The sequence below is a fragment of the Micromonospora sp. ANENR4 genome (assembly GCF_015354395.1).
Taxonomy (GTDB): domain Bacteria; phylum Actinomycetota; class Actinomycetes; order Mycobacteriales; family Micromonosporaceae; genus Micromonospora; species Micromonospora aurantiaca.
The window spans coordinates 1-54,894 of record NZ_JADKYQ010000011.1 but is presented as its reverse complement, the minus strand read 5'-3'; the positions used below and the strand labels follow the sequence as shown (position 1 = coordinate 54,894).

General features: G+C 72.7%; 58 protein-coding genes (1 of these 58 only partly in view). 30 read left to right on the top strand and 28 right to left on the bottom strand.

Annotated elements, in window-relative coordinates; all coding sequences use genetic code 11:
- On the top strand, positions 1 to 970 hold the 3' portion of the coding sequence (locus IRY44_RS20160) for an inorganic phosphate transporter (RefSeq protein WP_194801845.1). 35 nt of this gene lie to the left of the window's left edge; 970 of the gene's 1,005 nt are visible here — the last part of the coding sequence; its start codon lies beyond the left edge, outside the window; its stop codon occupies positions 968 to 970.
- A gap of 43 nt (positions 971 to 1,013) precedes the next feature.
- On the opposite strand, the gene IRY44_RS20155 is transcribed toward IRY44_RS20160, so the two are convergent.
- Positions 1,014 to 1,982 (bottom strand): Gfo/Idh/MocA family protein, encoded by a 969-nt coding sequence (locus tag IRY44_RS20155; protein ID WP_194801844.1) that lies wholly within the window; start codon positions 1,980 to 1,982, stop codon positions 1,014 to 1,016.
- A gap of 59 nt (positions 1,983 to 2,041) precedes the next feature.
- Positions 2,042 to 2,635: a DinB family protein gene (locus IRY44_RS20150; protein WP_194801843.1), complete on the bottom strand. Its 594-nt coding sequence runs from the start codon at positions 2,633 to 2,635 to the stop codon at positions 2,042 to 2,044.
- Positions 2,636 to 3,083: 448 nt separating this feature from the next.
- On the opposite strand from IRY44_RS20150, the gene IRY44_RS20145 reads away from it, so the two are divergent.
- Entirely contained in the window at positions 3,084 to 3,911 is an 828-nt protein-coding gene (locus IRY44_RS20145) for an NUDIX hydrolase (RefSeq protein WP_194801842.1), read from the top strand.
- 1 nt (position 3,912) lies between these two features.
- Here the strand turns inward: IRY44_RS20145 and pstB are convergent, their stop codons facing one another.
- From pstB to IRY44_RS20110, 7 genes are all read right to left on the bottom strand, one after another.
- On the bottom strand, positions 3,913 to 4,689 hold the full coding sequence (pstB, locus tag IRY44_RS20140; RefSeq protein WP_194801841.1) for a phosphate ABC transporter ATP-binding protein PstB: 777 nt from the start codon (positions 4,687 to 4,689) through the stop codon (positions 3,913 to 3,915).
- 20 nt (positions 4,690 to 4,709) lie between these two features.
- Positions 4,710 to 5,798, bottom strand: coding sequence for a phosphate ABC transporter permease PstA (pstA, locus tag IRY44_RS20135; RefSeq protein ID WP_194801840.1), 1,089 nt, complete (start codon positions 5,796 to 5,798; stop codon positions 4,710 to 4,712).
- Positions 5,795 to 6,880 (bottom strand): phosphate ABC transporter permease subunit PstC, encoded by a 1,086-nt coding sequence (pstC, locus tag IRY44_RS20130; RefSeq protein WP_194801839.1) that lies wholly within the window; start codon positions 6,878 to 6,880, stop codon positions 5,795 to 5,797. The genes pstA and pstC overlap by 4 nt, the downstream gene beginning before the upstream one ends.
- A 41-nt stretch (positions 6,881 to 6,921) precedes the next feature.
- Positions 6,922 to 8,025 carry a phosphate ABC transporter substrate-binding protein PstS gene (gene pstS / locus IRY44_RS20125; protein WP_194801838.1) on the bottom strand — a complete coding sequence of 368 codons (1,104 nt, stop codon included), beginning with the start codon at positions 8,023 to 8,025 and terminating at the stop codon, positions 6,922 to 6,924.
- A gap of 232 nt (positions 8,026 to 8,257) precedes the next feature.
- Entirely contained in the window at positions 8,258 to 9,229 is a 972-nt protein-coding gene (mshD, locus tag IRY44_RS20120) for a mycothiol synthase (RefSeq protein ID WP_228532481.1), read from the bottom strand.
- Positions 9,230 to 9,296: 67 nt separating this feature from the next.
- Positions 9,297 to 10,151 carry a polysaccharide deacetylase family protein gene (locus IRY44_RS20115; protein WP_194801837.1) on the bottom strand — a complete coding sequence of 285 codons (855 nt, stop codon included), beginning with the start codon at positions 10,149 to 10,151 and terminating at the stop codon, positions 9,297 to 9,299.
- A 150-nt stretch (positions 10,152 to 10,301) separates the two neighbouring features.
- Entirely contained in the window at positions 10,302 to 11,021 is a 720-nt protein-coding gene (locus IRY44_RS20110) for a response regulator transcription factor (RefSeq protein WP_176739763.1), read from the bottom strand.
- A gap of 245 nt (positions 11,022 to 11,266) precedes the next feature.
- On the opposite strand from IRY44_RS20110, the gene IRY44_RS20105 reads away from it, so the two are divergent.
- From IRY44_RS20105 to IRY44_RS20080, 7 genes are all read left to right on the top strand, one after another.
- Positions 11,267 to 12,316 carry a hypothetical protein gene (locus tag IRY44_RS20105; protein ID WP_194801836.1) on the top strand — a complete coding sequence of 350 codons (1,050 nt, stop codon included), beginning with the start codon at positions 11,267 to 11,269 and terminating at the stop codon, positions 12,314 to 12,316.
- Between the two features lie 79 nt (positions 12,317 to 12,395).
- Positions 12,396 to 13,178 carry a DUF2993 domain-containing protein gene (locus tag IRY44_RS20100; protein ID WP_194801835.1) on the top strand — a complete coding sequence of 261 codons (783 nt, stop codon included), beginning with the start codon at positions 12,396 to 12,398 and terminating at the stop codon, positions 13,176 to 13,178.
- Between the two features lie 95 nt (positions 13,179 to 13,273).
- Entirely contained in the window at positions 13,274 to 13,351 is a 78-nt protein-coding gene (locus IRY44_RS31330; protein WP_310503780.1) for an Ms5788A family Cys-rich leader peptide, read from the top strand.
- A gap of 206 nt (positions 13,352 to 13,557) precedes the next feature.
- A complete protein-coding gene (locus IRY44_RS20095; RefSeq protein WP_194801834.1) occupies positions 13,558 to 14,406 on the top strand; it encodes a sulfurtransferase in 849 nt (282 codons plus the stop codon).
- A complete protein-coding gene (locus IRY44_RS20090) occupies positions 14,406 to 14,744 on the top strand; it encodes a DUF1416 domain-containing protein (RefSeq protein ID WP_135242226.1) in 339 nt (112 codons plus the stop codon). Before IRY44_RS20095 ends, IRY44_RS20090 begins: the two co-directional genes overlap by 1 nt.
- Before the next feature lie 130 nt (positions 14,745 to 14,874).
- Positions 14,875 to 15,927, top strand: a complete 1,053-nt coding sequence (locus tag IRY44_RS20085) for a hypothetical protein (RefSeq protein WP_194801833.1) — start codon at positions 14,875 to 14,877, stop codon at positions 15,925 to 15,927.
- Positions 15,928 to 15,982: 55 nt separating this feature from the next.
- A complete protein-coding gene (locus tag IRY44_RS20080; RefSeq protein ID WP_194801832.1) occupies positions 15,983 to 16,834 on the top strand; it encodes a hypothetical protein in 852 nt (283 codons plus the stop codon).
- 2 nt (positions 16,835 to 16,836) lie between these two features.
- Here IRY44_RS20080 and IRY44_RS20075 read toward each other — a convergent pair whose 3' ends face one another.
- From IRY44_RS20075 to IRY44_RS20065, 3 genes are all read right to left on the bottom strand, one after another.
- Complete coding sequence (locus IRY44_RS20075) at positions 16,837 to 18,915, bottom strand: amylo-alpha-1,6-glucosidase (protein WP_194801831.1); 2,079 nt, start codon at positions 18,913 to 18,915, stop codon at positions 16,837 to 16,839.
- Positions 18,912 to 19,301 carry an SCP2 sterol-binding domain-containing protein gene (locus tag IRY44_RS20070; protein ID WP_194801830.1) on the bottom strand — a complete coding sequence of 130 codons (390 nt, stop codon included), beginning with the start codon at positions 19,299 to 19,301 and terminating at the stop codon, positions 18,912 to 18,914. Before IRY44_RS20070 ends, IRY44_RS20075 begins: the two co-directional genes overlap by 4 nt.
- A gap of 73 nt (positions 19,302 to 19,374) precedes the next feature.
- Positions 19,375 to 19,737, bottom strand: a complete 363-nt coding sequence (locus IRY44_RS20065) for a DsrE family protein (protein ID WP_135242222.1) — start codon at positions 19,735 to 19,737, stop codon at positions 19,375 to 19,377.
- 23 nt (positions 19,738 to 19,760) lie between these two features.
- Here IRY44_RS20065 and mtfM point away from each other — a divergent pair, with 23 nt between their 5' ends.
- Both mtfM and IRY44_RS20060 read left to right on the top strand, forming a co-directional pair.
- Entirely contained in the window at positions 19,761 to 19,865 is a 105-nt protein-coding gene (gene mtfM, locus IRY44_RS31175) for a small membrane protein MtfM (protein WP_013288813.1), read from the top strand.
- Between the two features lie 55 nt (positions 19,866 to 19,920).
- Positions 19,921 to 20,511, top strand: a complete 591-nt coding sequence (locus IRY44_RS20060; RefSeq protein ID WP_194801829.1) for an FABP family protein — start codon at positions 19,921 to 19,923, stop codon at positions 20,509 to 20,511.
- A gap of 84 nt (positions 20,512 to 20,595) precedes the next feature.
- Here IRY44_RS20060 and IRY44_RS20055 read toward each other — a convergent pair whose 3' ends face one another.
- Positions 20,596 to 21,459 (bottom strand): aminotransferase class IV, encoded by an 864-nt coding sequence (locus IRY44_RS20055; RefSeq protein WP_194801828.1) that lies wholly within the window; start codon positions 21,457 to 21,459, stop codon positions 20,596 to 20,598.
- Positions 21,460 to 21,551: 92 nt separating this feature from the next.
- Here IRY44_RS20055 and IRY44_RS20050 point away from each other — a divergent pair, with 92 nt between their 5' ends.
- The 4 genes from IRY44_RS20050 to IRY44_RS20035 all read left to right on the top strand — a co-directional run bounded on the left by IRY44_RS20050 (position 21,552) and on the right by IRY44_RS20035 (position 25,074).
- A complete protein-coding gene (locus IRY44_RS20050; RefSeq protein WP_194801998.1) occupies positions 21,552 to 21,959 on the top strand; it encodes a Fur family transcriptional regulator in 408 nt (135 codons plus the stop codon).
- Positions 21,956 to 23,065 (top strand): folate-binding protein YgfZ, encoded by a 1,110-nt coding sequence (locus IRY44_RS20045; RefSeq protein ID WP_194801827.1) that lies wholly within the window; start codon positions 21,956 to 21,958, stop codon positions 23,063 to 23,065. The genes IRY44_RS20050 and IRY44_RS20045 overlap by 4 nt, the downstream gene beginning before the upstream one ends.
- Positions 23,066 to 23,177: 112 nt before the next feature.
- Complete coding sequence (locus tag IRY44_RS20040; protein ID WP_194801826.1) at positions 23,178 to 24,020, top strand: 3-keto-5-aminohexanoate cleavage protein; 843 nt, start codon at positions 23,178 to 23,180, stop codon at positions 24,018 to 24,020.
- A 73-nt stretch (positions 24,021 to 24,093) separates the two neighbouring features.
- Positions 24,094 to 25,074 (top strand): asparaginase, encoded by a 981-nt coding sequence (locus IRY44_RS20035; RefSeq protein ID WP_194801997.1) that lies wholly within the window; start codon positions 24,094 to 24,096, stop codon positions 25,072 to 25,074.
- 111 nt (positions 25,075 to 25,185) lie between these two features.
- Here IRY44_RS20035 and IRY44_RS20030 read toward each other — a convergent pair whose 3' ends face one another.
- Positions 25,186 to 25,983 carry an alpha/beta fold hydrolase gene (locus IRY44_RS20030; protein ID WP_194801825.1) on the bottom strand — a complete coding sequence of 266 codons (798 nt, stop codon included), beginning with the start codon at positions 25,981 to 25,983 and terminating at the stop codon, positions 25,186 to 25,188.
- Positions 25,984 to 26,096: 113 nt separating this feature from the next.
- On the opposite strand from IRY44_RS20030, the gene IRY44_RS20025 reads away from it, so the two are divergent.
- From IRY44_RS20025 to IRY44_RS20005, 5 genes are all read left to right on the top strand, one after another.
- A complete protein-coding gene (locus IRY44_RS20025; RefSeq protein ID WP_194801824.1) occupies positions 26,097 to 26,723 on the top strand; it encodes a helix-turn-helix domain-containing protein in 627 nt (208 codons plus the stop codon).
- Positions 26,720 to 27,472, top strand: coding sequence for a hypothetical protein (locus tag IRY44_RS20020; RefSeq protein WP_194801823.1), 753 nt, complete (start codon positions 26,720 to 26,722; stop codon positions 27,470 to 27,472). The genes IRY44_RS20025 and IRY44_RS20020 overlap by 4 nt, the downstream gene beginning before the upstream one ends.
- 71 nt (positions 27,473 to 27,543) lie before the next feature.
- On the top strand, positions 27,544 to 27,858 hold the full coding sequence (locus IRY44_RS20015; protein ID WP_013288803.1) for a DUF2516 family protein: 315 nt from the start codon (positions 27,544 to 27,546) through the stop codon (positions 27,856 to 27,858).
- Complete coding sequence (locus tag IRY44_RS20010; protein ID WP_194801822.1) at positions 27,855 to 28,742, top strand: alpha/beta fold hydrolase; 888 nt, start codon at positions 27,855 to 27,857, stop codon at positions 28,740 to 28,742. Before IRY44_RS20015 ends, IRY44_RS20010 begins: the two co-directional genes overlap by 4 nt.
- Before the next feature lie 11 nt (positions 28,743 to 28,753).
- On the top strand, positions 28,754 to 29,491 hold the full coding sequence (locus IRY44_RS20005; protein WP_194801821.1) for an alanyl-tRNA editing protein: 738 nt from the start codon (positions 28,754 to 28,756) through the stop codon (positions 29,489 to 29,491).
- 5 nt (positions 29,492 to 29,496) lie between these two features.
- Here the strand turns inward: IRY44_RS20005 and IRY44_RS20000 are convergent, their stop codons facing one another.
- A complete protein-coding gene (locus IRY44_RS20000) occupies positions 29,497 to 30,168 on the bottom strand; it encodes a DNA polymerase beta superfamily protein (RefSeq protein ID WP_194801820.1) in 672 nt (223 codons plus the stop codon).
- Positions 30,169 to 30,244: 76 nt separating this feature from the next.
- On the opposite strand from IRY44_RS20000, the gene IRY44_RS19995 reads away from it, so the two are divergent.
- Positions 30,245 to 31,159 carry an SDR family oxidoreductase gene (locus tag IRY44_RS19995; RefSeq protein WP_194801819.1) on the top strand — a complete coding sequence of 305 codons (915 nt, stop codon included), beginning with the start codon at positions 30,245 to 30,247 and terminating at the stop codon, positions 31,157 to 31,159.
- Here the strand turns inward: IRY44_RS19995 and IRY44_RS19990 are convergent.
- Positions 31,150 to 32,142, bottom strand: coding sequence for a YafY family protein (locus tag IRY44_RS19990; protein WP_194801818.1), 993 nt, complete (start codon positions 32,140 to 32,142; stop codon positions 31,150 to 31,152). The two genes, IRY44_RS19995 and IRY44_RS19990, sit on opposite strands and share 10 nt — an antisense overlap.
- 40 nt (positions 32,143 to 32,182) lie before the next feature.
- Here IRY44_RS19990 and IRY44_RS19985 point away from each other — a divergent pair, with 40 nt between their 5' ends.
- Positions 32,183 to 32,974: an EI24 domain-containing protein gene (locus tag IRY44_RS19985; protein WP_194801817.1), complete on the top strand. Its 792-nt coding sequence runs from the start codon at positions 32,183 to 32,185 to the stop codon at positions 32,972 to 32,974.
- A 1-nt stretch (position 32,975) separates the two neighbouring features.
- On the top strand, positions 32,976 to 33,494 hold the full coding sequence (locus IRY44_RS19980) for an O-acetyl-ADP-ribose deacetylase (RefSeq protein WP_194801816.1): 519 nt from the start codon (positions 32,976 to 32,978) through the stop codon (positions 33,492 to 33,494).
- On the opposite strand, the gene IRY44_RS19975 is transcribed toward IRY44_RS19980, so the two are convergent.
- From IRY44_RS19975 to IRY44_RS19945, 7 genes are all read right to left on the bottom strand, one after another.
- The gene (locus tag IRY44_RS19975) at positions 33,487 to 34,392 is read right to left on the bottom strand and encodes a GNAT family N-acetyltransferase (protein WP_194801815.1); all 906 of its coding nucleotides are present in this window, start codon (positions 34,390 to 34,392) and stop codon (positions 33,487 to 33,489) included. The genes IRY44_RS19980 and IRY44_RS19975 overlap by 8 nt on opposite strands.
- A 61-nt stretch (positions 34,393 to 34,453) precedes the next feature.
- Entirely contained in the window at positions 34,454 to 35,461 is a 1,008-nt protein-coding gene (locus IRY44_RS19970) for a LacI family DNA-binding transcriptional regulator (protein WP_194801814.1), read from the bottom strand.
- Between the two features lie 19 nt (positions 35,462 to 35,480).
- Entirely contained in the window at positions 35,481 to 36,848 is a 1,368-nt protein-coding gene (locus IRY44_RS19965) for a GH1 family beta-glucosidase (RefSeq protein ID WP_194801813.1), read from the bottom strand.
- Positions 36,845 to 37,678 carry a carbohydrate ABC transporter permease gene (locus IRY44_RS19960; protein WP_121683310.1) on the bottom strand — a complete coding sequence of 278 codons (834 nt, stop codon included), beginning with the start codon at positions 37,676 to 37,678 and terminating at the stop codon, positions 36,845 to 36,847. The genes IRY44_RS19965 and IRY44_RS19960 overlap by 4 nt, the downstream gene beginning before the upstream one ends.
- Positions 37,675 to 38,664: a carbohydrate ABC transporter permease gene (locus tag IRY44_RS19955; RefSeq protein WP_194801812.1), complete on the bottom strand. Its 990-nt coding sequence runs from the start codon at positions 38,662 to 38,664 to the stop codon at positions 37,675 to 37,677. The genes IRY44_RS19960 and IRY44_RS19955 overlap by 4 nt, the downstream gene beginning before the upstream one ends.
- Before the next feature lie 70 nt (positions 38,665 to 38,734).
- Positions 38,735 to 40,042 (bottom strand): ABC transporter substrate-binding protein, encoded by a 1,308-nt coding sequence (locus IRY44_RS19950; RefSeq protein WP_121683308.1) that lies wholly within the window; start codon positions 40,040 to 40,042, stop codon positions 38,735 to 38,737.
- Between the two features lie 178 nt (positions 40,043 to 40,220).
- On the bottom strand, positions 40,221 to 40,976 hold the full coding sequence (locus tag IRY44_RS19945) for a maleylpyruvate isomerase family mycothiol-dependent enzyme (protein ID WP_194801811.1): 756 nt from the start codon (positions 40,974 to 40,976) through the stop codon (positions 40,221 to 40,223).
- Between the two features lie 70 nt (positions 40,977 to 41,046).
- Here IRY44_RS19945 and IRY44_RS19940 point away from each other — a divergent pair, with 70 nt between their 5' ends.
- Positions 41,047 to 42,138, top strand: a complete 1,092-nt coding sequence (locus IRY44_RS19940) for a UDP-N-acetylmuramate dehydrogenase (protein ID WP_194801810.1) — start codon at positions 41,047 to 41,049, stop codon at positions 42,136 to 42,138.
- Between the two features lie 193 nt (positions 42,139 to 42,331).
- Here IRY44_RS19940 and IRY44_RS19935 read toward each other — a convergent pair whose 3' ends face one another.
- Positions 42,332 to 43,114, bottom strand: a complete 783-nt coding sequence (locus IRY44_RS19935) for a class I SAM-dependent methyltransferase (RefSeq protein WP_194801809.1) — start codon at positions 43,112 to 43,114, stop codon at positions 42,332 to 42,334.
- Positions 43,114 to 43,878: an SDR family NAD(P)-dependent oxidoreductase gene (locus tag IRY44_RS19930; protein ID WP_194801808.1), complete on the bottom strand. Its 765-nt coding sequence runs from the start codon at positions 43,876 to 43,878 to the stop codon at positions 43,114 to 43,116. Before IRY44_RS19930 ends, IRY44_RS19935 begins: the two co-directional genes overlap by 1 nt.
- A 171-nt stretch (positions 43,879 to 44,049) precedes the next feature.
- On the opposite strand from IRY44_RS19930, the gene mshA reads away from it, so the two are divergent.
- The 3 genes from mshA to IRY44_RS31325 all read left to right on the top strand — a co-directional run bounded on the left by mshA (position 44,050) and on the right by IRY44_RS31325 (position 47,162).
- Positions 44,050 to 45,411, top strand: a complete 1,362-nt coding sequence (mshA, locus tag IRY44_RS19925) for a D-inositol-3-phosphate glycosyltransferase (protein WP_135242198.1) — start codon at positions 44,050 to 44,052, stop codon at positions 45,409 to 45,411.
- A gap of 51 nt (positions 45,412 to 45,462) precedes the next feature.
- A complete protein-coding gene (locus tag IRY44_RS19920) occupies positions 45,463 to 45,996 on the top strand; it encodes a YbjN domain-containing protein (RefSeq protein WP_194801807.1) in 534 nt (177 codons plus the stop codon).
- 188 nt (positions 45,997 to 46,184) lie between these two features.
- A complete protein-coding gene (locus IRY44_RS31325) occupies positions 46,185 to 47,162 on the top strand; it encodes a hypothetical protein (RefSeq protein WP_370584976.1) in 978 nt (325 codons plus the stop codon).
- Positions 47,163 to 47,543: 381 nt separating this feature from the next.
- Here IRY44_RS31325 and IRY44_RS19910 read toward each other — a convergent pair whose 3' ends face one another.
- Positions 47,544 to 48,794: an MFS transporter gene (locus IRY44_RS19910; RefSeq protein WP_194801805.1), complete on the bottom strand. Its 1,251-nt coding sequence runs from the start codon at positions 48,792 to 48,794 to the stop codon at positions 47,544 to 47,546.
- Positions 48,795 to 48,874: 80 nt separating this feature from the next.
- The gene (locus IRY44_RS19905; protein WP_194801804.1) at positions 48,875 to 50,200 is read right to left on the bottom strand and encodes an MFS transporter; all 1,326 of its coding nucleotides are present in this window, start codon (positions 50,198 to 50,200) and stop codon (positions 48,875 to 48,877) included.
- Between the two features lie 150 nt (positions 50,201 to 50,350).
- Here IRY44_RS19905 and IRY44_RS19900 point away from each other — a divergent pair, with 150 nt between their 5' ends.
- Positions 50,351 to 51,118, top strand: coding sequence for a phosphoglyceromutase (locus IRY44_RS19900; protein ID WP_194801803.1), 768 nt, complete (start codon positions 50,351 to 50,353; stop codon positions 51,116 to 51,118).
- A 46-nt stretch (positions 51,119 to 51,164) separates the two neighbouring features.
- On the opposite strand, the gene phoU is transcribed toward IRY44_RS19900, so the two are convergent.
- Complete coding sequence (gene phoU, locus IRY44_RS19895; protein ID WP_194801802.1) at positions 51,165 to 51,809, bottom strand: phosphate signaling complex protein PhoU; 645 nt, start codon at positions 51,807 to 51,809, stop codon at positions 51,165 to 51,167.
- 201 nt (positions 51,810 to 52,010) lie between these two features.
- Between phoU and IRY44_RS19890 the strand changes: the two genes are divergently transcribed.
- The gene (locus tag IRY44_RS19890) at positions 52,011 to 53,303 is read left to right on the top strand and encodes a sensor histidine kinase (protein WP_370584975.1); all 1,293 of its coding nucleotides are present in this window, start codon (positions 52,011 to 52,013) and stop codon (positions 53,301 to 53,303) included.
- Between the two features lie 21 nt (positions 53,304 to 53,324).
- Positions 53,325 to 54,008: a response regulator transcription factor gene (locus IRY44_RS19885; RefSeq protein ID WP_030272198.1), complete on the top strand. Its 684-nt coding sequence runs from the start codon at positions 53,325 to 53,327 to the stop codon at positions 54,006 to 54,008.
- The last annotated feature ends 886 nt before the right edge of the window (positions 54,009 to 54,894 follow it).

Sequence of the window (54,894 nt, the reverse complement as noted above, 5' to 3'; positions counted from 1 at the left end):
CGCGGTCGCCATGGCGTTCGACTACACGAACGGCTTCCATGACGCGGCCAACGCGATCGCCACCAGCATCTCGACCCGGGCGCTGACCCCCCGGATCGCGCTCGCGCTGGCCGCCGTCGGCAACTTCGTCGGCGCGCACTTCGGCGCCGGGGTGGCCAAGACGGTCGGCGACGGGCTGGTGACGCTGCCGACCGGGGTGGAGAGCCTCGGCGTGGTCTTCGCCGGCGTGCTCGGCGCGATCATCTGGAACCTGATCACCTGGTACTTCGGCCTGCCGTCCTCGTCCTCGCACGCCCTCTTCGGCGGCCTGGTCGGCGCCACCCTGTTCGCCGCCGACGGCATCGTCCAGTGGGGCACCATCATCGAGAAGGTCCTCGTCCCGATGGTGCTCTCGCCGGTGGTCGGCCTGATCCTCGGCTTCCTGATGATGCTGGCGATCATGTGGCTGTTCCGGAAGGGCCAGCCCGGCAAGCTCAGCCGGGGCTTCCGGTGGGCGCAGACCGCGTCCGCCGCCGCCATGTCGGTCGGCCACGGCATGCAGGACGCCGCCAAGACCATGGGCATCATCGTGCTCGCGCTCTACACCGGCGGCTTCCAGGAGAGCAAGACGCACATCCCTGGCTGGGTGTTCTGGACCTCCGCGGCCATGCTGGCGGCCGGCACGTACGCGGGCGGCTGGCGGATCATCCGGACGCTCGGCCGGAAGATCATCGACCTCGGCCCGGCGGAGGGCTTCGCGGCCGAGACCGTGGCCAGCGCGGTGCTCTACTTCAACGCGCTGGTGCTGAAGGCGCCGATCTCCACCACGCACACGATCACCTCGGCGATCATGGGTGTGGGTGCGACGAAACGGCTCTCCGCGGTGCGCTGGAACGTGGCCGGCAACATCGTGATCGCCTGGATCATCACGTTCCCGGCCGCCGCCGCGATCGCCTGCCTCGCGTACCTGCTGGTCCGGCCCTTGTTCTGAGTGACCTGACGCCGAGGGGTTCCCCGCCGTGGCGGGGGACCCCTCACGCGTAGGAGACGCCGATCCGGGCCTTGATGTCGTCGATCAGGCCCATCACCTCGAGCGTGGCGGAGTGCGGCACCAGCGGGCTCTCGGTCAGCCCGGCCGCCAGGCAGCGCTGCACCTCGATCGCCTCGTACTGGTAGCCGCCGCCGGTCAGGTCCGCCGGGATCGTCTCCGGCTCGGCGCCGGCCCGGTGCAGCACCACGTGCGCGGGCCGGAAGAACAGCTCGGGCAGGTCGATCCGGCCGGTCGTACCGGTGATCGACGCGGAGATCGCGGTCGCCCCGACCATGCCGCAGCTGAGCGTCGCCACCGCGCCGGAGTCCCAGCCGAGCACCATGCCGGTGTTCTCGTCCACCGCCTCCGGGGTCAGCTTCGCCCATGCCTGCACGTGCTGCGGCACACCGAGCACCAGGTGGGCCAGGCTCAGCGGGTACACGCCGAGGTCGAGCAGCGCGCCGCCGCCGAGCGTGCGGGCCCGCATCCGGTGTTCCGGCGGGAACGGCCCGGCCACGCCGAAGTCCGCCCGTACGTGCGTCACCTCACCGATCGCGCCGTCCCGGATCAGCTCCAGCACGCGCAGGATCAGCGGGTTCGTCCGCATCCACATGGCCTCCATGAGGAACAGACCCCGAGCGCGGGCCGTGTCCACCAGTTCGGTGGTGGTCGGCAGGTCCAGCGTGCACGGCTTCTCCACCAGCACGGCCTTGCCGCCGGCCAGGCAGGCGAGCGCCGCCTCGTGGTGCGCGGCGTGCGGGGTGGCCACGTAGATCGCGTCCAGGTCCGGGTCCGCGGCCAGTTCCGCCCACGAGGCGTACGCCCGCGGCACGTCGTGCCGGCGCGCGAACAGTTCGGCGCTCTCCCGGGTACGCGAGCCGACCGCGACCAGTTCGGCGTCCGGCACCAGCCGCAGGTCCTCGGCGAAGCGGGCGGCGATGTTTCCGGTGGCCAGGATTCCCCAACGCGTCATGCCCGGCACGCTATCCCTTCCCGCTCCGGGGCCGGCAGGGTGATCCACCCGTCGGGACGTCAGGCGGTGCCGTGGGCGTCGGCAGCGGCCCGGGCGGCCCGTTCGATCATCGCCCGACGCGCCGTCAGCGTCGGCTCGTCGGGCTCCAGGTGCGCGTACTCGGCCCATGCCCCGGTCGAGCCGTCGAGCTGCTCCCGCAGGATGTCGGCGTGCCCCGCATGCCGGCTGGTCTCGGTCAGCACGTGGACCATGACGTTGAACAACTTGACGTCGGGGCGGGGCCACCACGGCACGCGGCCGGGGGCGTCGATCGCGAGGGCGTCGATCGTCGTGTCCGCGTGCTCCCATGTCCGCCGGTAGCGGCCGATCACCCCCTCGCGGGTCTCGTGCTCGCTCGCCCACATGTCGGCGCCGTCCGGATCCGGAGCATCCCACCGGGGCAGGGGCTCCGGGAACGGCCTGCCGAACACCTCGCCGAAGTACCGGGCTTCTGTGAACGACAGGTGCTTGACCAGGCCGAGCAGGTTGGTCCCGGACGCGGCCAGGGGGCGGCGCACGTCGTACTCGGACAACCCGTCGAGCTTCCACAGCACCACCTCGCGGATCTGGCGTAGGTCGTTGTGCAGATACTGCTTCGCGAAGTCGTCGATCACGGGTCACCACCCTGCCAGTCACGACCGGGGGCTGCTGCCCCGTATCGGCGACGGTCTGCGCGGTCGGGCCGCGCACGGCCGGGGCGGCGAGCTGATGCCACCTCCGGCGAACACAGAGCGTGAAGTTTGCGTAGCGTGACGGGCGCTGCTCGTCTCCTCGCTGAAGTCGGTTGCCCAAAGGCGGCTGACCGGACATAAGGCAGCGCTTGCGCGGCCCGGGATGGCTACCTCTCGCCGACTTTGCTCTGCAGCCCTCTACGCACCGCTCACGGAAGGTTGCCGCTGCGGATCTGGCTGCAGAGCAAAGTCGGCGGAGGGGTGGCTGTTGCTCGGGGCCGAGGGCTACGCATCGTCACCAGGCGGCGTGGTCGGGGAGTGCGGGTGAGCGGTGTGCGCCCCCGCCCGGCCGCCCCCGGCCGGGCCGCCCGGCGGGAACTAGGCTCGGCGCATGACGATCGACGGCTTCGCCGCACCCCCCGCCCTGGTGGAGCACGCCCGCCGGTTCCAGGCCGAGGGCGCCGTGCCCGCCGTACCCCGGGTCGCCGCCACCGTGCTGCTGCTCCGCCCGGCCGGCGACGGCTTCGAGGTCTACATGATCCGCCGGGTGGCGGCGATGACGTTCGGCGGCATGTACGCCTTCCCCGGCGGCGGCGTGGACCGCTCCGACTCGGAGGCGCACCTCGGGTGGGCCGGGCCGGAACCGGCGGCGTGGGGGGAGCGGCTCCGGCTCGACCCGTCCGACGCGCAGGCGGTGGTGTGCGCCGCCGCCCGCGAGGTCTTCGAGGAGGCGGGCGTGCTGCTCGCCGGGCCGGACCCGGACACCGTGGTCGGCGACGTGAGCGGCGACGACTGGGAGGCGGCCCGGCAGGATCTGGAGGGCCGGCGGGTCGGCTTCGCGGACCTGCTGGCCGGGCGGGGCCTGACGCTCCGGTCCGACCTGCTGCTGCCGTGGAGCCGGTGGATCACCCCGGAGTTCGAACCGCGCCGCTTCGACACGTACTTCTTCGTCGCCCTGCTGCCCGAGGGGCAGCGGACCCGGGACGTCTCCGGCGAGGCCGACCACACGCTGTGGCTGCGCCCGGCGGACGCGCTGGCCCGGGCGGAGGCCGGCGAGCTGACCATGCTGCCGCCGACCATGGTCACGCTCGCCGAGGTCGCCGCCGCGGGCGACCTCGCCGCCGTGGCCCGCGCCGCGGCGGAGCGCGAGCCGGGTACGCCGATCCTGCCCCACATCGACGGCCTGGACGGTGCCGAGCCCCGCTTCCTGCTGCGCTGACTCAGCCGAAGCGGCCGGTGATGTAGTCCTCGGTCTTCTTCCGGCTCGGGTTGCTGAAGATCTTCTGGGTGTTGTCGTACTCGATCAGGCGGCCCGGGTCGCCGGTCTTCTCGATCGAGAAGAAGGCGGTCCGGTCCGACACCCGCGCGGCCTGCTGCATGTTGTGCGTGACGATGATGATGGTGAACTTGTCCTTGAGCTGGAACATCAGATCCTCGATCGCCAGCGTGGAGATCGGGTCCAGCGCCGAGCAGGGCTCGTCCATCAGCACCACCTGCGGCTCGACAGCGATGGTGCGGGCGATGCAGAGCCGCTGCTGCTGACCGCCGGACAGGCCCGCGCCGGGCTTGGCGAGGCGGTCCTTCACCTCGTCCCACAGGTTCGCCGAGCGGAGCGCGCGTTCGGCCGCCTCCTCCAGGATCGACTTGCGCCGTACGCCGTTGAGCCGCAGGCCTGCCACCACGTTCTCGAAGATGCTCATGGTGGGGAACGGGTTCGGCCGCTGGAAGACCATGCCGATCATCCGGCGGACCGCGGTGACGTCCACGTCGCGGTCGTAGATGTCCTGGTCGTCGATGGTGAGGCTGCCCTCGACCCGGGCGCCGGGCAGCACCTCGTGCATCCGGTTGATCGACCGCAGGAAGGTGGACTTGCCGCAGCCGGACGGACCGATCAGGGCGGTGACCGTCTTCGGCTCGACGGTCAGGTTGATGTTCTCGATCGCCTTGAACCCGCCGTAGTAGGCGGTCACGTTCGTGGCTTCGATGCGCTTGGCCATGGTGGCGGTACCTCCGGGGTTCATCGGCCGAGCCGGTTGCGGCGGGACAGCAGCTTCGCCGCCACGGTGAGGACGAGGACGAGGGCGACAAGGGTCAGCGCCGCGGTCCACGCCCGTGCCGGCGAGTACCTCGACGCCTCACCGGCCTGCTGGTAGACGAAGAGGGCCAGCGACGACTGGTTGTTCTCGAACGGGTTGAAGTTGATCGCCGCGCCGCCGCCGGCGACGAGCAGCACCGGCGCGGTCTCACCGGCGGCCCGCGCGATGGCGAGCATGATGCCGGTGACGATGCCGGGCAGCGCGGTCGGCAGCACGACCCGCAGGATGGTCTTCCACTTCGGTACGCCCAGGGCGTACGCGCCCTCGCGCAGCGGCGCCGGCACCAGCCGGAGCATCTCCTCGGTGGAGCGGACCACAGTGGGCAGCATCAGCACGCTCAGGGCCAGCGCGGCGGCGAAGCCGGAGAAGCCCGGCCGGCCGTCGTTGAACCACGGCGAGACGATCAGCACCCAGAAGGCCAGCACGAACAGGCCGGTGACGATCGACGGGATGCCGGTCATCACGTCCACGAAGAAGCGGATGGTGAACGCGAACCGGCCCCGGCCGTACTCGACGATGTAGATCGCGCACAGCACGCCCAGCGGCACCGTGATCAGCGTGGCGATGCCGACCTGCTGCAACGTGCCGACGATCGCGTGGTACGCGCCGCCGTTGGCGTCCCGCGACCCGATGTTGTTCATCGAGGTGCCGAAGAAGTTCGCGTCCAGCCGCTCGGAGCCCTTGCTGACGAGCGTCCAGACCACCGAGGCCAGCGGCAGCACCGCCAGCACGAACGCGGAGTGGATCAGCGCGCTCCAGGTGCGGTTGCGGGCCGACCGGCGGCCCTCCACCGCGTTCGCCGCGACGAACAGACCGGCCAGGTAGAGCAGCGCGCCGACCACCACGACCAGGACCGGGCCGCCGATGCCGGCGCCGTACACCAGAGCCGCCGCGAGCAGCAGGGCCGTGACGGCGATGGCCGGAGCGGCGTACGCGGGAAGCCGCCTCGCCCGCAGCGTGGCCGGCTGGGCCGGCGGGCGCGGGCGGCGGGGGGTGAGGGTAGTGGTCATGCGGCCGACTCCGTGAACTCGCGCCGCCGGTGGATGATCGCCCGGGCGGTGATGTTGACGATCAGCGTGATCGCGAACAGCACCAGGCCGGAGGCGATGAGCGCGCCCCGGCCGGTGTCGTTCGCCTCGGCGAACCGGTTGGCGATGTTCGCGGCGATCGAGTTTCCGCCGCTGGCCAGGATGTTGAACGAGATGGCGTACGTGGAGCCGAGCGTGAGCGCCAGCGCGATGGTCTCGCCGAGCGCCCGGCCCAGGCCGAGCATCACCGCGGCGATGACGCCGGGCCGCCCGTACGGCAGGACCGCGGTGCGGATCATCTCCCAGCGGGTGGCGCCGAGCGCGAGCGCTGCCTCCTCGTTGGCGGTCGGGGTCTGCCGGAACACCTCGCGGGACAGCGAGGTGACGATCGGCAGCACCATGATGGCGAGCACCACCGAGCCGAGCAGGATCGAGTTGCCGTACGGGCCGTCGCCGAAGATCGGGATCCAGCCGAAGTACCTGTTCAGCCAGGCGGACAGGTCGGCGACCGGCTGGGCGAAGTAGTCCCGGCCCCACAGGCCGAACACGACGCTCGGCACGGCGGCCAGCAGGTCGATCAGGAAGCCCAGGGCGTTGCCGAGCCGCCGGGGCGCGTAGTGCGACAGGTACAGGGCGATGCCCAGCGCGACCGGCACCGCCATGAGCAGCGCCAGCAGCGAGCTCAGGACCGTACCGAAGGCGAGCGCGCCGATGCCGAACTGCGGCGGGTTGTCGTTCGGGAACCAGCCCTCGAACGTCCAGAACGACTCGGTGTTCGCCCGCAGCGCCGGGACGGCCTTGGCGACCAGGAAGATCGCGATGGCCGCGATGACCACCAGGACCGTGGTGCCGGCGGCCAGGGTCAGGCCGCGGAACGCCCGTTCCGCGCCGAAGGCGCGGGCCCGGGGGAGGGCACCGCCGCCGCCGAGGCCACCGTCGGGGCGGCCCGGGTTACCGGGGCGCTCGACCACACGCGCCGAGGCACCGGCGGGTCGCTCGTGACTCGTGGTCACGGGGTTCCCGCCGGTGCCGGCGTGGGCCGAGCGGTGAGGGGTGTCACCCATCTGCTCGCTCGCTTCGTGTTGAGGAGGTGTCGGTCAGAGCTTCAGGAGAGGCTCTTGACCGCGGCCTCGACCTTGGTGCGGACGGTCTCGGGCAGCGGCGCGTAGCCGAGCTCGACGAGCTCCTTCTGCCCCTCGGCGCTGGCGGCGTGGCCGAGCAGGCCCTTGACCAGCGGCAGCTTGTCGGCGGCGAGGCCCTTGCTGCAGACGATCTCGTAGGTCGCCAGGACGATCGGGTACGCCCCGGCCTCCTTGGTGTTGTAGTCGATCGACATCTTCAGGTCGTTGCCCTGACCCTCGAACTTGGCGCCGGCGATGGTCTTGCCGGCCGAGTCGCCGGTCAGCTCGACGAACTCGCCGTTGCCGTTGCGGATCTTCGCCATCTTCAGGTCGGAGTTCTCGGCGTACGACCACTCGACGTAGCTGATGGTGCCGTCGGTGCTCTTGACCTTGCTGGCCACACCGTCGGACTTGGCCGCGCCGACGCCGCCCGGGGCCTTCCACGCCTTGGAGTTGCCGAGCGTCCAGTCCGCCTCGGCGGTCTTGGAGAGGTACTTGGTGAAGTTGTCGGTGGTGCCCGACTCGTCGGAGCGGTGCACCGCCTGGATCGCGGTCGACGGCAGCTTGGCGTCCGGGTTGTCGGCCTTGATGGCCGCGTCGTCCCACTTGGTCACCTTGCCGGCGAAGATCTTCGCCAGCGTGGCCGGGCTGAACTGGAGGTTGTCCGCGCCGCCCACGTTGTAGACGACGGCGACCGGGCCGATGACCATCGGCAGGTTGAGCGCCTGGCCACCGACGCACTTGGCGTCGGCCTGCGGCTGCTCCTCCGGCTTGAGGGGGGAGTCCGAGCCGGCGAAGTCGGCGGTGCCGGCGATGAACGCCTGGATGCCGGCGCCCGAGCCGCTGGGCTCGTAGTTGATCGTGGTGCCGGCGCACTTCTGCTGGTACACCTTGATCCACTCGGCCATGGCGTTCTTCTGGGCGGAGGAGCCCTGCGCGTTCAGCGTGCCCGTCGCGCAGTCCACCGCCGCGGCGGAACCGGCGGTGGAGGCGCCGGCCGGCTCGTTGTTGTCCGAGCCGCAGGCGCTGAGACCGAGAACCGCGGTAAGAGCGAGACAGGCGATGGCGCCGTGCCGCTGGAGCTTCACTTCAGGGGTTTCCCTTCACGTCTTTGGTCAGGTCGCCCGGAGTGCCGGGGGCCGGCGCTGACCGGCTGACATGAAGGTAGGAGGGCCAGGTGGACGGTTCGCCGGACGCAAGTGAACGCGCGGTGAACACGTTCAGCCGACGAGGTGGCCGTACGCTGAGGAGGGGTTGTCCATTTCGTGAACTAGCAGCCTGCTATCGCCCTTGTGGCGAATTTCCAGGGCCGGCGGACGCTCAGCCGAGCTGGTAGTTGACGTGCGCGGACCAGTGCGCGAAGCCCAGCCGCTCGTAGAGCGCCACCGCGGCGGTGTTGCTCTCGTCCACGTAGAGCATCACCCGGTCCAGCCCGCGCTCGTCGCGCAGGTGGGTCAGGCCGGCGGCGGTGAGCACCCGGCCCAGCCCGCCCCGGTGCGCGGACGGGTCGACGCCGAGCACGTACACCTCGCCGATGCGGGCCGAGCCCTGCCGCTCGTGCACCTTGGTCCAGTGGAAGCCGAGCAGCCGCCCGGTGGCGGAGTCGACGGCGAGCAGGAACCCGGCCCTGTCGAACCACGGCTCGGCGATGCGGACGCGCAGGTCGTCGAGCGTCCACCTGCCCTGTTCGGGGTGCTGGGCGAAGGCGGCGTTGTTCACCGCCAGCCAGGCCTCGTCGTCCTCGCCGGGGCGGAACGCGCGCAGCGTCACGCCCTCCGGTACGACCGGCGCCGGCATCTCGGCGGTGAGCGGACGGCGCATCTGCCAGAGCACCCGCGCCCGGGAGAAACCCAGGTCGATGGCGAGCGCGGCGGCCGACGGGTGGTCACCGTGCGCCCACGCGCGCAGCGGCCCGGGAGCGGCGGCCACCACGGCACGGGCCAGCGCCCGGCCGGAGCCGCGCCGCCGGTACGCGGGGTGCACGACCATCTCCACGCCGACTCCGTCGGCCGGGGCGGTGGTGTCGAGGTGCGCGTACCCGGTGAGGGTGCCGTCGGTGGTCCGGGCGGTGAGGTGCACGGCGGGGGCCTCGGGGTCGCGCAGCCGCAGCAGCACGTGCTCGTCGAGCGGGTCGGCGCCGTCGGCGTCACCGGCGGCGCGAGCCAGCGCGAGCACCTCGGCGACCTCGTCCGGCGTCAGCCGGTCCGGCCGGTCGATCCCGTCCGGTGTCAGCCGGTCCGCCCTGGCGATCCGGTCGGCGGCGGGACCACTCGTCGGCTCGGTGCTGCTCATCTGAGTCACGGTAGCGCCCGGCGGGCCGCGGTTCGCGCCGGACGACGACGGGGATCGGTGGCGCTCGTCACGGGCTGCCGACGGGCAGCGGCTCCAACTCGAACCGGGTCAGCAGTTCGGGCAGGAGTTGCTGCAACGCGCTGACCGTGCCGGACCGGTCCCCGCCCGCGTCGTGCATGAGCACTATCGCGCCGGGCCCCATCTGCGAGCGGACCATCGCCTCGATGGTGGTGGCGCCCGGCGCCTTCCAGTCCGACGGGTCCACGCTCCAGTGCAGCGGGGTGAGGTTCAGGTCGGCGCAGGCCGACATGACGGACGGCATCCAGGCCCCGCCGGGCTGGCGGTAGTACGCGATCCGCGCGTCGGGCGCGGCGGCCAGGATCGCGTCGTTCGTGCGCAGCAGGTCGGCGCGGATCGTCGCCGGGGATCGCTTGCCCAGGTTGACGTCGTGGTTCCAGGAGTGGTTGCACAGCGTGTGGCCCTCGGCCACGATCGAACGCACCAGATCCGGGTGGGCCTCGACGTTCTCGCCGACGACACAGAACGTCGCCCGTACGCCGTACTGGGCCAGCAGCGCGAGCACCTGCGGGGTCCAGCGTGGATCGGGGCCGTCGTCGAAGGTCAGCGCGACCCGGGACGAGCCGGTGGCGACCTGGGCGCCGTACGGGCCGTCGCCGTCGGCCGGGACGGGGGCGGCGTCCGGTGCGGCGTCGGGGCTCGGCCGTGGGCTGGTCGTGCCGCCCGGGAAGTCGGTGCTGGGTGGCTGCTCGCCGTAGCGCGGCCCGGTGAGCGTGGTGGCGACTCCGGCGGCCGACGGGTGCGGGTCCGGCACCAGGCTGCGGCCCAGCACGAAGGCCGAACCGAGCAGGCCGGCCAGCACGACTGTCACGAGCCCGGCGGCGCGCAGCGTCGGGGCCCGCATCAGCGGCACCGCCCGTTCGTCGCCCCCGTGTTCACCGCACGCACCGCCGCCCCCTTAGCCCGACAATTCCGGCAGCCAGGATATGGCTGACTGATCGGGCAAAAAGGGCATACGAGAAAAATGCCCCGTAGCGAGGTGGTGCGGAGGCGGTCAGACCGGCAGCGGAGCGGGCTCCGGCTCGGGTAGCGAGCGCGACGGCGGGACGACGAACTTGTAGCCCACCTGGCGGACGGTGCCGATCATCGACTCGTACTCCGAGCCGAGCTTGGCGCGCAGCCGCCGCACGTGCACGTCCACCGTCCGGGTGCCGCCGAAGTAGTCGTAGCCCCAGACCTCACGCAGCAACTGGTCCCGGGTGAACACCCGCCCCGGGTGCTGGGCCAGGAACTTCAACAGCTCGAACTCCTTGTACGTGAGGTCGAGCGGCCGGCCCTTCAGCTTGGCGGCGTACGTGTCCGGGTCGATGTTCAGCTCGCCGGCCCGGATCGAGCCGCCGGCGCCGGCGGTGGCGTTGCTGAGCCGGCCCACCGCGAGCCGCAGCCGCGCCTCCACCTCGGCCGGCCCGGCGCCGGCCAGGATCACGTCGTCGACGCCCCAGTCCGCGTTCAGCGCGATCAGGCCCGCCTCGGTGACGACCGCGACGAGCGGTACGCCGAGCCCGGTGGCGTGCAGCATCCGGCAGGTGGCCCGCGCCTCGCTCAGCTCGGAACGGGCGTCCACCAGGACGGCGTCCGGCGTCGGGCCGGAGACCAGCGTGCGGACGTCACGGGGTGCGGTGCGGACCGAGTGGGGCAGCAGGTCGAGTGCCGGCAACACCGCCGACGGCTCACCGGCCCGCGCGGTCACGAGCAGCAGGAGCTCCACGATCACCTCCGTCCCGGCGGCCTTCCGGCCGCGCGCGACCAGCGACACGCCCGGCTACGGGCGGCACTGTGAACTTGCGTGGGTCCCGGCGTCGTCGACGGGCGGGTAACGGCCTGAGCGTAACCGATGGACCGGGCGTCACCTTCGCGCGATTTACCGTTTGCCCTTTCTGCCCTCGATCGCGGCGCAGGTTTTAACGTCGCTGAAACCGGGACCTCCGCCGAGCCGCCCGGGTCTGGCACGATCGGGGCGTGTTTCCCTCCACCTCGCGCGACACCGGCCGTGACCCGTGGACCGACGAGCCGCCCACCGGCGCGTCGGCCCCCGCCCGTGGCTACCCGCCCGCCCCGCGCACCGGCCCCGCGGACGAGGAGGGCGACCGGCCGGAACGCAAGGGCCCGCGCCGGCTGCGTAAGGGTGGGCCCGGCCGGCGTCCCGATGACGAGTCGGACGAGGAACCCGAGGAGGAGGTGCCGCCGGTCCCGGTCCGCCGCCCGCTGGCGCTCACCGTGGCCGGCTTCGCCGCGCTGCTCGGCGTCGGCCTGGTGCTCGGCGCGCAGACCTCGGGCCCGGGGCACCGGCTGCCGTTCGCCGCGATCATCTTCGGTGTCCAGCTGCTGTTCGTGCTGGCGTGGACGATGGCCATGCGGCCGCCCGCGCTGCTCGTGGTCGCGCTCGTCAGCGCCGCGACGGCGGTGATCGCCGACGTCGCCGCCGTGCGGTCGGACATCGCCGGCCTGGCCCCGCTCGGCTACGCCGCCGCAGCCGGGTTCCTGCTCGCCGTGCTGGGGCAGCTCGTGCGGCGGGTGGACCGGGTCCGGGTGACCGACTCGCTCGGCGGCACCCTGCTCATCGTGGTCGGCGTGGTCTCCTTCGCCACGCTCGTCGTGCTCAGCCGGATCCCCAAGGGCACCCAGGCGATCACGGTCTGCCTCACCGCCGCCGGGGTGGCGTTGCTCGTCGCCCGGCTCACCGACGCGGTCGCGCCGTGGCCCCGGCTCGCCCCGCAGGTGCCACGCGGCGCGGCCGGCGTGGTCGTCGGCGCCATGCTCGGCACGCTCACCAGCGCCGTGCTCGGCAGTTACCTGGTCGGTTTCACCCCGACCAGCGCCGCCCTGGTCGGGGTGGTCAGCGCGGCCACCGCCGTCCTGGCCGACCTCGCCGTGGGGTACGCCGAGGCGGGCCGGCTGATGGCCGGTGAACCGCCGACGATGTGGGTGGCCCGGCACATGCAGGGGCCGCTGGGCGGGTTCGCGCTGGCCGCGCCCGCCGCGTACGCCATGTGCGTGCTGTTCCTGTGACGCGGTTGGGGAGGATTCGCCTCGGGTAAGTACGGTTGCGCCGCGAGGCGCGGTGACGGCGGCGAGGACGGGAGGCGGCGTGGCAGAGGCGTATCCGGCGGAGGGTCGACCCCGGCGACGGGGCCGGAAGGTGCTGATCGGCTTCCTCGTCCTGCTGCTGGTGCTGGCCGGGCTGCTCGTGGTCGCCGACCGGGTCGCCGCCGGAGTGGCCGAGCGCGCCATCGCCGACCAGGTCCGGCAGGAGATCGCCAAGCAGGACGCGCAGTCCGCCGCGCCGCAGGTCGAGGTGGGTGGCTTCCCGTTCCTCACCCAGGTGCTCGACGGCCGGTACGAGCGCATCTCGATCCAGCTCACCGACGTACGCGGTGACGTGCAGGGCGACGCCGTCGAGGTGCCGAAGCTGGACGTGGACGCGCGCAACGTGACCGCCTCGCTGGACACGCTGCGCTCCGGCCGGGGCGACGTGGTGGCCGAGAGCGTGGACGGGCGGGGCACCGTCACCTACGACAGCCTGGCCAAGCTGCTGGACCGTCCCGGGCTGACGCTGGGCGAGCGCAACGGCAAGCTCGCCGTCACCGCCCCGGTGGACGTCCTCGGCATCAAGCTCACCGTCAACGGCACCGCCGACGTCACGGTGGCCGGCAACAAGGTGGCGCTGCGCTTCAACGACCTCACCGCGGACGGCCTGCCGAACGTGCCGCTGGCGCGGGCCGCGCTGACCCGGTACGCGCAGGGCATCTCGATCGACGTGCCGCTGCCGGAGCTGCCGTTCCAGCTCAACCTGCGCAAGGTGGAGCCGAAGCCGGAGGGCCTGGTGGTCACGGCGGACGCGGCGAACGTGCCCATCAACTCCGCGGGCTGAGAGCCGCACGCGGCCGGTCCGGGGAGCGGGCCGGCCGTCCCGGATGCTGGTCGGCCTGGTGGCACCTGTCGCCTCGGCTGGTAATCTCCCTGCCCATGGGGACCCACCTCACCAAACGGCGCGCGGTCGACCTGTGCCGCGTGGCCACCTGCCTGTGTCGCCCCGTCATCTGACGGCGGGGCTGTCTCCGGCCGCCTGAACGGCGGCCACCAGGGTCCACGAACCTTTCCCGGTTCCCCCCTCCTCAACGCCCGGCAGCGGCGCCGTCGCACGTACCCGTGATCCGTTCCTAGCTCAGGGTCCGCGTGTGGTGCGACAACCATCGACATCGATCTCCACGCGCAGGCTCACCAAACCATCCTCACCAGGGAGTGATCTGATGAGTCGCGACACCGCACTCGTCTCGGCCGAGTGGGCCGAGAAGAACCTCGGCGCCCCGGGCGTCGTCTTCGTCGAGGTCGACGAGGACACCTCGGCCTACGACACCGGGCACATCGCCGGCGCCGTCAAGCTCGACTGGCGCACCGACCTGCAGGACCAGATCCGCCGGGACTTCGTCAACAAGACCCAGTTCGAGGCGCTGCTGTCCGACCGGGGCATCGCCAACGACGACACCGTGATCCTGTACGGCGGCAACAACAACTGGTTCGCCGCGTACGCGTACTGGTACTTCAAGCTCTACGGCCACGGCGACGTCAAGCTGCTCGACGGCGGCCGCAAGAAGTGGGAGCTGGACGCCCGTCCGCTCGTCACCGACGTGGTGGAGCGGCCGAAGACGCAGTACGTCGCGCAGGAACCGGACACCTCGATCCGCGCGTTCCGCGACGAGGTGGTCGACGCGATCGGCACCAAGAACCTGGTCGACGTGCGCAGCCCCGACGAGTACGCGGGCCGCCTGCTCGCCCCCGCCCACCTGCCGCAGGAGCAGGCGCAGCGGGCCGGCCACATCCCGACCGCGATCAGCGTCCCGTGGTCCAAGGCGGCCAACGAGGACGGCACGTTCAAGTCCGACGACGAGCTGCGCAAGATCTACGCCGACGCCGGGCTGGACGACGGCAAGGAGACGATCGCGTACTGCCGGATCGGCGAGCGCTCCTCGCACAGCTGGTTCGTGCTCCAGGAGCTGCTCGGGCACCGCAACGTGAAGAACTACGACGGTTCCTGGACCGAGTACGGCTCGCTCGTCGGCGTGCCGGTGGCGCTCGGCGACGAGCCGGGGGAGGCCTGATGACCGCCGCCTCCGCCGCCTCGACGGCTGCCGCCGGCTGCGCCGCGCCGGACCAGTCCGCCCCCCTCCCGGCGAGCCTGGACCTGGAGAAGGAGACCGTCATCACCGGCCGCGTGCTGGCCGAGTCCGGTGAGGTCGTGCCGGGCGCGTACGTGCGCCTGCTCGACTCGACAGGCGAGTTCACCGCCGAGGTGGTGACGTCGGCGGCCGGGCAGTTCCGGTTCTTCGCCGCGCCGGGCTCGTGGACGCTGCGGGCGCTGTCCCGCCACGGCAACGGCGACACCGCCGTTGCCGCGGCCCGCGGGATCAACGAGGTGACCGTCTCGGTCGCCGCCTGACCCACGCTGGAGATCGTGGCCCGCCACCCAACCCGGTGGCGGGCCACGAGCCGTTCCGGCGACTGTGCGCCTCGACAGTGGCTGGCAGGCTGGACGGCGGTGCGCCCCGGACGCGCCGGAGGGGGATCAGGTGCCCGACGACGCCGCTGCCCACGCCCGCCGCTATCTGATCGATTTCATCGACGGCAACCGGGGCGAGGAGATCGCCCGCGAACTCCAGCGCGCCGACGGGTCCAGCCGGTCGCGCCCGTTCGACGTTTCGGTGGCCAGCCTCGACACCGACCTGTCCTTCCTGACCAAGCGGGCCACGCTCGTCACGGCCAAGCTGGTCCTCTCCCAGCCGGGCGGCGAGCGCTGCTATCTGGCCCACCGGGAGATCTGCAAAAGGTGCGGCAAGGATCCGGATCACTGCGACCCGCGCTGCCGGTACGAGGACATCCGGATCGACGAGCTCTACGCCGAATGCGACGACCTGGACCGCCTCGGCGCGTACCTGCGGGACTGCGCGCCGCTGCTGGAGCTGGGTCAGCTCGTCTACTTCCCGCAGACCTTCCGCCGCAGCCACCTGGAGTCGCGCGCGCCGGACGCCCAGTCCACCTCCTCGCTGTTCGACACATCGGGCCGGATCGAGCTGGGCGACAACCCGGACCGCACGCTCGACCTGATCGTCAAAGGGCACCGGGTCGTCGACGTGCCGAGCGGGGATCCGGTGAAGGCTCGACTGGTCACCCCGCTGCTCCAGCTCGATCTGCCGATGCTGGAGGGCACCTCGCTGCGGGACTACTGCGCCATCCTGACCCAGGAGAGCGACGCGCTCGCCGCGACCCAGGCGTACCTGCGGGGCCGGATGCTGGAGGTCGACACCGATCCGGATCGGGCGCTGGTGCAGCTCGCGAAGCTCGACGCGGAGATCCAGGAGGGGGTGCGGGCGGCCCGGGCCGAGGTCGCCCGGGTGTCCCGGCGCTCGGCCGTACAGGCCGCCGGCGCGGCGGTGGCGACGGTCGCGGCGACCCTGGTGGCGGTCGAGGGCACGCATCTGGCCCCGGTACTCGGCATGCTGGGCGCGGGCGGCTTCTTCTCCGCTGTGCTCGCCGCCGACCAGTACGCCGACCGTCGCGGCGAGCTGCGGCAGCGTCCCTTCTACCTGCTGTGGCTGCTGTCCCGCCGGTCGGTGCCGGTCTGAGCGAGGGTGCCGAGGCGCGGCCGGGCGCCTCGCGGACACGTGACACCATTGCCGGGTGACTGCCGTCGAGACGGGTTACGCCCCGCCCACCCCGCCCGGCCGGCCCGGCCCCGGTGGCCGACGCCGGCTGCGCTGGCTGGCGGTCGCCACCGTGGCGTGGGCCGTGCTGCTCGCCGGTCTGACCTGGTGGTCGGTACGCACCGACGCGCCGACGGTCAAGGAGCAGCGCTCGCTGGACCAGGCCGGCCCGGTGGTGGACCGCGCGATCGGTGAACTGACCGCCGCGGCCGGCACCGCCGGCGTACCGGCGCTCCTGCCCGACCGCCTGGAGCGCGGCTGCCGGATCACGCCGATGGACGACGGCGCGACGCTGGAGCGCGGCGTCGAGGTGGCGATCGGCGGCGGCGACGTCCGCGAGGTGCTGCGCGGCATCGCCGACCGGCTGCCGCCGGGCTGGCGGGCCGGCGTGTCGACGCTCGACGGTGAGCCGCTGCTGCGCGCCGACGCGGGCGAGTTCGTCACGGTCGAGGGCCGGGCCGGTGGCCCGGGCCGGGTGCTGCTCACCGCCGACACCGGCTGCCGCCCGGCGGGCTCCGGCTACCTGGCCCCGTCCGCCGACGCCGACGCCGAGTCGGCCGTGCTGGCGTCGGCGCTGGGCCGCTGGGGCGGCGCGACCGGGCCGGTCCAGGTGCTGGCCGCGCCCTGCCCGGGTGGCGGGACCGTCCGCACGGCCCGGTCCGAGGCCGCAGTGCCGGCCGACCGGTCGCTGTCCGCCGCGTTCGGCGCCGGCGCCGCGCCGGTGGTGGACTCGGCCGACGCGTACGCACGCCCGGGCGACCCGGCGGTGCTGGCGCTGCGGGCCGGTGAGCGGGTCCGGGTCGCCGTCACCGCGTCCTGCCCTGCCTGACGTCAGCCGCCGGGCAGGGTCAGCGCCGGGGGCGACGGCTGTTCGGAGTGCGGCTCCCGGCTGCGGCCCAGCGCGTCCACCCGCCCCCAGCGGCCCGGGATGTCGAGCAGTTCCACCCGGCCCATGCCGGGCGGTACGGCCGGGTCGATGATCAGGTGCTCGCCCTGCGGTTCCAGTCCCAGGATCACTCGGAGCACCAGCAGCGGCGTGCCGGCGGACCACGCCTGCGGGCTGCACGCGGTGGGGTACTCCACCGGATAGTCGGTGAGGGCGCGTTCGTAGCCGGCGAACACCTCGGGCAGCCGCCCGTCGAAGTAGTGCGAAGCGCTGAGCAGGGCGTCGCAGATCCGGCCGGCCTCCTGCCGGAAGCCGTACCGCCACAGGCCCCAGGCGATGATCGAGTTGTCGAACGGCCACACCGTGCCGACGTGGTAGCCGACCGGGTTGTACCGGCCCTGGTCGTCGGCGAGCGTGCGTACGCCCCACCCGGAGAACAGGCGCGGGCCGAGCAGGTGGGCGGCGACCGCCGGGGCCCGTTCCTCGTCGACGATGCCGCTCCACAGCAGGTGGCCGATGTTGGAGGTGAGCGCGTCCACCTGCCGGCCCAGCGGGTCGAGCGCCAACGCGTAGTACTCCCGGTCCGGGATCCAGAAGTCGCGGTTGAACCGTTCCTTCAGCGCCGCCGCCTCGTGCTCCAGCCGGTCGGCGTACGTCGGGTCGTTCCAGTGGGTGCGGGCCAGACGGGCGCCGCGCAGCTTCGCGTCGTACGCGTACCCCTGAAGTTCGCACGTGGCTCGGGGGAACTCGGGCATCCGCCCGTCGGCGTAGGAGATGGCGTCCGGCGAGTCCTTCCAGCACTGGTTCGGCAGCCCGGTCTCCGGATTGCGGGACATGTACCAGACGTAGCCGGTGCCGAGCAGGTCGCCGTACGTGTCCAGCCAGGTCAGCGCCGCCCGCGTCTCGTGTTCCAGCTTGCGCACCAGGTCGGCGTCACCGGTCCACCGCTCGTACTCGTCGAGCAGGATCACGAACAGCGCCGTGGTGTCGGCGGCGCCGTAGTACGGCGAGTGCGGCTGCTCCTCGAACCCGGCGCTCTCGCCGTAGCGCAGCTCGTGCAGGATCTTGCCGGGTTCCTCGTCCCGGAAGTCGTCGACCCGGCTGCCCTGAAGGCCGGCGAGCATGACGATCGTGGGCTTGACCAGCTCGGGCAGGAACGGCAGCACCTGGAGCGAGGTGAAGATGCTGTCCCGGCCGAACAGCGTCATGAACCAGGGCAGGCCGGCGGCGAGCAGCCGGACGCCGAGCGTGATCGACTCGTACCGGAGAGCGGCCAGGTCGTTGAGGCTGCGCCGATAAGCTCCGGCCAGCGGCTCGCAGTCGCAGCCCAGCTTCGGCGCGCGGCTGATCAGGGCGCTCTGTTCCGCCTCGATCTCGACCGCCGTGCGCTGGCCGCCCAGCGGCAGGATGGCCCGGACGTCCTCGCCCCGTGCCCCGTAGATGACCGTGTCGACGTGCAACCGGGTGGTCCACTCGCCGTGCGGGCCGACCCGCACCCGGAACGTCATCCCGCTCTCGTCGACCTCGGCCGGCGCGCTGCTGGTCACCAGCGTCTCGCGGTGGAACGCCGCCCGGCGGTAGGTCAGCCGCAGGCCGTTCCTCTCCACCGTGGGCGTGGTGTGTCCCTCCTTGCCCCGCTGATTCTTGATCTCCAGCAGGTCGGCGAAGTCGGAGCCGATGTCCAGCCGGAGGTGGAACTCCATCTCCTGCTCGGAGTGGTTGAGCACTGTCAGTTCCTCGTCCAGGCCGCCGCCGATCGCGCGGCTGCGGATCACCGAGACCTTCGCGTCCAGGTAGTGCGTCGGCTCGCCGGGGACCAGGAAGAACCGCGTCTTGTACGACAGCGAGTCGTCGATGGAGAGCGCGTGCAGAGGTTCCCCGTCGAGGGTGAGGATCCAGGTGGACAGGAACCGGGTGTCGAAGGAGAACAACCCGGTGGGGAAGTCGTACGACGGCTGGATGTTGCCGCGATCGTCGCTGACCAGGAATGTGTTGCCGTCGAGGATGCTGACCCGGTCTTTCACACCAGCCGCCGGACGTGGTCGCGGGCGGCGTCCCGCGGATCCCGTACGTCGGGCCGGGTCGGCAGGAACCGGCGGAACGCCAGGAACAGCACGACGTGCCCGCTGAACGTGGCCTCGTTGCGCAGCACCGCGGCCATGCCGGCCTCCCGGCCGGTGACCAGTTTCTCGAACAGATCGGTGGAGAGGGTGAGCACGGCGTCGGCCTGCCCCTGCTCCTCCCGGCTCACCTGGGCCGATCCGGGTGCCAGTCGCACGTACCAGTGTTCGGTACGGTTGCCGTCGGCCAGGTCGATCTGGAGCGTGCCGCCGATCGGGCTGTTCAGCACCGATGCGGCGCGCGCCGGTAGCGACGCGAAGAACTGTTGGATCGCCTCACTCACGTTCACATGGTAGGCGTAATCCGGACATGTCGGGCCAGGATCGGCTCACCGGTCAGAGTGGACGACCCGGGCGGGCCGCTCAGTAGACGAGCGCCTGCGCGCCCTCGGCCATCGCCTCCTCGACGAACACCGCGGCGCCCGCGATGCGTACGCCGGGGATGACGTCGCCCGGTCCGATGTCCCGCCGGGCCGCGCACTGGGTGCACGCGGTCACCCGGCCCGTGGTCAGGACCACGTGCAGCAGTTCACCGAGCGGCGCCGAGTGCGGCAGCTCGAACGTCTCCGCCCGCCCGGGCAGTGCGAACCAGGTGGATTCACCGGTGAGCCAGAGCGACACGTCCACCCCGGCTGCGGCTGCGGTGGAGGCGACTGTGAACGCCTGGGCGCAGCGTTCCGGTGAGTCCGCGCCGGCGGTGGCCTTGACGACGAGAGTGCGCGCCATGACGCCAGCATAGGATGGTCCGGATGGTTACCGAGATCGGGTTCGTCAGCCTGCTGGTCGCCGGCCTGGGCGCGCTCGCCGGTGGCCTGGTCTATGTCGCAGTGCGAATCGCTAGAGGTAAATGGTGAGCGCGAGGAGAGAGCCGGTTTTGCGAGCCCCGCAGTCGCGAACGAAGGTGGCGCTGTGAATAGTGAGAATCCGCTTCAGTCGCCGTGGTTGAACGCGCCGCCGGTCGAGGAGTACCCGTACGAGGAGAGCCACGACCTGCGCGTCGGCCCGAAGCTGCACCCGAGCCTGGACGGCCTGCTGCCGTACATCGGGGTGTGGCGCGGCCGGGGCCGGGGTGGGTTCCCGACGATCGAGGACTTCGACTACGCGCAGGAGATCCGGATCAGCCACGACGGCAGGCCGTTCCTGTTCTACGAGTCGCGGGCGTGGATCCTCGACGAGCAGAGCCGTCCGGTCCGTCCCGCCGGTCGTGAGGTGGGCTGGTGGCGTCCGGTGCTCGACGGTGAGCGGGTGACGGACGAGCTGGAGGCGCTGATGACCACGCCGACCGGCGTGATGGAGCTGCACATCGGCAAGCGCAAGGGCACTCAGATCGAGTTCGCCACCGACGCCGTCGTGCGTACCGCCACGGCGAAGGAGGTCACCGCCGGAGCCCGGCTGTTCGGCATCGTCGAGGGCGCCCTGCTCTACGCGCAGGAGATGGCCGCGGTGGGTCAGCCCCTGAGCCCGCACCTCTCCGCCCGCCTCACCCGCGTAGCCGGCTGACCCCGCCCCTGACCCCTCCCCTGCGTGTGATCGCGTCGATCATGAGGTTGGCGGCGACAAATCGGACAACGAACGCCGCCAACTTCATGATCCACCGAGTGGGGGACGGGGGAAGTTCAGGAGAGATTGCAGCCTCGGGGTCAGGGGGGAACCCGGGCGAGGGGTTCCGTCCAGGGACGTGACCTCCACCGGGCCGCGCAGCGAGCTGGTCAGCCAGATCGCCTCGGCCTCGTGCAGGTCGGCCGCCGTGGGCAGGTGCTCGGCCGGGGTCAGGCCCAGCTCGGCCGCCCGGCTCAGCAGGTGGTGGGCGGTCACGCCGGGCAGCACGCCGGTCTCCGCCGCCGGGACCGTGCAGAGCGTGCCGCCGCGCAGCCACACCACGTTCGCGGTGGGGCCCTCCAGCACGTAGCCGTCGGTCGAGACCCAGAGCACGTCGTCCACGCCGGTCCGCTGCGCCCAGCGCCGGGCGGCGGTGCTGAGCGCGTACGAGGTGGACTTCACACCGCTGGGCAGCCACCCCAGCTCAGGGCGGGACCGGGCGGCCACCCCGAGCGGCAGCGTGGCCACAGTCACCCCGGTGCGCCGGGCCGCCCGGGCGGACTCCGGCACCTCGCCCAGCGTGGCGTACACCGTGGGCGGCCCGCCGCCCTCCGGTCCCCGCGTGCAGACCAGCCGCAACGCGCCCTCGGTCCAGGCGGGCCAGCCGGCGCGCACCTCGTCCAGCAGCTCGACGAGTGCGGCATCGGGGGGCAGTGGCAGGTCGATCGCCGCCGCGCCGGCCCGCAGCCGGGCCAGGTGCGGCTCCAGCAGCCAGGGGCGGCCGTCGCGCAGGTGCAGCGTCTCGAACAGGCCGTCGCCGTGCAGGACACCCCGGTCGTCGCCGCGCAGTACCGGCGCACCCGCCGGTACGAGTCCCCGGCCGAGCACCGCCACCCGTGTCGTACCCATTGGCGCAGCGTAGTGGCGTACCCCCGGCGGCGGGCCGGCCCGCGCGGCGGCCGAACTATGATCGAAGGGTGTCCGAATCCTCCCTCGCGGAAATGCTCCGCTCGCGCGGGCTGCGGCTGACGGCGCAGCGGCAGCTGGTGCTCCAGGCCGTCCTGGATCTGGGGCACGCCACCCCGGAGCAGGTGCACACCGCGGTCCGTGAGGTGGCGGCCGGCGTCAACATCACCACCATCTACCGCACTCTCGAGCTACTGGAACGGCTCGGCCTGGTCACGCACACGCACCTGTCGCACGGCTCGCCGACCTACCACGCGGCCGGCGAGCACCAGCACGTGCACCTGGTGTGCCGGGAGTGCGGGGCGATCGACGAGATCGCCCCGGAGATGCTCCGCCCGCTCGCCGACCAGCTGGCCGAGCAGCGCGGCTTCCAGGTCGACATCGGGCACGTCGCGCTCTTCGGGGTCTGCGGCCGCTGCGCACAGGACGGGGAACGCACATGATCGACATCGCGGGCGCGGTGACCACCGACGCCATCGACGACCAGACCCGGGACCAGCCGGAACCGGCCCACCGGGCGGCGGGCGTCGGCCCGGTGGCCGCCCACTACGGCGACCCGATGCGCGAGCAGCGGCTCCTGGCCACCGGTGTGGGCCTGGTCGACCGCTCCCACCGGGGCGTGGTCGCGGTCCCCGGCGAGGAACGGATCAGCTGGCTGCACACGCTCACCAGCCAGCACCTGGCCGCGCTGGCCCCCTGGCAGGGCACCGAGCTGCTGGTGCTCTCCCCGCACGGGCACGTCGAGCAGCACGCGATGGTCGCCGACGACGGCGAGACCACCTGGCTGGACACCGAGCCGGGGATGACCGAGGGCCTGCTGTCATACCTGGAGAAGATGCGGTTCTTCAGCAGGGTCGACCCGCGCGACGCCACCGCCGACCACGCGCTGCTGTCGCTGGTCGGGCCGGAGGCGCAGGGCGCGCTCGACACGCTCGGCGTGACCGGGCTGGCCGCGCCCGACGTCGCAGCGGTGCCGGGTCCGAAGTTCCGTTCCGGCGAGCTACCCGCGCGGCCCTCCGTGGTGTACGACGTCAAGCCGCTCCCGGTCGGCGGCTGGGCCCGGCGGGTGGCGCTCGGCGTCGACCTGCTCGTGCCCCGGGCCGCTATGGACGCGGTGGTGGCCGAGCTGCGCGGTGCCGGGGTGCCGGTGGCCGGGCTGTGGGCGTACGAGGCGATCCGGGTGGCCGCCAAGCGGGCCCGGGCCGGGGTGGACACCGACCACCGGACCATCCCGGCCGAGGTGGACCTGATCGCCCCGGCCGTGCACCTGGACAAGGGCTGCTACCGGGGGCAGGAGACGGTCGCCCGGGTGCACAACCTCGGCAAGCCGCCCCGCCGGCTCGTCCTGCTGCACCTGGACGGCGTGGCGAGCGACCAGCCGCCGGTCGCCGGTACGCCGGTGACGCTCGACGGCCGGACGGTCGGCTTCGTGGGCACCGCCGTGCAGCACTTCGAGCTGGGTCAGGTGGCGCTCGCCGTGCTGAAGCGCAACACGCCCGACGACGCTCGCCTGCTCGTCGGCGAGAGCGCCGCCGCCATCGACGGGTAAGGAAGGGCCCCTTCGTAACGCCCTCGGTGACGGAAGGATCCCTTCATGACGCCGCTCGCACCGGAAATTCTGCGGTCGACCCGGTGCCGGGTGCCGGTCTAGGATCCGGGGCATGACGACAGGGACGTTGATCACGGTTGCCCCCACCGGCGCGGAGTCGGCGAAGGCGGAGGTGCCGGCGCTGCCGGTGACGCTCGACGAGCTGCTGCTGACCGCCAAGGAGTGCGAGGCGCTCGGCGCCGCCGTGATCCACGTCCACATCCGCGACGACGACGCGCGGCCCACGCTCGACCAGGGGCGGCTGCGCGACACGGTGACGGCGCTGCGGGAGAGCACCGACCTGATCGTGCAGCTCTCCTCCGGCGGCGCGGTGACAGACCCGGAGTCGGCCCGGCTGGCGGTGCTCGACGCCGCGCCGGACATGGCCTCCTGCACCATGGGCACCGTCAACTTCGGCGACGACGTGTTCCTCAACCGGTGGGAGTTCATCGTCGACCTGCACACCCGGATGCAGGAGCGGGGCGTCGTCCCCGAGTACGAGATCTTCGACCTGGGCCACCTCACCGCCCTGCAGCGGCTGCTCGGCAAGTACGGCCTGCCGCACGGCGGGCACGTGCACGTCGACTTCGTGATGGGCGTGCCGGGTGGCATGCCCGGCACCACGGCGACCCTTGTGGCGGCCCAGCAGATGCTCCGCGACCTGCCCGAGGGCACCACGTTCTCGGCCACCGGCATCGGGCGCAGCACCATCCCGGTGATGCTGGCCTCGCTGTCGACCGGTGGTCACCTGCGGGTCGGCATGGAGGACACGGTCACGTACGCCAAGGGCCGCCCGGTGGAGTCCAACATGCAGCTCGTCGCGCGGGCGGTGGGCTTCGCCCAGCTCGCCCAGCGGCCTCCGCTGACCACCGCCGAGGCCCGTACGCTGCTCGGCCTCCCGGCTACCGTCCGGTAAGCGGCGCACCCGGCTCCGGCCCCGTACCGCCCCGGTCGACGTCGCAGGTCACCCCGCCGCCGACCGGGTCCGTCTGCTCGGTACCGTCCATACCGTGGGAAAAACGTACGAGGGCGGCGTGCCGCTCGCCGAGGTGGTCCGGTCCGGCTTCGTGGAGGGCGTCCACCGGGGTTCCGTGGTGGTGCTCGACGCCGCCGGTGAGCCGGTCGCCGGGGCCGGTGACGTCACCTCGCCGATCTTCCCCCGCTCGTCGAGCAAGCCGATGCAGGCGATCGGCATGCTGCGGGCCGGCCTGCCGTTCACCGATCCGGCCGACATCGCGCTCGTCGCGGCCAGCCACGCCGGCGAGGAGTTCCACGTCGAGCGGGTGACCGCGCTGCTGCGCGACGCCGGCCTGACCGAGGAGGCGTTGCACTGCCCGCCGGACCTGCCGTTCGGCGAGGCCGCCCGGGAGGCGGTGCTGCGGGCCGGCGGCGGTCCGGCCCGGGTGCTGATGAACTGCTCCGGCAAGCACGCCGGCATGGTGCGTACCTGCCTGGCGGCGGGCTGGCCGCTGGACGGCTACTGGCAGCCGGAGCACCCGCTCCAGCAGTGCCTGACCGCGACGATCGAGGAGTTCGCCGGTGAGCGGGCGGCGGCGGTCGGGGTGGACGGCTGCGGCGCGCCGGTGCTCGCCGTCTCGCTGACCGGGCTGGCGCGGGCGTTCCTGCGGCTGGTCGAGGCTGAGCCGGGCACCGTCGAGCGGACGGTGGCGGACGCGATGCGGACGTACCCGGAGTTGGTAGGCGGCACCCAGGCGGAGGACACCCGGCTGATGCGGGGCGTACCCGGTCTGCTCGCCAAGATCGGTGCGGAGGGTGTGATCGCGGCGGCGATCCCGGAGGTCGGCGCCGTGGCTCTGAAGATCGACGACGGCGCCGCGAGGGGCCGCACGCCCGTCCTGGTGTCCGCCCTGGCCCGCCTGGACGTGCGCGCCCCCGTTCTGACCGAGTACGCCGAGTCACCCCTGCTGGGCGGCGGCCTCCCGGTAGGAGCCATCCGCCCTCTCTGGTAACCCGCCCCCGCCCTCCACCCCGGCGATCTTGCACTTGCTGCCCCGGCAAATCGCTCATCCCGGGGCACACCGAGGGCCGCAAGTGCAAGATCAACAGGGCAAAGGGGGAGGTCAGGGGAGAAAGGGCAGGAGGGCGGCGTTGGTCTCGGTGGGGCGCTCCAGGGGGAGCAGGTGGGCCGCGTCGGGGACGTCCGGCATACGTACGCCCTGGGGGGCCTCGTCGGCGATGCGGTCGGCCAGGCGGCGGATGTCGGCCAGGTCGTCGGCGCCGGTGCCGACCAGCACCGGTACGTGCAGCTCGCCCAGCCGGTCGATGGCCGGCGGGTCCAGCTCGCCCACCTCGATCGCGCTCAGCGCCTGCTCGGCGGCGAGCGCGCGGCGGTCCATCTCCTCGGCGAACCGGATGAGCTCCGGGTCGACGTCCTCCGGGCGGCGGGTCGGGCCGACCACCCAGAACCGCACCTCGCCGGCGGCGGTGGCGGCGAAGTCCTCCGGGTCCACGTCGCCGACCAGTTCCTCCCAGAGCTGCTCGGTCTCCTCGGACCACTCGTTGCCGGAGACCGGGGCGCCGAAGAGTGCCAGCGCCGAGACCCGCTCCGGGTGGGCGAGCGCGGTGTCCACCGCGACCCGGCCGCCGAACGAGCAGCCGACGAGAGCGGCCCGCTCGATCCCCAGCGCGTCGAGCAGCCCGACCACGTCGTCGTGGTGGGCGAACGGCGCGGGCGGCAGCTCCGACTCGCCGTAGCCGCGCAGGTCCAGCGCGATCACCCGGTGCCGCTGCGCGAGCGCCGGGATCTGCCCGCGCCACATCCGCCGGTCGGCGATGCCGGCGTGCAGCAGCACCACGGCGGTGCCGGTGCCGCTCTCGTCGTACGCGAGCCGGGCACCGTTGATATCGATCTTGGTCACGGGGGAGAACGGTACGGACCGGACATGGCCTCCGCAACCCGCCTGTGGTGACCCTGCTAACTCTGGCTAGCGTTTTGCTTGCAGGAGTTAGCGGACCGAGCTAGCGTTGAGTCATGGCCACCAGCAAGGACCTTCCCGATGTCGGCGGGTTCATTCGCGACCTGCGGCGCAACGCGAAGATCTCACTGCGCCAGCTCGCCGAGCAGGCGGGCGTCAGCAATCCCTACCTGAGCCAGATCGAGCGCGGGCTGCGCAAGCCGAGTGCCGAGGTGCTCCAGCAGCTCGCCAGCGCGCTTCGTGTCTCCACCCCGGCGATGTACCTGCGTGCCGGGCTGCTGGACGACAAGGAGGGCCAGGGCGTGCTCGCGGCGATCGCCGTCGACCCCGAGCTGACCATGGCCCAGAAGCAGTCGCTCACCCAGATCTACGAGACGTTCCGGCGCGAGAACGCCCGCCTGGCCGAGGCGACCGAGGCGGCCACGACGGCGGAGACGGCCGGCGCGACCGAGCCGGCCGCCGCGCCGCAGGCCCCGGCGACGGTGGCGGCGGCCGCGACCGGTCCGGTCACGCCGGAGGGCACGCCGACCGAGGCGGTCCTCGAATCGGTGGCCGTCACCGAAGCGGGTGCCGCGCCCGCCCCGACCACCGCGCCCGCCCCGACCACCGCCGCCCCGCAGGACACGACCGCCCGCCGGGCGGCCCGGAAGGCCGCCGGTGCGGCCGAAGAGGAGCAGTCATGACCACCCAGCCGAAGACCAACCGCATCCCCGCACCCCTCTACGCCGCCGCCGGCGCCGGCGAGCTGGCCCTGGAGCAGCTGCGCAAGCTGCCCACCGTGGTCAGCGGCCTCGGCACCCGGGTCGTGACCGACCTCGGCGGCAAGGCCGTCGTCACCGGCTTCGAGCTGCGCCAGAAGGCCACCGAGACGCTGAAGACCGCCAACCAGACCGCCACCGGGCTGCGCGAGCGCGCCGTCGCCACCGACCTCGACCAGCTGCGCGAGGCCGCCAACCTGGAGAAGCTCCGCGAGGCGGCGACCCTGGACAAGCTCCGCGAGGCCGCCACCCGCAACGCCGCCGTCGTGGTGGCCGGGGCGCACGCCGCGCAGGAGCGCGCGCTTGCCGCGTACGCCGAGCTGGTCGCCCGCGGTGAGCGCGTCGTCGGCGCCGGCGTGCTGGAGGCCGCCGACACGGTGAACGCCGACATCGAGGCCACCGCGGCGACCGGCACCGAGGTCGCCCCGAAGACCGAGATCACCGCGAAGCCGGAGACCGCGCCGAAGGCCGCCGCGACGACCGAGGTGCCCACCCCGGCCGAGGTGGCCGAGGCGGTGGCCGCCAAGCCGGCCGCGGTGAAGCGCACCCGCGCCACCAAGGCGACCGCGACCAAGGCCGCCGCCAAGACGACCGCCACCAAGGCGACCAAGCCGGCCACCCCGTCGGCGAAGCTGCCGAAGGCCACGAAGCGGACCCGCCCGGCCGCCGAGTGACCTGATGCTCCACCGGACCCCGGACAACGTCTTGTCGGACGTTTCCGGGGTCTCGGCATAAGCTTGCCCCCATGGCCATCGCCGCGCCGATCTTCGCGTTCGCAGTCCAAGACGTGATCCAGCTGATCCTGCTCGTCTTCGCCCTGGTCGTACAGGGAGTGGCGCTGGTGCACGCGGTCACCCAGCGCGGCGACGGTTTCGCCGCGCTCGGCACGCTGCCCAAGGGCGGTTGGGTCGCCATTCTGGCGGTCTGCCTGCTGCTGACCCTGCTCGGCTTCGGCCCGATCAGCCTGTTCGGACTGATCGGCATCGCGGCCGGTCTGATCTACCTGCTCGACGTGCGGCCCGGCCTGCGGGATCTGCACGACGGCCGAGGGTCCTGGTGAGAGGTTTCCGCTGGCCCCCGCCGCCGGACGGCGGTCCCCGCACCTGGGGGCCCGGCCCCGGCGCGCCCCGGACCGGGCGGCCCGCGCTGCCCGAGCCGGAGACGGAGCTGGTCGCCACCCCGCACGGGGTGAGCCTGGAACGACTGGTCACCGGCACCGGTGACCCGGTCACCGTGTTCGCGCACGGGCTGGGCAGCGGCATCGCCACCACGCGCCCGTTCGGCAGCGGCGTCGCCGGGCGGCGCATCTTCTTCCAGTTCCGCGGGCACGGGCGCTCCGACTCCCCGCCCGGGCGGTGGAGCTACCTGGACCTCGCCCGTGACCTGCGCGCGATGGCGGACCTGAGCGGCGCGACCCGGGCGTTCGGTGCCAGCCTCGGCGCGGGCGCGCTCTGCCGGCTGCTCGCGGAGAGCCCGGAACGCTTCGAGAGGCTCGTCTTCTTCCTGCCCGCCGTGCTGGACACACCGCGCGGCGAGGTGGCCCGCGCCCGGCTCACCGGCCTGCTCGACGCGGTGGCCGAGGGCGACGCCTCGGCACTGGCCGACGCGGTGTCGCTGGAACTGCCGCCGTCGGTGCGCAACACCCCGGCCGGGTGGGCGTACCTGCGGCAGCGGCTCGATCAACTGCTGCGCGACGGGCTCGCGCCGGGGCTGGCCGACCTGCCCGCCCAGGCCCCGCTCGACGACGCCGGGTCGCTCGCCGCGGTCACCGCGCCGGCCCTGGTCATCGCCGCCGCCGAGGACGACCTGCATCCGGTCGCCGTGGCCGAGCGGCTCGCCGCCGCGCTGCCGAACGCCACACTGCACGTGTACGACCGCCCCGGCGTCCTCTGGACCGAGCGCGCCGACCTGCGGGAGCGCGTCTCGGAGTTCCTGAACGGGTAACGTCGGCCACCATGGGCGTCACACACCACGGCCGTACGCACCGGCTCGACCTCGCCGACCCGACCCTGCGCGAGTGGACCTGCCGGGTGCTGGAGGCCGATTCCGAGCAGGGCATCGTGCTGGACCGGTCCGCGTTCTACCCCGGTGGCGGCGGGCAGCCGCCGGATCACGGGGTGCTGCTCTGGCAGGGCGTACAGACCCGGATCGTCGGCACCCGCAAGGGCGACGACCTGTGGCTGATCCCGGCCGAGGGTGATCCGGTGCCGCCGGTCGGCACCGAGGTGGCCGGCGCGGTGGAGGACGCCCGCCGGACCATGCTGATGCGTACCCACTCCGGCCTGCACGTGCTCTGCGGCGTGGTGTTCCGCGACTTCGGCGCGCTCGTCACCGGCGGCAACATGGAGCCGGGCGAGGCGCGGATGGACTTCAACCTCCCCGAGGTGCCGCCGGACTTCAAGGCCCGCATCGAGGAACTGGTGAACGCCGAGGTGGCCGCCGACCGGTCGGTGGCGGTGCGGGTGCTGCCGCGCGCCGAGGCGCTCGCCCTGCCGGACATCATCCGTACCCAGTCGAACCTGATCCCGCCGGAGGAGCAGGAGGTGCGGATCGTCGACATCGTCGGGCTGGACGTGCAGGCAGACGGCGGCACGCACGTCGCCTCCACCGCCCAGATCGGCAAGGTCCAGGTGGTCAAGGTGGAGAGCAAGGGGCGGGCCAACCGCCGGGTACGCGTACGCCTGGCGGACTGACCCGCTCAGCGCGGCAGGTACGCCGCCCGGACGGCGAGCAGCCAGCGTTCCACCGTCTCCTCGTCCGGGCGCTCCGGCAGCGGTGAGCGGATCCGGCCGAACTCCGCCTCGGCGGCCGCCACCAGGGCCTGCGCCTCGTCCAGCGCGCCACCGGCGACCCGTTCGCCGAACGTGCGGAACCACTCCGGATCGGCGAGGCGGATCTCCAGCACGCCTGTCGCGTACAGCGTCCGGCCCTGGTGCAGCAGCCGGGCCAGGTGCCGGGCGTGCTTCGCCGAGCGCCGCCGGCCGCCGCTGTCCGCCGAGCGGGTGGCGAGCTTGCGGAACTGCTGCGAGGCGTACCCGAGGTAGGCGGCGCGGACCCGGGGCGCGCTGAGGAACGCCGAGCGGATCGCGATCAGCTCCTCACCGAACCCGGTACGGGTCTCGTAGCAGTCCTCGGGCAGCCACATCAGCTCGGTGGCGGTCGGGTTGCCGCTCAGCGCCAGCAGCGCGTACTTCCGGGCCTCGTGCAGCGTGACGTCCGGATCGGTGGTGACCACCGACTCGCGCGGCGCGCGCAGGCCGTGGAACGCCACTGTGGGCGCGGCGAACACGCCGATCCGGTCGGTGTCCGAGCCGGGACCGGCCAGCCCGTACGCGACCGAGCCGACGATCCCGGACAGCAGCAGGTGCATACCGGTGATGATCGCTTATCCGATTCGTTCGGGAAACCGGACTTCCGCTGTCAGGTATCGCTGACACGGTGATCCCATGAACTCACCACTGACCGGAACTGTCGCGCTCGTCGCGGGCGCGACCCGGGGCGCCGGCCGGCAGATCGCCGTGCAGCTCGGCGCCGCCGGGGCCACCGTCTACGCCACCGGCCGCACCACCCGCGAGCGCCGCTCCGAGATGGACCGGCCGGAGACCATCGAGGAGACCGCCGAGCTGGTCACCGCCGCCGGTGGCACCGGGATCGCCGTCGCTGTCGACCACCTCGACCCCGAGCAGGTACGCGCCCTGGTCGGGCGGATCGACGCCGAACAGGGCCGCCTCGACGTGCTGGTGAACGACGTCTGGGGTGCGGACCCGCTGATCACCTGGGAGAAGCCGGTCTGGGAGCAGCCGCTCGACGCCGGTTTCCGCACGCTGCGGCTCGCTGTCGACACGCACATCATCACCAGCCACTTCGCGCTGCCGCTGCTGATCCGCAACCCGGGCGGGCTGGTCGTCGAGGTCGGCGACGGCACCAAGGAGCACAACGACAGGGAGTACCGCCTGTCGGTCTTCTACGACCTGGCGAAGGTGTCGGTGAACCGGCTCGGCTTCAGCCAGGCGCACGAGCTGGCCCCGCACGGCTGCACCGCCGTCGCGCTCACGCCGGGCTGGCTGCGCTCGGAGGCGATGCTCGAACACTACGGCGTCACCGAGGCCACCTGGCGCGACGCCGCGACTACCGAGCCGCACTTCGTCATGTCGGAGACGCCGGCGTTCGTCGGGCGCGCGGTCGCCGCACTGGCCGCCGACCCGGACCGGGCCCGCTGGAACGGGCAGTCGCTGGACAGCGGCGGCCTGGCCCAGGTGTACGGCTTCACCGACGTCGACGGCAGCCGCCCGCACTGGGCCCGCTACTACGAGGAGGTGGTCAAGCCGGGCAAGCCGGCCGACCCGGACGGCTACCGCTGACCGTCGGACGGCGGATCGGTGTAGAGCGCCGCCGCGCGGCGGGTCGCCTCGGCGAAGCGTGCCCGCAGGCGCGGCGGCGCCAGCACCTCCACCTCCGGGCCGAGCGCCAGCAACTGGCCGTACGCGACGTCGACCGACTCGACGGGCAGCCGCAGCACCAGCCGGCCCTGCTCGTCCGGCGGCCCGGCCGCGTCCACCGCCTCGGTGTAGACGAACGGTGCGTCCACCAGGTGCCGCAGCGCCCGCAACCCGGCCGGGCCCAGGCGCACCGTCACCCGCTCCCGCAGCAGCTCGCGCAGGAACGCGCCGGCCTGCTCCCGCCAGTACGCGCCGAGGTCGAAGTCCTCGTCCCGCTCGAAGCCGTCGGCGCTCACCTCGACCGCCACCACCCGGTCCACCCGGTACGTCCGCCAGCCGTCACCGACCCGGCCGACCAGGTACCAGACCCCGTTCTTCAGCACCAGCCCGTACGGCGCAACCGTGCGGGTCACCTCCCGGTCCCCGCGCCGGTAGCGCAGCTCCACCATCAGGTCCCGCCAGACCGCCCGGGCCAGCTCGGCGAGCGTCGGCGGCGCCGGGGTCTCCCGGAACCAGCCGGGCACGTCCAGGTGGAACCGCTGCCCGGTACGAGCCGGCGCGTCCCGCAGGCTCGGCGGCAGCGCGGCCAGCACCTTCAGCTCGGCGGCGGCCACCGAGTCGGCAAGTCCCATGTCCCCTGCGGGTCCGGGCAACCCGGCCAGGAAGAGCGCCTCGGCCTCGTCCCGGCTCAACCCGGTCAGCCGGGTCCGGTAGCCGCCCAGCAGCCGGTAGCCGCCGGCCCGGCCCCGGTCCGCGTACACCGGGACACCGGCGGCGGAGAGCGCCAGCACGTCCCGGTAGACGGTCCGCTCGGACACCTCCAGCTCGCGTGCCAGCTCGGCGGCGGTCATCGTCTCCCGGGACTGGAGCAGCAGCACAAGCGAGATCAGCCGGGACGCACGCACCGGCCCATTGTGGTGCACCGGCCCACTAGGCTGTGCCGTCGTGAACGCCTCCCGTACGATCGCGCCGGTCACCGGCGCGGCCACCCGCTTCCTCGGCGGCGCCGGGCTGCTGCTGCGCGGCTTCGGCATGTACGTCCGCAGCCCGAAACTGATGCTGCTCGGCGTGATCCCGGCGCTGATCACCGGCGCGCTCTACGTGGCCCTGTTCGCCACGCTGCTCTACTTCGTCGACGACCTGGCGGGCTGGCTCACCCCGTTCGCCGACGACTGGTCGTCGCCCTGGCGCGGGCTGCTGCGGGTCGCCGCCGGGCTGGCGGTGGTCGGGGTCGCCGGGCTGGTCGGCGTGCTCACGTTCACCGCCGTCACGCTCGTCATCGGTGACCCGTTCTACGAGGCGATCTCGGAGCGGGTCGAGGACCGCCTCGGCGGCACCCCCGGCGCGGTGGACGTGCCGCTCTGGTCCTCGCTGCGGCGCAGCGTCGCCGACTCGTTGCGCCTGGTGGCGCTGTCCGCGCTGATCGGCGTACCCCTGTTCGCGGCCGGTTTCATCCCGGTGGTGGGACAGACGGTGGTCCCGGTGGTCGGCGCCCTGGTGGGTGGCTGGTTCCTGGCGCTGGAGCTGGTCGGCGCGCCGTTCTACCGGCGCGGGATGCGGCTGCCGGACCGGCGGGCGCGGCTGCGGGCCGACCGCCCAACCGCGCTCGGTTTCGGGGTGGCGGTCTTCCTGTGCTTCCTGATCCCGCTCGGCGCGGTGCTGGTCATGCCGGCCGCCGTCGCCGGGGCCGCGCTGCTGGCCCGCCGCTCGCTGGGCCAGCCCGTCGAGGAGAGCTGAGATGGACACCGTCCTGATCGAGGGGGACATCACCGCGCAGCAGGTCGACGCGATAGTCAACGCCGCGAACTCGTCGCTGCTCGGCGGCGGGGGAGTCGACGGCGCGATCCACGCCCGGGGCGGGCCGGCGATCCTGGAGGAGTGCGAGGCGCTGCGCGCCTCCCGCTACCCGCGCGGGCTGCCCACCGGCCAGGCCGTCGCCACCACCGCCGGCAACCTGCCGGCCCGCTGGGTGGTGCACACGGTCGGGCCGGTCTTCTCGCCGCGCGAGGACCGCTCGGCGCTGCTGCGCGACTGCTACGCCAACAGCCTGCGCATCGCCGACGGGCTGGGCGCGACACGGGTCGCGTTCCCGCTGATCTCCGCCGGGATCTACGGCTGGCCGGTCGAGGACGCGGTGGCGCAGGCGCTCACCGTGCTGCACGCGGCCACCCCGGCGCACGTCACCGAGGCCCGGCTGGTGCTGTTCGGCGCCGACACGTACGCGACGGCGGTGCGGGTGGCCGCCGGGCTCACATGAGTTTGCGCCGGCACGACCACTGGCTGTCCACCGCCCGGTAGCCGAGCCGCTCGTTCACCGCCAGCATCGGCGCGTTCGCCTCGTCGTTCGAGGTGTACGCGGTCCGTACCCCGCGAGCGGCGGCGGCGTGCAGCGCGGCCTGCTTGGTCAGCCGGGCCAGCCCGCGTCCCCGGTACGCGGGCAGCGTGCCGGTGAAGTCCGACCACATCCGGTCGCCGTCCCGCTTGACCAGGCTCAGCGCGACCAGTTCCCCGTCCACCTCGGCGAGCGTGCTCGCCTCCCGGTCCAGCCCCGGGTTGTCCCAGCACTCGTGCCGCCACAGGTCGAAGCCGAGCGCGTCCGTCGGCACGTCCCCCGGCTCGTCCCGGGACGACTCGGCGTCGACCCGGTGCACCTGGCGCGGGTCGAGCCCGGCGGCGGACACCAGCCGTACGCCCGGCGGCGGCTGCGGCATCGGCGGGGCGGTGGTCAGGTCCAGCGCCGAGTAGCGCAACTCCCGGCTGGCGGTGAAGCCGTGCCGCTGCGCGAACGGCAGCGACTCGGTGCGCGCGTGGGTGAGCACCCGGGTGGTCCCGAGCGTCCGCAGGTGACCGAGCGCGGTGTCGAACAGCGCGGTGCCGGCGCCTTGGCGGCGGTGCTCCGGATGCACGTGCAGCAGGGCGATCTCGCCCACGCCCGGTGTCGAGGTCTGCGTGTTGCGGTACGCCGACACCCAGCCGACGATCTGCCCGTCCGCCTCGGCGACCCAGCCGGCCCAGTCCTCGCCGGGCGGTGGTTCGGCGATCATGCGGCGGGTCGACTCGACTCCGCGCACCAGATAGGGAAAGACGAGCGCGCGCAACGCCACCACGGCGGGCGCGTCGTCGGGGCGGGCGGGACGGATCTCGGCTCCACTCATCCGGCGGACCCTAGCCCCGCCGCCGCCCGCCCGCGACCGGATAATCAGCGCGACCGGATGATCACGCGGACTCGCGCAGCACCAGCTCCGTCGGCAGCACCAGCGCCTGCTCGACCTGCTCGCCCGCGGCGATGCGCAGCAGTTGCCGGGTCATCGACCGGCCCAGCTCCACTATCGGCTGCCGCACCGTGGTCAGCGGCGGCTCGGTGTACGCGGCCGTCTCGATGTCGTCGAACCCGATCACCGCCACGTCCTCGGGCACCCGCCGCCCGGCCTCCCGCAGCGACCGCAGGGCGGCGTGCGCCATCAGGTCGGAGGCGGCGAACACGGCGTCCAGTTCCGGGTCGGCGGCGAGCAGCTCGCGCATCGCGGCGGTGCCGGACTCCCGGGTGAAGTCGCCGTACGCGACCAGCTCCGGCAGCCCGGCGTCGGTGATCGCGCTGCGGTAGCCGATCAGCCGCTCGATCCCGGCGACCATGTCCTGCGGCCCGGCGATGGTGGCGATCCGCCGCCGCCCGTTTGCGATCAGGTGCTGGACGGCTGTGCTCACGCCGCCCTCGTGGTCGACGTCCACGTACGGCACGTCGGCGCCGTCGAGTGGCCGCCCGCTGCACACCACCGGGATGCCGAGGCGGGCGAGCCGGCCGGGCAGCGGGTCCTCGCCGTGCAGCGAGGCGAACAGCACCCCGTCGACGTGCCGCCCGGTGGTGTACCGCTCGACCCGTTCGTGCCCGGCCGGCGAACCGGCGAGCATCAGCACGAGCTGCTTGTCCGCCGCCTCCAGCTCCTGTGCCGCGCCCCGGATGATGCCCGGGAACACCTGGTCGTCGGAGAACACCCGGGTGGCCGCCTCGGGCAGCACCAGCGCCACCGAGTCGGTCCGCTGGGTGACCAGGCTGCGGGCGGCGAGGTTCGGGACGTACCCGAGTTCCTCGACCGCCCGGCGTACCGCCTGCCGGATCGGCTCGGCGACTGTGGTCGAGCCGTTCACCACCCGGGAGACGGTGGCCCGGGACACGCCGGCCAGCCGGGCCACCGCCTCCAGGGTCGGTCGCTGTGCCGTCGTCATCCCCGTAACCACCACCTCGTCACAGCCCGTTCCGGGCGATCACCTCCTGGTACCAGCGGGCGCTGTGCTTTGGTGTGCGCCGCTGGGTCAGGTAGTCGACGTGGACGATCCCGAACCGCTTCCGGTAACCCTCGGCCCATTCGAAGTTGTCCAGCACCGACCATACGAGATAACCGCGCAGGTCCACGCCGCGGGCGATGGCTTCGTGCGCGGCGCGCAGGTGCCCGTCGAGGTAGGCGACCCGGTCGGCGTCGGCAACCCCGCCCTGCTCGTCGACGTCGGTGTCCGGAAACGCCCCGCCGTTCTCGGTGATCATCAGGGGGAGCCCGGGACAGTCGGCCGCCACGCGTTCCAGCAGCCGGGTCAGCCCGGCCGGCTCGATCGACCAGCCCATGTCGGTCAGCGGCCCGGCCGGCGGCAGGAACTCGACGGTCCCGGCGGTCCCCGGGTACGCGTCGCCGCCTGCGCCGCCCGCACGCCCGGCCACGTAGGTGGGCGCGTAGTAGTTCAGGCCGAGCAGGTCCAGCGGCGCGGCGATCAGCTTCTCGTCCCCGTCCCTGACGAAGTCCGGCGCGACGATCCGGCTGACGTGGGCCAGCACGTCCGCCGGGTAGCCGCCGCCGGTGAGCGGGTCCAGGAAGATCCGGTTGTGCAGGCCGTCGACCAGCCGGACCGCCTCGGCGTCGGCGGCGCTGCCCGCGTCCGCCGGCTGCACGTCGGCCAGGTTGAGCGTGATCCCGAGCGTCTCCGCGCCGGCCGCGCGCAGCGCCCGCGCCGCCAGGCCGTGGCCGAGCAGCAGATGGTGTACGGCGCGGAACGCGTCACCGGCGTCGCGGCGTCCCGGCGCGTGCACCCCGGAGCCGTACCCGAGGTAGGCCGAGCACCACGGCTCGTTGAGCGTGGTCCAGGTGCGGACCCGGTCGCCGAGGCGGCCGTGCACGGCGAGCGCGTACTCGGCGAAGTGCTCGGCGGTCTCCCGTACCGTCCAGCCGCCCCGGTCCTCCAGCGCCTGCGGCAGGTCCCAGTGGTAGAGCGTGACGATCGGGTCGATGCCGGCGTCCAGCAGCGCGTCGGTCAGCCGGTCGTAGAAGTCCAGCCCGCGCGGCTCGACCGGGCCGGTGCCGTCCGGCCGCACCCGGGGCCAGGACACCGAGAACCGGTACGCCCGCAGCCCCAGCTCGGCCATCAGCGCGACGTCCTCGGCGTACCGGTGGTAGTGGTCGCAGGCCACGTCGCCGGTGTGGCCGGCGAACACCGCGCCCGGCGTACGGCTGAAGGTGTCCCAGATCGACGGGCCGCGACCGTCGTCGCGGGCGGCGCCCTCGATCTGGTACGCGGCGGTGGCCCCGCCCCAGACGAAGCCCTCCGGGAATCGGACGTTGCTCATGCCTTGACCGCACCTTCCATGATCCCGCCGATGATCTGGCGGCCGAAGACGACGAACACCAGCAGCAGCGGCAGCGTGGCGATGGCCGTGCCGGTGAACACCTGCGACATGTCCTGGTAGTACCCGTCGGAGAGGGCCCGCAGCGACAGCTGGACAGTCGGGTTCTCCGGGTCGTTCAGCACCGCGTACGGCCACAGGAAGTCGTTCCAGGTGGTCATGAACGTGAGCAGGCCGAGGACGGCGGCGGCCGGGCGCAGCGCGGGCAGCACCACGTTCCAGTAGATCCGCGCGGTGTTGCAGCCGTCCATCCGGGCCGCCTCGATCAGCTCGGTGCTCACGGCCTGGCCGGCGTACTGGCGCATCATGAACACGCCGAAGCCGGTGACCAGCGCCGGCACGATCACGGCGGGCAGCCGGTCGTTCCAGTTCAGCTTCGTCATGAGCAGGTAGAGCGGGATCACGCCGAGCTGGGTGGGGACCATCATGGTGGCGACGATGACCAGCAGCAGCGCGTTGCGCCCGCGGAAGCGCAGCTTGGCGAACGCGAACCCGGCCAGCGTGGAGAAGAACACCACCGAGATCGTGACGGTGGTGGCCACGATCGCCGAGTTGATCAGGCCGGTCAGGAAGTACGCGTCGGTGTTGTCGAACAGCCGGGCGATGTTGGCGCCGAGGTTGCCGCCGGGGGTGAGCGGCGGCGGCACCTGGCCCATCGTGTCGCTGGTCCGGCTGGCCACCACGAACATCCAGTAGATCGGGAAGATCGACAGGACGGCGGAGAGCGTCAGCGCCAGGTAGGTGAGCCGGCTGGCCGACCAGAGGCGGGTCATCGGGAGACCTCCTTGCGGGAGCCGCCGCCGAGCCGGCGCAGGAGCAGGACGTTTATCGCCGCGACCACGGCGATGAGGGCGAACAGCAGCCAGGCGACGGCGGAGCCGTAGCCGAAGTTGTAGTGCGGTGCGAAGGCGTTCTCGAACATGTACATGGTCACCGTCTGCGACTCGCGCAGCGGTCCGCCGCGGATCGCGTTGGTGCCGGAGTTGAACATCCGGGGCTCGGTGAAGAGCTGGAGGCCGCCGATGGTGGAGATGATGACCGCGAAGATGATCGTCGGCTTGAGCAGCGGCACCGTGATGGACCAGAACTGCCGGGCCCGGCCGGCGCCGTCGATCGACGCCGACTCGTACAGGTCGCGGGGGATGGCCTGCATGGCGGCGAGGAAGATCAGCGCGTTGTAGCCGGTCCAGCGCCAGTCGACCATCGTGGAGATGGCGACCCAGGCGGCGAACCGGTTCGCCTTCCAGTCGATCGCGTTGATCCCGACGTGGTCGAGCAGCCAGTTGATCATGCCGAACTCGCGGCCGAACAGTACCGCGAACACGATCGCCACGGCGGCGGTCGAGGTGACGTTCGGGATCAGCACCGCCATCCGCCAGGTGGTACGGGCGCGCAGCTGCCGGTTGAGCAGGTTGGCCAGCCAGAGCGCGGCCAGCAGCTGGGGCACCGTGGAGATCACGAAGATGCCCAGCGTGTTGACCACTGAGTGCCAGAAGTCCGAGTCGGCGAGCAACTGGGTGTAGTTGTCGAAGCCGATGAACGGGTGCTCGGCGCCGAGCAGGTCCCAGTCGTGCAGCGAGACCCAGAACGTGTACGCCAGCGGGTACGCCCCGAAGACGCCGAACAGCAGGAAGAACGGGGCGATGAACAGGTACGGCGAGTACTTCGTGTCGAGTCGGCTGAGCCGGTTGCCCAGGCCGGGACGGGTGGGGCGGGGTGCCGGTGCGACCGGCGGGCGGGCGTCGAGCTGGACGGCCATGACCCGGGACTCCTTTCCGCCGTGCGGGCGGCCCCCGTGGCCGGGTGGCCGCCCGCACGCGCTGCTCGGGTTACTTGGCGGCGGCCTTCTCGGCGTTGGCGACCGCGTCGGTCCAGCCCTGCTCCGGTGAGCGCTTGCCCAGCTCGACGCTGCGGACGGCGTTCTCGACCTCGGTGCGTACGGCCTGGTTCTTCGGTCCCATGTAGACCGGCTTCAGGCTCTTGGCGCCCTCGGCGAAGATCTTCCCGACCGGCGCCTCGGAGAAGTAGGCGTTCTTCGAGTCGATGATCGCCGGGTCCTCCAGCGCCTGCGGCGAGGAGGGCAGGGGACCCTTCGCCTTGAACGCGCCGATCTGACCCTTGGCGCTGGTCAGGAACTTGGCCAGCTCGATCGCCTCGGCCTGGTGCTTGCTCTGCTTCGGCACGGCGAGGAACGAGCCGCCCCAGTTGCCACCGTTGCCGGGGATCTGGGCGATGTCCCACTTGCCCTTGGCGCCCGCGCCCGCGTTGCCCTCGATCACGCCGGTCATCCAGGCCGGGCAGGCGATGGTGGCGAACTTCGACTGCTTGAACGCCGACACCCACTCCTCGGACCAGGAGCCGTACTTGCCGGACAGCCCCGAGTCGATGATGTCCATCGTGGTGTCGTACGCCTGCTTCACCGCCGGGTTGCTGCCGACGACCAGGTTGTTGCCGGTGTCGTAGTAGCTGTAGCCGCTGCTGTTGCCGGCGGTCTGGAGCAGGATCGTGTTGAACGTGTTCGTCGCGGCGTCCAGGAACGACGCGCCGGTCTTCTTCGCGGTGAACTGCTCGCCGACCTTGATGTAGTCCTGCCAGGTGGGCCAGAGCTTGGAGACCGCCTCCCGGTCGGTGGGCAGGCCGGCCTTGGCGAACAGGTCGGTGCGGTAGCACATCGCCATGCCGCCGACATCAGTGCCGAGGCCGATGAGCTGCTTGCCGTCGGCGGTGAGCCCCTGGTTCCACTTCCAGTCGAGGAAGTTGCCCTTCAGGTCGGCCGCGCCGTGGTCGAGCAGGTTGACGAAGTTCTGCGGGTTGGCCTTGTACTCGACGAGCAGGCCCTCCTCGATGGCGACCACGTCACCGGCGCCCTTGCCCGCGGCGAGCCACTGGGTGAGCTTCGGGGAGTACTCGTCGAGGTTGCCGCCGGTGCCGCGCTCGACGATCTTCACGCCGGGGTGGCTGGCCATGTACTCCTGGTAGAGATCGGCGTAACCGAACTGGCCGAAGACGTCGACGGTGAGCGTTATCGGCCCGTCGGCGGCGGCATCGTCGCCGCCGCCGCAGGCGGTGGTGCCGAGCAGCGCGGTGGCGGCGACCACTGCAACCGCCGCCAGGCGGCGGCGCGTGAAGGTGAGCATGCTGTCCTGACCTCTCGGGTCGTCGAAACGGGTGGTGGAAGGCGGTTCCGGAACTAAGAGAGCGCTCTCACGACAGCGTGGTGGAGGGTCCCGGACCTTGTCAAGAGAGCGCTCTCAGAGCGGTCCGAAAAGAAGCGGAGAGGAGCGGCCTCCGCCCCTCTCCGCCCGGTGCCCGTCGTCAGCCGACCCGCAGGCCCCCCAGCAGGGCCGGGTCGCCCGCCACGTCCAGCGCGTCGAAGCTGATCCGGCCCATCAGCGCCAGCAGCAGATCGCTCGCCGTACCCGACACCTGCGCCCGCGCGCGGTGGTCGTCGTGGTCGAGGATCGTCGCGGTGTCCAGCAGCGCGACCCCCTCACCCCGCAACCGCAGGTACCACTCCTGTGCCGCGTCGGTCGCGTTCAGCTGCACCACGCCGCGCCACTGCCCGGGCTGCACCCGCCGTCCCGCCGGCAGCCACGTGTCCAGCACCTCACTCACCCCGTCGGCCGCGAGCTTCGCCTCGATCGGATCACCCGCACCGATCGCGAGCTGGGCGTCCCAGCGGTGCACGGCCGTCTCGTGCGCCATCCGGCGCGGCCAGAAGGCCGCCTTCTTCGGCTGGGGCGCGAAGTTCCAGGCCGGCGCCTCCGGATCCGTCGCCTCCAGCAGCGCGGTGATCCGCTCGTACTCCTGCGCGTACCACTGCGCCGCGGTCAGACCCGCCGGCGGCTCCGGGTCGTGCCGCTCCGGGCGCGCGGTGCCGCCCGTGGACAGCACGGTGCCCACCCAGACGTACGCGCGGGTCAGGTGATGAGCGAGGTCGGTGACAGTCCAGCCGGGACAGGACAGCACGGGTGTCTCGGGCGGCGCCTCGGCCACCGCCGTGGCGAAGGCGGGGCCCTCCGTGCGCAGCGCGCCGATCCAGAAGTCCTTCGTGTGGTGCAGTCTGCTCATCGCCATCCTCCCGGGGGTGACCGGGCCACCAGTGGGTGCTCCGGCTACCCCTCAGCCTAGGGTGAAAGGCGTGTCAGACGTCTACGCCGAACCGGCTACTGCCGGTGAACCGACCGATCCGGCCACCCTGGCGCGCTACACCACGCTCCGGCTCGGCGGACCCGCCGGGCGGCTGGAGACCGCCGAGGACGCCACCCAGATCGTGCTGAAGGTGCAGGAAGCGGAAGCCCGCGAGCAGGCCGTACTGGTGCTGGCCGGCGGCAGCAACGTCGTGATCGGCGATCAGGGCTTCCCCGGCACCGTCGTGCTCGTCCGCTCCCGGGGGTTCCGGGCCGTCGCCGAGGACGGCGACACCGTCACGGTACGTGTCGAAGCCGGCGAGCCGTGGGACGACCTCGTCGCCGCCACCGTCGAGCGCGGCTGGTCCGGGCTGGAGTGCCTCTCCGGCATCCCCGGCTCGGCCGGCGCGACCCCGATCCAGAACGTCGGCGCGTACGGCCAGGAGGTCGCCGAGACGATCGTCGCCGTCGAGGCGTACGACCGTACCCGCCGCGAGGTGGTGCGGATCGCCGCGGCGGACTGCGGGTTCGTCTACCGGGGCAGCATCTTCAAGTACAGCGACCGCTGGGTGGTGCTCACCGTCGACTTCCGGCTCACCCGGTCCCCGCTGTCCGGCCCGGTCCGCTACGCCGAACTGGCCCGGGCGCTCGGCGTCGAGGTGGGCGACCGGGTGCCGCTCGCCGAAGCCCGCGCCACGGTGCGCAAGCTGCGCGCCGGCAAGGGCATGGTGCTCGACCCGGCAGACCCGGACACCTGGTCGGTGGGCTCGTTCTTCACCAACCCGGTGCTGCCGGGCGAGGTGTTCGAGCAGATGCGGGAACGCGCCGCCGACGTGGGGGAGCCGCCGCACTGGCCTGGTGCCGACGGCGCGGTGAAGGTCAGCGCGGCGTGGCTGATCGACAAGGCCGGGTTCGGCAAGGGGTACGCGGGCCCGGAGGGCGTCGCCATCTCCAGCAAGCACACGCTGGCGCTCACGAACCGTTCCGGCACCGCCAGTACGGCCGCCCTGGTGGCGCTGGCGCGCGAGATCCGCGACGGCGTCCAGTCCCGGTTCGGCGTAACCCTCCACCCCGAGCCCGTCCTCATCAACTGCACCATCTGACCGCCCTCGCCCTCTCCCTCGCCCTGGCCCCCGCCCGCCTCACCCCCGCGATCTTGTACTTCCGGCCCTCGGTGCGGGCGTGTTGACCCGTTCTGCCGGCGCGGCCAGTGCAAGATCAACGCGCCCGAGGGAGACCTCGTCAGGGCTCGCCGAGAGGGGCGGGTGGCGGGCGGGGGGGCAGGGGCGGCGCGGGTTAGCGGGGGGCCACGGCGGGCCAGGGGAGCGTCAGGTAGCCGTGGCGCCACGTGCGCGGGGTGTCCTGGATCGGCCAGCCTGACTCCTTCACCGCCTCGACCGTCCGCAGCCAGCGCTGCCGGGGGCCGAACGGGGCGTAACCGGCGGCCGAGCGCCACGCCTGCTCCAGCGCCTCGATCAGGTCGTGGACGCGTTCACCCGGCACGTTGCGGTGGATCAGGGCCTTCGGCAGCCGCTCGGCGAGCGTGGCCGGGCTCTCCAGCGTGGTGAGCTTCGCCGACAGGGTGAGGGTGCGCGGGCCGGTGGCGTCGAGCAGCACCCAGGAGCCGAGCCGGCCCAGCTCGTCGCAGGTGCCCTCGACCAGCAGTCCGCCCGGCGCGAGCCGCCCGGTGACGGTACGCCAGGCGTCGGCCACCTCGCTCTCGTCGTACTGGCGGAGGACGTTGAACGCCCGTACCAGCGCGGGACGCAGCCCGGCCAGTTCGAAGCCGCCCCTGGCGAACGTCAGCCCGGGCGGGTCGGCGGCGGGCAGGGCGGCGGCGACGCGTACCGGATCGATCTCCAGGCCGACCACCCGCACGTCGGCGCGGACCCCGGCGGCCAGCCGGGCGCGCAGCTCGACGGGGGTGACCGGGGTGGCGCCGTAGCCGAGGTCGACCACGAGCGGGTCGGCGGCGGCGCGCAGCGCGTCGCCGCAGGTCTCGACGATCCAGTTGTCCACCCGCCGGAGCCGGTTGGGGTTCGTCGTGCCCCGGGTGGCCACGCCGAGCGGACGCTCCATTAGGACGTCCGGTGCACCTTGTGCTGCGCGGCCTGGGCCAGCGGGCGGACCACGAGCTGGTCGATGTTGACGTGGTGCGGGCGGGTCGCGCACCAGGCGACGCAGTCGGCGACGTCGTCGGCCACCAGCGGTTCGGCGACTCCGGCGTAGACCGCCTCGGCCCGGTCGGTGTCACCGCCGAAGCGGACCAGGCCGAACTCCACGGTCTTCACCATGCCGGGGTCGATCTCGATCACCCGGACCGGGCGCCCGCACAGTTCCAGCCGGAGCGTGCCGGCGATCGCGGTCTGCGCGTGCTTGGCGGCCGTGTAGCCGCCGCCGCCCTCGTAGACCACGTGCCCGGCGGTGGAGCTGACGATCACGACCGTGCCGGCGCCGGAGCGCTCCAGCGCCGGGAGCAGCGCCTTGGTGACGCGCAGCGTGCCGAGCACGTTGACGTCGTACATCCATTGCCAGTCGCCCACGTCGGCGGTCTCGACCGGGTCCAGGCCGCGGGCGCCGCCGGCGTTGTTCACCAGCAGCGTTACCGGCCCGGGGGCGGCCTCGGCGGCGGCGGCCAGTCCGGCCACCGACTCGTCCGAGGTCACGTCGCAGGCCACCGCTGTCGCCGCGCCGCCGGCCGACTCGATCTGGGCGACCAGCGCGGCCAGCCGGTCGGTACGCCGGGCGGCGGCCAGCACGTGGAATCCCTCGGCGGCGAGCCGGCGGGCGGTGGCCGCGCCGATCCCGCTGGACGCCCCGGTGACGATGGCGACTGAAGTCATCCGGACATTGTCTCCCGTCGCCGGGCCGGTCGGCGGGATGAGGTCCGTCACGCCCGGGACCCGGCGGAAAGCATTTCCGTACCCCGATGGGGAAGATGACATCCGGCACACGGGTTGACCGAGAAGCGCCGGTCGTGCGGGACGGCATCAACCGTGACAGAGGGAGCGGACGTGGCGGATTTGCACACCGGTGTCGGTCGTCAGCGAGGTGCCCTTCCGTGGCCGCGGCCCCGCCGTATCGCCACCCTGTCGGTGCACACGTCGCCGCTGCACCAGCCCGGCACCGGTGACGCGGGCGGCATGAACGTCTACATCCTGGAGGTGGCCCGGCGGCTGGCCGAGGCCGACGTCGAGGTGGAGATCTTCACCCGGGCCACCGCCGGTGACCTGCCCCCGGTGGTCGAGGTGGCGCCCGGCGTGTCCGTCCGGCACGTCACCGCCGGGCCGCTGGAGGGGCTGACCAAGGAGGAACTGCCGGGTCAGCTCTGCGCCTTCACTGCGGGGGTGCTGCGGGCCGAGGCGGCCCGTCCGCCCGGCCACTACGACCTGATCCACTCGCACTACTGGCTCTCCGGCCAGGTCGGCTGGCTGGCCAAGGAGCGCTGGGGCGTACCGCTGGTGCACACCGCGCACACCCTCGCGAAGGTCAAGAACGCGCGCCTGGCCGCCGGGGACCGTCCCGAGCCGAAGGCCCGGGTGATCGGTGAGGAGCAGGTGGTCACCGAGGCGGACCGGCTGGTCGCCAACACCCGGGTCGAGGCCCGCGACCTGCTCGACCGGTACGCGGCCGAGCCGGACCGGGTGGCGATCGTGGAACCCGGCGTCGACCTGGACCGGTTCCGTCCCGCCGCGGGCGACCGGGACGCCGCGACCCGGGCCGCGCGCCGCCGGCTCGGCCTGCCGACCGACGGTTACGTGGTCGCGTTCGTCGGCCGGATCCAGCCGCTGAAGGCGCCGGACGTGCTGGTGCGCGCCGCCGCCGCGCTGCGTGAACGGGATCCGGCGCTGGCCGACGAGCTGACCGTGGTGATCTGCGGCGGGCCCAGCGGCAGCGGCCTGGACCGGCCCACCGCCCTGATCGAGTTGGCGCACGCGCTCGGCATCGCCGACCGGGTGCGTTTCCTCCCGCCGCAGACCGGCGCGGACCTGCCCGCCCTCTACCGCGCCGCCGACCTGGTCGCGGTGCCGTCGCACAACGAGTCGTTCGGGCTGGTCGCGCTGGAGGCCCAGGCGTGCGGCACGCCGGTGCTGGCCGCCGCCGTGGGCGGCCTGGTGACGGCGGTACGCGACGGCGTCAGCGGCATGCTCATCGACGGGCACGACCCGGTCGACTGGGCCCGCGCGCTGGCCCGCCTGCTGCCCGATCCGGTACGCCGTGCCGCGCTGGGCCGCGGCGCCGAGCGGCACGCCCGGGACTTCTCCTGGCACCGCACCGCCTCCGGCCTGCTCGCGGTCTACGGGGAGGCGATCACCGAGCACCGGGCCCGGCTGGCGCGGCGGCTCGGCGAACCGGCCGCGCTGTGCTCCTGGTGATCTCCACCGGCCACCGGGCGGCCCCGGTACGCCGGTCGTAGAGTGGGTGCGATGAGCCGCACGAGTGAGGTCGCCGCGCTGATCGAGTCCGTCTGCGCGGAGCGCGAGCTGGAGTGGGAGTCCACCGGTGAGGCGTCGTACGCGGTGACGCTGCCCGGCACGCACAAGCTCAAGACGATCTGCAACCTGATCGTGGGTGAGCACGCGCTGCGGGTCGAGGCGTTCGTGATGCGCCAGCCGGACGAGCGCCGCGAGGAGCTGTGGGCGTGGCTGCTCCAGCGCAACGCCCGCATGTACGGCGTCTCGTTCTCCATCGACGCGGTCGGCGACGTCTACCTGACCGGGCGGGTCAACCTGGCCGGCGTTGACGCCGACGAGCTGGACCGGCTGCTCGGTTCGGTGCTGACGTACGCGGACGAGTCGTTCGACAGCATGCTGGAGATCGGGTTCGGCACCGCCATCCGCCGGGAGTGGGAGTGGCGGGTCAAGCGCGGCGAGTCGACAGCGAACCTGGCCGCGTTCGCGCACCTCTTCGAGCCTTCCGCCGCTGCCGGATCGTCCGCCGGAGGTTCGGAGCCCTCCTGACGGGTATGCCGCCCCGCGCGGTGCGGAGCACTGGGACCCACCGCGGGCCGAGGACGGACTGTCGAGGAGCGTGTCCCATGGCTCAGCGCAACAGCTCAGGTCGCGGCACGACTGCGACCCGGACCAAGCGGCAAACCGGCAATCAGACGCCGAACACCCCGAGGGTGTCGGAGTCGGCGATCTCCCGGATGAAGGTCGACGACCTCCGCAGCCAGCTCAAGCGGCGCGGGGTCTCGGGGATCTCCGCGCTGCGGAAGCCGGAACTGGTGAAGACCCTGGCGCGGGCGATGCGCGGGGAGGGCGGCGCCGCCCGGCGGAGCACCGGCCCGGCCGGCCGGCCGTCGGCGACCCGCAAGAGCACCGCCGCGAAGAAGACCACTGCGGCGAAGCGGACCACGTCGGCCCGCCGGAGCGCCACGTCGCCGGCGAAGGCCGCGCCGGCCGCACGCGCCACCGGCGCCAGGGCCAAGGCGACGGGTACGCGCAAGGCGGTCCCCGCTCGCGCCAAGGCGACCTCGTCGCGGGCGAAGGCGATGCCGGCTCGGGCCAAGGCGGCTCCGGCTCGGGCGAAGGCGACCTCGTCGCGGGCGACGACATCGCGCGCGAAGGCAGCTCCGTCCCGCGCGAAGGCGGCACCCGGGCGCGCCACTGCCGCGTCACGGGCGAAGGCCGCGCCCGCTCGGGCGAAGGCAGCTCCGTCGAGGGGGAAGGCAGCTCCTTCGCGCGCCAAGGCGGCCCCGTCGCGGGCCAAGGCGGCGCCGGCTCGGAAGGCGTCGTCCGCCCGGGCCCAGGCGGCACCGACCCGTGGGCCGGCGTCCAGCCGGTCGATCGGATCGTCGCAGCTCATCACGTCGCTCGCAGACCGGCCGGAGCGTCCGGGCCGGAGCCTGGTCACCCGGAACCACGAGGTGATCCAGCGCTGGGCGCGGGCGCGGGGTGCGAAGCCCGCCACCATCGCCGGAACCGAGCGCGAGGGCCGGGCCGGGGTGCTGACGTTCAACATCCCCGGGTACCGGGAGAGCAGCCGGATCCGCGAGATCACCTGGGACGACTGGTTCCGCACGTTCGACCTGCGGCGGCTGAACCTGATCTACCAGGAGCAGATGCGGGACGGCCGGCAGAGCAACTTCTTCCGGACCGAGAACCCGAATCGCGAGGACGGCTGAGGTTTACGGGAATGGCCGACGGGAACGCCGTGTTTGCCATTCCAGGGACGACGACACGGAAAGCCGGTTTTCCGACACGAGTGCTGTGACGGGCAAGACAGCGTTCTGGGTTGAATCCGGAATCCGGGCGAACTAACTTTATTGCACCGCGTCACGCTTGTTTCCGTTCGGGGGAGCGGTGGATCGATCAGATCCGCGCAGGCGAGATGCGAAGATCGGGTGGAGCACGCCGTTGGGGGACGGTGCCACCCGTGGAACCGGCGGCGCGAGCGGGCGACGCTTACGGGGGTGAGTGTCGCCCGCCGCCGCCGGGCGTACGGTACGAGCGCCCATCTCGACGGGGGTCGGGGTGGGCGCTCTGCCGTTGTCTTCTCGAGCCCGTCAGCGGGCGGACGTCACCGGTTCCGCCGCCGCGGCCCGCAGCGCGGCCACCCGCCGCTCCCGGCGCGGCCCGGCGAGCAGGTGCCCGGCAGCGGCCAGCAGGCCGAGCGCGCCCACCACCAGCCAGTGCCGCGCGCCGAGGTGTTCCAGGCTGAGCCCGCCGAGTGCCGGCGCCACGAACGACGCGGCCGGGAACGTCAGGTAGAACACCGACTGGTAGCGGGCGCGCAGTTCGGGCGGCGCGAGGTCCGCGTTGATCTGTGCGTTCGGCGGCGCGGCGAGCATCTGCCCGACCGTCCAGACCACCGCCGCGCCGAGGTAGAGCGGCAGCCCGTCGGCCACCGTCAGCGCGCCGAACCCGAGCGCCATCAGGCCGGTGGAGACGGCCAGCACGCTCGACTTGCGGTACGGCTCGATGAGCCGGGGCACGAACAGCTGCCCGGCCACGATGAGCGCCCCGCCGAGCGCGACCACCAGCCCGTACGCCGACGGGCGCAGACCGTCCTCGCGCATCGCCAGCGGCATGATCGTGGAGGTCTGCATGGTCAGCACGGCCAGCAGGAACGTCAGCCCGACGAACACCAGGAACGTGCGGTCGGTGAGCGCGGTGTGCAGCCCGGGACGCCGTCCCACCACCGCCCGTGGCGTGGGCGCGGGCCGCCGGGTGAGCGTCTCCGGCACCTTCAGCGCGATCACCACCGCCGCGGCCAGCGTGGCTCCGGCGTCGACCAGGAACAGCGCCGTGAAGCTCGCCTCGGCGAGGATGCCGGCCAGCAGCGAGGCCACCGCCATGCCCAGGTTGAACGCCCAGAACTGCAGGTTGAACGCGCGGGAGCGGCGCGCCTCGGGCACCACGTCCACGATGGCGGCCACGAATGCCGGGCTGGGCATCGAGTGTGCCACGCCGACCAGCGTGGCGAGTACGGCGATCGCCGCCAGGTGCGTGGTGAACGCCAGCGCCGCCATCAGGGCGGCGGCGGCCAGGTGGGCGGCGAGCAGCGTGGCCCGGCGTCCCCACCGGTCGGCCAGCACGCCGCCGAGCAGCGTGCCGGCCGCGCCGCCGATCCCGTACGCGCCGACCACCAGCCCGGCCAGCGACGGCGGGGCGCCCCGCGCAGCGGTCAGGTAGAGCGACAGGAACAGCAGCGCGAACGCGCCGGCCCGGTTGATCAGCAGGCCGGACCAGAGGTACCAGAACGTGGCCGGTAGTCCGCCGGCCGTGTCGTCCCACCAGCGCCGCAGGCCGTGCACCAGCCCTCCAGGAAGGTTTCCTTACCGATTCCGTCCCGTACGGTATCCACCCGCCTCGGGGCGGTCGCGTCGGGGCGTACTCAGGAACCGGCCCGGACCGGCGCGGCCGGTGCGGTCGCCGCGGCCTCGCCCGCCTCGGGCGCCGGGTAGGCGGTGGCGGTGACCGGCGTGACCGGCGTGCCCACGGCGCGCAGCGCGACAGCGCGGCGCTCCCGGGCCGGACCGGAGATCAGGTGGGCGACCGCCGCCACGACGCCGATGCCAGCGCAGCCGAGCCAGAGCGCGCTGTTGCCCGCGTGCTCGCGGACCAGGCCGCCGAGGATCGGCGCGGCGGCGCCGGCGAGCTGCCAGGACAGCGAGAAGACGCCCTGGTAGCGGCCGCGCAGCGCGGCCGGGGACAGCTCCGCGATCAGGGTGGCGTTGGACGGCGAGTTGAGCATCTCGCCGACGGTCCAGATCAGCACGGTCAGGCCGTAGAGCCAGACCGTGTCGGCGAACGCGGTGAGCCCGAACCCGGCGCCCATCACCAGCGCCGCGAGCGCCAGCACGTGCGAGCGGCTGCGGCCCTTGATGAGCCGGGGTACGAAAAGCTGGCCGACCACGATGAGCACGCCGTTCAGTGCGATCACCGAGCCGTACGTGGCCGGGCTGAGCCCGGAGTCGCCCATCGCGATCGGCAGCATCGAGATGTGCTGGAGGAACACCAGCGCGGCGAGCAGGTTCAGCGCGACGAAGCCGAGGAACACCCGGTCGGCGAGGATGGTGCGCAACGCGCCGGCGGGCGCCGCCATCCCCTTGACCGGGAGCGCGGTGACCGGGCCGCGGGTCTCGCCGACCTTGGCGAAGATGATCAGCGCGGTCACCAGTGTGGTGGTCGCGTTCACCAGGAACAACAGCAGGTAGCTGCCCTGGGCGGCGAAGCCGGCGAGCACGGCGGCGCAGGCGAAACCGAGGTTGATGGCCCAGTAGTTCAGCGAGAAGGCGCGCAGCCGGTCCTTGTCCGGCACCACGTCGACCATCATCGCGCCGAAGGCGGGGCGGGCCGCCTCGGCGAACGCGCCGAGCAGCAACGCGCCCACGGCGACCGCCCAGAGCGGGCGGGCGAAGCCGAGCGCGAGCATCATGCCCGCGGCGCCGACGTGCGCGACGAGCAGCGTGGGCCGCCGTCCCCAGCGGTCGGTCAGGGTGCCGCCGATGGTGGTGCCGACCGCGCCGCCGGCGCCCCAGAGGCCGATCACCAGTCCGGCCTGGGCGGCGGAGAAGCCGCGTTCCTGGGTCAGGTAGATGGCCAGGAAGATCAGGACGAACGAGCCGAGCCGGTTGATCAGCGTGCCGGCCCAGAGGTACCAGAACGTCCGTGGCAGGCCACCCGCCGTGTCCTGTAACCAGCCTCGCGCTGCCCGCATCCCGATGCCCCCGTGTGGTAATGACCGACCTCTTTAATGCGCCTTACAACCTAGTGCCGGGCCGGAGCCGTGGTCATCAGGTTTTCCACGTGGTGGTCGTCACCACAGGTCGCCGCGTGTCCGCCGGCGTCGTACGGCAGGATGATCGGCATGACTGCGAGCGAGGGGCCCACCGTCGGGACGCTGGTCCTGCTGCGGCACGGCGAGAGCGACTGGAACGCCAAGAACCTCTTCACCGGCTGGGTCGACGTCGACCTGACCACCAAGGGGGAGACCGAGGCGCGGCGCGGCGGCGAACTGCTGCGCGAGCACGACCTGCTGCCGGACGTGGTGCACACGAGCCTGATGCGCCGAGCCATCCGCACCGCCGAGCTGGCGCTGAACGCCGCCGACCGGCACTGGATCGCGGTGCGCCGGTCGTGGCGGCTCAACGAGCGCCACTACGGCGCCCTGCAGGGCAAGGACAAGAAGCAGACCCTCGACGAGTACGGCGAGGAGCAGTTCATGCTCTGGCGCCGCTCGTACGACACGCCGCCGCCGCCGATCGACGACGCCGACGAGTGGTCGCAGGTCGGCGACCCCCGGTACGCGCTGCTGCCGACCGAGCTGATGCCGCGCACCGAGTGCCTGAAGGACGTCGTCGAACGGATGCTGCCCTACTGGTACGACTCGATCGTGCCGGACATCCTGGCCGGCCGGACGGTGCTGGTGGCCGCGCACGGCAACTCGCTGCGCGCGCTGGTCAAGCATCTCGACCAGATCTCCGACGACGCGATCGCCAAGCTGAACATCCCCACCGGCATCCCGCTGCGCTACGACCTGGACGCCGACCTTCGTCCGCAGGTGCTCGGCGGGACGTACCTCGACCCGGAGGCGGCCAAGGCCGCCGCCGCCGCGGTCGCCAACCAGGGCCGCTGAGACGGCGTGGGCGGGGCCTCCCCCGAGGCGGCCCCGCCCACGGTTCTCAGCCGGACGTCGACCCGGTGATCAGGTAGACCACGTGCTCGCCCGCGTTCACCGCGTGGTCGGCGAAACGCTCGTAGAAGCGACCCAGCAGCGTCGCGTCGATCGCCGTCTCCACCCCGTACGGCCAGTCGTCGCCGAGCAGCACGCCGAACAGGCTCTTGTGCAGGTCGTCCATCGCGTCGTCGTCGCCGTCCAGCTCGGCGGCCACGTCGGCGTCCGGCTCGGCCAGCACCGAGCCGATCTTCTCGGCCATCCGGTCGGCGATCCCGGCCATGTCGGTGAAGACCGGCCGCAGTTCCGCCGGCACCGCCGGGGACGGGTGCCGGCGCAACGCCGTCTTCGCCACGTGGTCGGCCAGGTCGCCCATCCGCTCCAGATCGGCTGCCACGTGCAACGCGGTGATCATCGCCCGCAGGTCGGAGGCCACCGGCGCCTGCCGGGCCAGCAGGTCACAGACCCGCTCCTCCACGTGCCGGTAGAGGTCGTCGATCTCGGCGTCCCGCGCGATCACCGTCTCGGCGGCCGTCCGGTCGGCGGTGAGCAGCGCCTTGGTGGCCTGCCGCATGGCCGCGCGTACCGCCTCGGCCATGTCCACCAGCAACTGGCTGACAATCTGCAGGTCGGCCCGGAACTCGTCGCGCATCGTCACTTCCTGGGTTCGGTGGCCGCCACCCCCGAGGGGTACGGCAGGAGCAGGTGCGCGCCCCACGCTAGGCCGAACGGTCGGCACCAGGGTGAACGCGGATGAACGACGCTGGGCCCGCAGGTGAACTTTGCCGAAAGCGAGAGTGGTTCGTCCCTTTGCGCCCGATACCCGGGTTAACAATGACCCTACGATCGCCGGGTGGAATGGGCGGTGGCCGTCGTGGTGGCCGGAGCGCTGGTGACCGGGCTGGTCGCCGGGGCGCTGCTGTCCGGACCCGTTGACGAATGGCGGCGCCGCCGGGCGTCGCGGGGCGGCGGGATCCTCCGTCGTGACGCAGGGAGGACGACGATTCCGGACGACCAGCAGGGGGGCCTACCCGGCCTCGGCCGCAAGACGATCGACTCGCTGCGCGCGGGCGTGGTGGTGCTCGGCCCGGACGACGTGCCGGTGCTGGTGAACCCGGCCGCCCGGGCGATGGGTCTGCTCCGTACCGGGGCGACACCCGGCTCGATCGCGGCGCACCCGTTGATCCGTACCCTCGCCGGGCAGGTCCGCCGCACGGGCGTGCGGCGCGAGATCGAGCTGGACCTGCCCCGGGGCCGCGACGGCGGCGGTGACAACCCGCTCGGCGTGCACCTGCGGGCGATGGGGCTGGGCTCCGGCTACATCTCGATCGAGGCGGTAGACGTCACCGAGTCGCACCGTCTCGCGCGGGTACGCCGGGACTTCGTCGCGAACGTCAGCCACGAGCTGAAGACGCCCATCGGCGCGCTGCAACTGCTCGCCGAGGCGCTCGTCGACGCCACCGAACCGGCCGCCGACGGCGCGCCCGACCTGTCCGAGGACCTCGTCGCCGCGCGGCGGTTCGCCGAGCGGATCCAGCACGAGTCGACCCGGCTCGGCCGCCTCGTGCAGGAACTGCTGGAACTGACCCGCCTCCAGGGCGCCGAACCGCAGCCCGCGCCCGAGCCGGTCTCGGTGGACTGGGTGCTCGCCGAGGTCGTCGACCGCACCCGCACCGCGGCCACCGCGCGCCGGGTGGAGATCGCCGTCGGCGGGCAGCGGGGCCTGACGGTGTACGGGAGTGACAGCCAGCTCGCCACCGCTGTGGCGAACCTGGTGGAGAACGCGATCAACTACTCCGGCGAGGACACCACGGTACGGGTGACTGTCACCGGCACCGAGGAACACGTCGAGATCGCCGTGGCAGACCAGGGCATCGGTATCGCACCGAACGAGGTCGACCGGATCTTCGAGCGCTTCTACCGGGCCGACCAGGCCCGCTCCCGGTCCACCGGCGGCACCGGCCTGGGCCTGGCCATCGTCAAACACATCGCCAGCAACCATGGCGGCCGGGTCGACGTGTCGAGCACCCTTGGTGGGGGGTCGACGTTCACTCTCCGGCTGCCCGCACGCCCCCCGGACGACCTGGAGACGACACTCGCCTCCGCTGGGATCGAGGCCGGCCCGGCCGAGCTCCGGCAGGTCTGACCACAGGAAAGGAAACACCCGTTGAGCCGCGTACTGGTGGTCGAGGACGAGGAGTCGTTCTCCGACGCCCTGTCCTACATGCTCCGCAAGGAGGGATTCGAGGTGTCCGTCGCCGCGACGGGCCCCGCCGCCCTCACCGAGTTCGACCGGACCGGCGCCGACATCGTGCTGCTCGACCTGATGCTGCCGGAGATGTCCGGCACCGAGGTCTGCCGGCAGCTCCGCCAGCGCTCGCACGTGCCGATCATCATGGTCACCGCGCGGGACAGCGAGATCGACAAGGTGGTCGGGCTGGAGATCGGCGCCGACGACTACGTGACCAAGCCGTACTCGCCGCGTGAACTGGTCGCCCGCATCCGGGCGGTGCTGCGCCGGCAGAGCGCCGAGTCGAACGAGACGGGCGCGCCGACGCTCGCCGCCGGCCCGGTCCGGATGGACATCGAACGGCACGTGGTGACAGTCGGCGGCGCCGGGGTGCAGCTCCCGCTCAAGGAGTTCGAGCTGCTGGAGCTGCTGCTGCGCAACGCCGGGCGGGTGCTCACCCGGGGCCAGTTGATCGACCGGGTCTGGGGCGCCGACTACGTGGGCGACACCAAGACGCTCGACGTGCACGTGAAGCGGCTGCGCTCCAAGATCGAGCCGGAGCCCTCCGCCCCGCGCTACATCGTCACGGTGCGAGGTCTGGGCTACAAGTTCGAGCCCTGATCCGCCCGGGCCGCGTTGGGCCCTTTGCGTCGATCTTGGAGTTGTGGCACCCAGGATGCCCGAGTTGGCGCCGTTCGCGAGGTGCCATAACTCCAAGATCGCCGACCCCCGGGGCCTTTCGGGGAAGGTTCTCGGGCCCCGACCCCGCCGAGACCCTGAGTGCGCGCGATCTTGCACTTTGGTGCCCCGTAAACCGCGCGAATGGGGCGCACGGAGGGCGCGAACTGCAAGATCGCGTGGCTCGTCGACGGCCGCTTCGCTCCCCGTCCAACGCGCGCCCTACCCGGTCGGGTCGATCATGAACTTGGCGGCGCCTGGTGTCCGGTTTGTCGCCGCTAACCTCATGATCGACGGCTTGGGGGCGGGTGGCTGTGGTGCCGCCCGTGCACGGGAGCTTGTCCCACGCGCCCTCCGCCGCCTCGGCGACCCGAGCCATCCGTAGATCTTGGTACGAAACGGCCCGCATGAGGGCGCTTTCGTACCAAGATCTACGGCTGTTCCTGGAATGCGGATATGCGTCTCTGTGGTGCCGTGTCGGGGGTGTCCGGGTCGGGGGTGGTGGGCGGCACTCTGGTGGCGGAATCGTGGGCGGGTGCCGGGCGTTGTAACCGGGTGAACGACCGAGCACCGGCGGTGCCCCGGCGAGCGGGGCGGCGTGCGTGAGCGCGGGAATCATCCCGGTGGGCTGGTCGTTGAACATGGTTCCGACGACGTGAACCTCCGCGCCGCGCCCCGCGTGGTGGCGTGAGCCGGCCCGGGAATGATGCCGGGTGGTGGGTCGTTGGACATGCTTCCGGCGCCGCGTAGTGGCACCCCCTGTGTCCCGCGAGCAGCCGGTCCCCAAGAACTTTTTGAGCGCCTGACGGTGCCACGCGCCCTTCCCCCT

Bases quoted from the DNA above. Each gene is read 5' to 3' on its own strand.
- IRY44_RS20065 (WP_135242222.1), bottom strand. From the start codon at position 19,737: ATGGCGCGCACTCTCGTCGTCAAGGCCACCGCCGGCGCGGACTCACCG.
- IRY44_RS19955 (WP_194801812.1), bottom strand. From the start codon at position 38,664: ATGGCCGTCCAGCTCGACGCCCGCCCGCCGGTCGCACCGGCACCCCGC.
- IRY44_RS20155 (WP_194801844.1), bottom strand. From the start codon at position 1,982: ATGACGCGTTGGGGAATCCTGGCCACCGGAAACATCGCCGCCCGCTTC.
- IRY44_RS20040 (WP_194801826.1), top strand. From the start codon at position 23,178: ATGACGACAGGGACGTTGATCACGGTTGCCCCCACCGGCGCGGAGTCG.
- IRY44_RS20045 (WP_194801827.1), top strand. From the start codon at position 21,956: ATGATCGACATCGCGGGCGCGGTGACCACCGACGCCATCGACGACCAG.
- phoU (WP_194801802.1), bottom strand. From the start codon at position 51,809: ATGCGCGACGAGTTCCGGGCCGACCTGCAGATTGTCAGCCAGTTGCTG.
- IRY44_RS20090 (WP_135242226.1), top strand. From the start codon at position 14,406: ATGACCGCCGCCTCCGCCGCCTCGACGGCTGCCGCCGGCTGCGCCGCG.
- IRY44_RS19900 (WP_194801803.1), top strand. From the start codon at position 50,351: ATGACTGCGAGCGAGGGGCCCACCGTCGGGACGCTGGTCCTGCTGCGG.
- IRY44_RS19960 (WP_121683310.1), bottom strand. From the start codon at position 37,678: ATGACCCGCCTCTGGTCGGCCAGCCGGCTCACCTACCTGGCGCTGACG.
- IRY44_RS19995 (WP_194801819.1), top strand. From the start codon at position 30,245: ATGAACTCACCACTGACCGGAACTGTCGCGCTCGTCGCGGGCGCGACC.
- pstA (WP_194801840.1), bottom strand. From the start codon at position 5,798: ATGACCACTACCCTCACCCCCCGCCGCCCGCGCCCGCCGGCCCAGCCG.
- IRY44_RS19945 (WP_194801811.1), bottom strand. From the start codon at position 40,976: ATGAGCAGACTGCACCACACGAAGGACTTCTGGATCGGCGCGCTGCGC.
- IRY44_RS20005 (WP_194801821.1), top strand. From the start codon at position 28,754: ATGGGCGTCACACACCACGGCCGTACGCACCGGCTCGACCTCGCCGAC.
- IRY44_RS19975 (WP_194801815.1), bottom strand. From the start codon at position 34,392: ATGAGTGGAGCCGAGATCCGTCCCGCCCGCCCCGACGACGCGCCCGCC.
- IRY44_RS19950 (WP_121683308.1), bottom strand. From the start codon at position 40,042: ATGCTCACCTTCACGCGCCGCCGCCTGGCGGCGGTTGCAGTGGTCGCC.
- IRY44_RS19970 (WP_194801814.1), bottom strand. From the start codon at position 35,461: ATGACGACGGCACAGCGACCGACCCTGGAGGCGGTGGCCCGGCTGGCC.
- IRY44_RS19930 (WP_194801808.1), bottom strand. From the start codon at position 43,878: ATGACTTCAGTCGCCATCGTCACCGGGGCGTCCAGCGGGATCGGCGCG.
- IRY44_RS20095 (WP_194801834.1), top strand. From the start codon at position 13,558: ATGAGTCGCGACACCGCACTCGTCTCGGCCGAGTGGGCCGAGAAGAAC.
- mshD (WP_228532481.1), bottom strand. From the start codon at position 9,229: ATGAGCAGCACCGAGCCGACGAGTGGTCCCGCCGCCGACCGGATCGCC.
- IRY44_RS19935 (WP_194801809.1), bottom strand. From the start codon at position 43,114: ATGGAGCGTCCGCTCGGCGTGGCCACCCGGGGCACGACGAACCCCAAC.
- IRY44_RS31325 (WP_370584976.1), top strand. From the start codon at position 46,185: ATGAAGGTCGACGACCTCCGCAGCCAGCTCAAGCGGCGCGGGGTCTCG.
- IRY44_RS20115 (WP_194801837.1), bottom strand. From the start codon at position 10,151: ATGCGGGCCCCGACGCTGCGCGCCGCCGGGCTCGTGACAGTCGTGCTG.
- pstB (WP_194801841.1), bottom strand. From the start codon at position 4,689: ATGGCCAAGCGCATCGAAGCCACGAACGTGACCGCCTACTACGGCGGG.
- mtfM (WP_013288813.1), top strand. From the start codon at position 19,761: ATGGTTACCGAGATCGGGTTCGTCAGCCTGCTGGTCGCCGGCCTGGGC.
- IRY44_RS20000 (WP_194801820.1), bottom strand. From the start codon at position 30,168: ATGCACCTGCTGCTGTCCGGGATCGTCGGCTCGGTCGCGTACGGGCTG.
- IRY44_RS20050 (WP_194801998.1), top strand. From the start codon at position 21,552: ATGCTCCGCTCGCGCGGGCTGCGGCTGACGGCGCAGCGGCAGCTGGTG.
- IRY44_RS19980 (WP_194801816.1), top strand. From the start codon at position 32,976: ATGGACACCGTCCTGATCGAGGGGGACATCACCGCGCAGCAGGTCGAC.
- IRY44_RS19905 (WP_194801804.1), bottom strand. From the start codon at position 50,200: ATGCGGGCAGCGCGAGGCTGGTTACAGGACACGGCGGGTGGCCTGCCA.
- IRY44_RS31330 (WP_310503780.1), top strand. From the start codon at position 13,274: ATGGGGACCCACCTCACCAAACGGCGCGCGGTCGACCTGTGCCGCGTG.
- IRY44_RS20025 (WP_194801824.1), top strand. From the start codon at position 26,097: ATGGCCACCAGCAAGGACCTTCCCGATGTCGGCGGGTTCATTCGCGAC.
- IRY44_RS20020 (WP_194801823.1), top strand. From the start codon at position 26,720: ATGACCACCCAGCCGAAGACCAACCGCATCCCCGCACCCCTCTACGCC.
- pstC (WP_194801839.1), bottom strand. From the start codon at position 6,880: ATGGGTGACACCCCTCACCGCTCGGCCCACGCCGGCACCGGCGGGAAC.
- IRY44_RS19920 (WP_194801807.1), top strand. From the start codon at position 45,463: ATGAGCCGCACGAGTGAGGTCGCCGCGCTGATCGAGTCCGTCTGCGCG.
- IRY44_RS20055 (WP_194801828.1), bottom strand. From the start codon at position 21,459: ATGGGTACGACACGGGTGGCGGTGCTCGGCCGGGGACTCGTACCGGCG.
- IRY44_RS19965 (WP_194801813.1), bottom strand. From the start codon at position 36,848: ATGAGCAACGTCCGATTCCCGGAGGGCTTCGTCTGGGGCGGGGCCACC.
- IRY44_RS20145 (WP_194801842.1), top strand. From the start codon at position 3,084: ATGACGATCGACGGCTTCGCCGCACCCCCCGCCCTGGTGGAGCACGCC.
- IRY44_RS20015 (WP_013288803.1), top strand. From the start codon at position 27,544: ATGGCCATCGCCGCGCCGATCTTCGCGTTCGCAGTCCAAGACGTGATC.